At 73.0% G+C, this 57,671-nt stretch carries 49 protein-coding genes (2 of these 49 cut by a window edge); 24 read left to right on the top strand and 25 right to left on the bottom strand.

Annotated elements, in window-relative coordinates:
- The 9 genes from BLW76_RS20640 to BLW76_RS20680 all read left to right on the top strand — a co-directional run.
- Positions 1–1,120: the 3' portion of an NAD(P)/FAD-dependent oxidoreductase gene (locus BLW76_RS20640; RefSeq protein WP_091309848.1), read on the top strand. The gene continues 158 nt to the left of window position 1, outside the view; only the last 1,120 of its 1,278 coding nucleotides appear in the window; its start codon lies off the left edge, out of view; its stop codon occupies positions 1,118–1,120.
- Positions 1,117–2,595, top strand: a complete 1,479-nt coding sequence (locus BLW76_RS20645; protein ID WP_091309850.1) for an aldehyde dehydrogenase family protein — start codon at positions 1,117–1,119, stop codon at positions 2,593–2,595. Before BLW76_RS20640 ends, BLW76_RS20645 begins: the two co-directional genes overlap by 4 nt.
- Positions 2,596–2,643: 48 nt before the next feature.
- On the top strand, positions 2,644–3,576 hold the full coding sequence (locus BLW76_RS20650) for an ABC transporter substrate-binding protein (protein ID WP_167384666.1): 933 nt from the start codon (positions 2,644–2,646) through the stop codon (positions 3,574–3,576).
- An 8-nt stretch (positions 3,577–3,584) separates the two neighbouring features.
- The gene (locus BLW76_RS20655; RefSeq protein ID WP_091309853.1) at positions 3,585–4,436 is read left to right on the top strand and encodes an amino acid ABC transporter permease; all 852 of its coding nucleotides are present in this window, start codon (positions 3,585–3,587) and stop codon (positions 4,434–4,436) included.
- Positions 4,433–5,200 (top strand): amino acid ABC transporter ATP-binding protein, encoded by a 768-nt coding sequence (locus BLW76_RS20660; RefSeq protein ID WP_091309855.1) that lies wholly within the window; start codon positions 4,433–4,435, stop codon positions 5,198–5,200. Before BLW76_RS20655 ends, BLW76_RS20660 begins: the two co-directional genes overlap by 4 nt.
- Positions 5,200–6,330, top strand: a complete 1,131-nt coding sequence (solA, locus tag BLW76_RS20665; protein ID WP_091309857.1) for an N-methyl-L-tryptophan oxidase — start codon at positions 5,200–5,202, stop codon at positions 6,328–6,330. Before BLW76_RS20660 ends, solA begins: the two co-directional genes overlap by 1 nt.
- 99 nt (positions 6,331–6,429) lie before the next feature.
- A complete protein-coding gene (locus BLW76_RS20670) occupies positions 6,430–7,914 on the top strand; it encodes an ABC transporter substrate-binding protein (protein ID WP_091309859.1) in 1,485 nt (494 codons plus the stop codon).
- A gap of 20 nt (positions 7,915–7,934) precedes the next feature.
- Positions 7,935–9,701, top strand: coding sequence for an ABC transporter permease subunit (locus tag BLW76_RS20675; RefSeq protein ID WP_091309862.1), 1,767 nt, complete (start codon positions 7,935–7,937; stop codon positions 9,699–9,701).
- A 150-nt stretch (positions 9,702–9,851) separates the two neighbouring features.
- Positions 9,852–11,312 (top strand): RICIN domain-containing protein, encoded by a 1,461-nt coding sequence (locus BLW76_RS20680; protein ID WP_091309864.1) that lies wholly within the window; start codon positions 9,852–9,854, stop codon positions 11,310–11,312.
- Between the two features lie 10 nt (positions 11,313–11,322).
- Here BLW76_RS20680 and BLW76_RS20685 read toward each other — a convergent pair whose 3' ends face one another.
- Positions 11,323–12,480, bottom strand: a complete 1,158-nt coding sequence (locus BLW76_RS20685; protein WP_091309866.1) for a mandelate racemase/muconate lactonizing enzyme family protein — start codon at positions 12,478–12,480, stop codon at positions 11,323–11,325.
- A 72-nt stretch (positions 12,481–12,552) separates the two neighbouring features.
- On the opposite strand from BLW76_RS20685, the gene BLW76_RS20690 reads away from it, so the two are divergent.
- From BLW76_RS20690 to BLW76_RS20700, 4 genes are all read left to right on the top strand, one after another.
- Positions 12,553–13,302: a FadR/GntR family transcriptional regulator gene (locus BLW76_RS20690; protein ID WP_244170242.1), complete on the top strand. Its 750-nt coding sequence runs from the start codon at positions 12,553–12,555 to the stop codon at positions 13,300–13,302.
- Positions 13,303–13,371: 69 nt separating this feature from the next.
- A complete protein-coding gene (locus tag BLW76_RS50460; protein WP_279627691.1) occupies positions 13,372–13,497 on the top strand; it encodes a hypothetical protein in 126 nt (41 codons plus the stop codon).
- A gap of 95 nt (positions 13,498–13,592) precedes the next feature.
- A complete protein-coding gene (locus tag BLW76_RS20695) occupies positions 13,593–15,017 on the top strand; it encodes an ABC transporter substrate-binding protein (protein WP_091309871.1) in 1,425 nt (474 codons plus the stop codon).
- The gene (locus BLW76_RS20700) at positions 15,014–17,020 is read left to right on the top strand and encodes an ABC transporter permease (RefSeq protein WP_091309874.1); all 2,007 of its coding nucleotides are present in this window, start codon (positions 15,014–15,016) and stop codon (positions 17,018–17,020) included. The genes BLW76_RS20695 and BLW76_RS20700 overlap by 4 nt, the downstream gene beginning before the upstream one ends.
- Here the strand turns inward: BLW76_RS20700 and BLW76_RS20705 are convergent, their stop codons facing one another.
- The 5 genes from BLW76_RS20705 to BLW76_RS20725 form a co-directional block, all read right to left on the bottom strand.
- The gene (locus tag BLW76_RS20705; RefSeq protein ID WP_091309876.1) at positions 17,021–17,761 is read right to left on the bottom strand and encodes an RraA family protein; all 741 of its coding nucleotides are present in this window, start codon (positions 17,759–17,761) and stop codon (positions 17,021–17,023) included.
- 43 nt (positions 17,762–17,804) lie between these two features.
- The gene (locus tag BLW76_RS20710) at positions 17,805–19,544 is read right to left on the bottom strand and encodes an ABC transporter permease subunit (protein WP_091309878.1); all 1,740 of its coding nucleotides are present in this window, start codon (positions 19,542–19,544) and stop codon (positions 17,805–17,807) included.
- On the bottom strand, positions 19,541–21,046 hold the full coding sequence (locus BLW76_RS20715) for an ABC transporter substrate-binding protein (protein WP_208613342.1): 1,506 nt from the start codon (positions 21,044–21,046) through the stop codon (positions 19,541–19,543). Before BLW76_RS20715 ends, BLW76_RS20710 begins: the two co-directional genes overlap by 4 nt.
- 108 nt (positions 21,047–21,154) lie before the next feature.
- Positions 21,155–23,470 (bottom strand): beta-xylosidase/alpha-l-arabinosidase, encoded by a 2,316-nt coding sequence (locus BLW76_RS20720; protein ID WP_091309883.1) that lies wholly within the window; start codon positions 23,468–23,470, stop codon positions 21,155–21,157.
- Positions 23,467–24,510 (bottom strand): LacI family DNA-binding transcriptional regulator, encoded by a 1,044-nt coding sequence (locus BLW76_RS20725; RefSeq protein WP_091309885.1) that lies wholly within the window; start codon positions 24,508–24,510, stop codon positions 23,467–23,469. The genes BLW76_RS20720 and BLW76_RS20725 overlap by 4 nt, the downstream gene beginning before the upstream one ends.
- 146 nt (positions 24,511–24,656) lie before the next feature.
- Here BLW76_RS20725 and BLW76_RS20730 point away from each other — a divergent pair, with 146 nt between their 5' ends.
- From BLW76_RS20730 to BLW76_RS20740, 3 genes are read left to right on the top strand one after another with little or no spacing between them, the layout of a single operon-like run.
- A complete protein-coding gene (locus BLW76_RS20730; protein WP_091309888.1) occupies positions 24,657–25,946 on the top strand; it encodes an extracellular solute-binding protein in 1,290 nt (429 codons plus the stop codon).
- Positions 25,943–26,857, top strand: a complete 915-nt coding sequence (locus tag BLW76_RS20735; RefSeq protein WP_091309890.1) for a carbohydrate ABC transporter permease — start codon at positions 25,943–25,945, stop codon at positions 26,855–26,857. Before BLW76_RS20730 ends, BLW76_RS20735 begins: the two co-directional genes overlap by 4 nt.
- Positions 26,857–27,675: a carbohydrate ABC transporter permease gene (locus tag BLW76_RS20740; RefSeq protein ID WP_091309892.1), complete on the top strand. Its 819-nt coding sequence runs from the start codon at positions 26,857–26,859 to the stop codon at positions 27,673–27,675. The genes BLW76_RS20735 and BLW76_RS20740 overlap by 1 nt, the downstream gene beginning before the upstream one ends.
- On the opposite strand, the gene BLW76_RS20745 is transcribed toward BLW76_RS20740, so the two are convergent.
- The 6 genes from BLW76_RS20745 to BLW76_RS20770 form a co-directional block, all read right to left on the bottom strand.
- The gene (locus BLW76_RS20745; protein ID WP_091309894.1) at positions 27,653–29,116 is read right to left on the bottom strand and encodes a HAMP domain-containing sensor histidine kinase; all 1,464 of its coding nucleotides are present in this window, start codon (positions 29,114–29,116) and stop codon (positions 27,653–27,655) included. The genes BLW76_RS20740 and BLW76_RS20745 overlap by 23 nt on opposite strands.
- A complete protein-coding gene (locus tag BLW76_RS20750; protein ID WP_091309896.1) occupies positions 29,113–29,805 on the bottom strand; it encodes a response regulator transcription factor in 693 nt (230 codons plus the stop codon). Before BLW76_RS20750 ends, BLW76_RS20745 begins: the two co-directional genes overlap by 4 nt.
- Complete coding sequence (locus BLW76_RS20755; RefSeq protein WP_091309899.1) at positions 29,802–30,890, bottom strand: streptophobe family protein; 1,089 nt, start codon at positions 30,888–30,890, stop codon at positions 29,802–29,804. The genes BLW76_RS20750 and BLW76_RS20755 overlap by 4 nt, the downstream gene beginning before the upstream one ends.
- The gene (locus BLW76_RS20760; protein WP_091309900.1) at positions 30,890–31,654 is read right to left on the bottom strand and encodes an ABC transporter permease; all 765 of its coding nucleotides are present in this window, start codon (positions 31,652–31,654) and stop codon (positions 30,890–30,892) included. Before BLW76_RS20760 ends, BLW76_RS20755 begins: the two co-directional genes overlap by 1 nt.
- Positions 31,651–32,553: an ABC transporter ATP-binding protein gene (locus BLW76_RS20765; protein WP_091309903.1), complete on the bottom strand. Its 903-nt coding sequence runs from the start codon at positions 32,551–32,553 to the stop codon at positions 31,651–31,653. The genes BLW76_RS20760 and BLW76_RS20765 overlap by 4 nt, the downstream gene beginning before the upstream one ends.
- A gap of 96 nt (positions 32,554–32,649) precedes the next feature.
- Positions 32,650–33,531, bottom strand: a complete 882-nt coding sequence (locus BLW76_RS20770; protein ID WP_091319628.1) for a LysR family transcriptional regulator — start codon at positions 33,529–33,531, stop codon at positions 32,650–32,652.
- A gap of 121 nt (positions 33,532–33,652) precedes the next feature.
- Here BLW76_RS20770 and BLW76_RS20775 point away from each other — a divergent pair, with 121 nt between their 5' ends.
- Complete coding sequence (locus tag BLW76_RS20775) at positions 33,653–34,495, top strand: NAD-dependent epimerase/dehydratase family protein (protein WP_091309904.1); 843 nt, start codon at positions 33,653–33,655, stop codon at positions 34,493–34,495.
- A 115-nt stretch (positions 34,496–34,610) separates the two neighbouring features.
- Here BLW76_RS20775 and BLW76_RS20780 read toward each other — a convergent pair whose 3' ends face one another.
- Complete coding sequence (locus BLW76_RS20780; RefSeq protein WP_244170244.1) at positions 34,611–36,152, bottom strand: AMP-binding protein; 1,542 nt, start codon at positions 36,150–36,152, stop codon at positions 34,611–34,613.
- Positions 36,153–36,280: 128 nt separating this feature from the next.
- Between BLW76_RS20780 and BLW76_RS20785 the strand changes: the two genes are divergently transcribed.
- The 4 genes from BLW76_RS20785 to BLW76_RS20800 are packed head-to-tail and all read left to right on the top strand — an operon-like array spanning position 36,281 to position 39,282.
- Positions 36,281–37,063, top strand: coding sequence for a helix-turn-helix transcriptional regulator (locus tag BLW76_RS20785; RefSeq protein ID WP_208613343.1), 783 nt, complete (start codon positions 36,281–36,283; stop codon positions 37,061–37,063).
- A 30-nt stretch (positions 37,064–37,093) separates the two neighbouring features.
- A complete protein-coding gene (gene ispD, locus BLW76_RS20790) occupies positions 37,094–37,810 on the top strand; it encodes a 2-C-methyl-D-erythritol 4-phosphate cytidylyltransferase (protein ID WP_091309911.1) in 717 nt (238 codons plus the stop codon).
- Between the two features lie 55 nt (positions 37,811–37,865).
- On the top strand, positions 37,866–38,111 hold the full coding sequence (locus tag BLW76_RS20795) for a hypothetical protein (protein WP_091309913.1): 246 nt from the start codon (positions 37,866–37,868) through the stop codon (positions 38,109–38,111).
- A gap of 52 nt (positions 38,112–38,163) precedes the next feature.
- The gene (locus BLW76_RS20800; RefSeq protein WP_091309915.1) at positions 38,164–39,282 is read left to right on the top strand and encodes a hypothetical protein; all 1,119 of its coding nucleotides are present in this window, start codon (positions 38,164–38,166) and stop codon (positions 39,280–39,282) included.
- A 346-nt stretch (positions 39,283–39,628) separates the two neighbouring features.
- On the opposite strand, the gene BLW76_RS20805 is transcribed toward BLW76_RS20800, so the two are convergent.
- From BLW76_RS20805 to BLW76_RS20840, 8 genes are all read right to left on the bottom strand, one after another.
- Positions 39,629–42,208 (bottom strand): carbohydrate-binding protein, encoded by a 2,580-nt coding sequence (locus BLW76_RS20805; RefSeq protein ID WP_143060658.1) that lies wholly within the window; start codon positions 42,206–42,208, stop codon positions 39,629–39,631.
- A 28-nt stretch (positions 42,209–42,236) separates the two neighbouring features.
- Positions 42,237–43,073, bottom strand: coding sequence for a carbohydrate ABC transporter permease (locus tag BLW76_RS20810; RefSeq protein ID WP_091309919.1), 837 nt, complete (start codon positions 43,071–43,073; stop codon positions 42,237–42,239).
- A complete protein-coding gene (locus BLW76_RS20815) occupies positions 43,070–44,020 on the bottom strand; it encodes a carbohydrate ABC transporter permease (RefSeq protein WP_208613344.1) in 951 nt (316 codons plus the stop codon). Before BLW76_RS20815 ends, BLW76_RS20810 begins: the two co-directional genes overlap by 4 nt.
- Entirely contained in the window at positions 44,020–45,330 is a 1,311-nt protein-coding gene (locus BLW76_RS20820; protein WP_091309921.1) for an ABC transporter substrate-binding protein, read from the bottom strand. The genes BLW76_RS20815 and BLW76_RS20820 overlap by 1 nt, the downstream gene beginning before the upstream one ends.
- 28 nt (positions 45,331–45,358) lie before the next feature.
- Positions 45,359–47,467 carry a glycoside hydrolase family 36 protein gene (locus BLW76_RS20825; protein ID WP_208613345.1) on the bottom strand — a complete coding sequence of 703 codons (2,109 nt, stop codon included), beginning with the start codon at positions 47,465–47,467 and terminating at the stop codon, positions 45,359–45,361.
- Positions 47,468–47,609: 142 nt separating this feature from the next.
- On the bottom strand, positions 47,610–48,626 hold the full coding sequence (locus BLW76_RS20830; RefSeq protein ID WP_091309926.1) for a LacI family DNA-binding transcriptional regulator: 1,017 nt from the start codon (positions 48,624–48,626) through the stop codon (positions 47,610–47,612).
- 51 nt (positions 48,627–48,677) lie between these two features.
- Positions 48,678–49,316, bottom strand: a complete 639-nt coding sequence (locus BLW76_RS20835; protein ID WP_091309928.1) for a DJ-1/PfpI family protein — start codon at positions 49,314–49,316, stop codon at positions 48,678–48,680.
- 68 nt (positions 49,317–49,384) lie between these two features.
- Positions 49,385–50,293, bottom strand: coding sequence for a LysR family transcriptional regulator (locus BLW76_RS20840; protein ID WP_091309931.1), 909 nt, complete (start codon positions 50,291–50,293; stop codon positions 49,385–49,387).
- Positions 50,294–50,390: 97 nt separating this feature from the next.
- Between BLW76_RS20840 and BLW76_RS20845 the strand changes: the two genes are divergently transcribed.
- Complete coding sequence (locus BLW76_RS20845; protein ID WP_091319630.1) at positions 50,391–51,224, top strand: TIGR03620 family F420-dependent LLM class oxidoreductase; 834 nt, start codon at positions 50,391–50,393, stop codon at positions 51,222–51,224.
- A gap of 75 nt (positions 51,225–51,299) precedes the next feature.
- Here the strand turns inward: BLW76_RS20845 and BLW76_RS20850 are convergent, their stop codons facing one another.
- The 4 genes from BLW76_RS20850 to BLW76_RS20865 all read right to left on the bottom strand — a co-directional run bounded on the left by BLW76_RS20850 (position 51,300) and on the right by BLW76_RS20865 (position 56,291).
- Complete coding sequence (locus BLW76_RS20850; protein WP_341866494.1) at positions 51,300–53,384, bottom strand: iron ABC transporter permease; 2,085 nt, start codon at positions 53,382–53,384, stop codon at positions 51,300–51,302.
- A 2-nt stretch (positions 53,385–53,386) separates the two neighbouring features.
- On the bottom strand, positions 53,387–54,364 hold the full coding sequence (locus tag BLW76_RS20855) for an ABC transporter substrate-binding protein (protein ID WP_091309933.1): 978 nt from the start codon (positions 54,362–54,364) through the stop codon (positions 53,387–53,389).
- A gap of 20 nt (positions 54,365–54,384) precedes the next feature.
- Positions 54,385–55,218 carry an ABC transporter ATP-binding protein gene (locus BLW76_RS20860; protein ID WP_091309935.1) on the bottom strand — a complete coding sequence of 278 codons (834 nt, stop codon included), beginning with the start codon at positions 55,216–55,218 and terminating at the stop codon, positions 54,385–54,387.
- 113 nt (positions 55,219–55,331) lie between these two features.
- A complete protein-coding gene (locus BLW76_RS20865) occupies positions 55,332–56,291 on the bottom strand; it encodes an AraC-like ligand-binding domain-containing protein (protein ID WP_091309937.1) in 960 nt (319 codons plus the stop codon).
- 117 nt (positions 56,292–56,408) lie between these two features.
- Between BLW76_RS20865 and BLW76_RS20870 the strand changes: the two genes are divergently transcribed.
- Together BLW76_RS20870 and BLW76_RS20875 are read left to right on the top strand one after the other, a co-directional pair.
- Positions 56,409–57,278: a branched-chain amino acid ABC transporter permease gene (locus BLW76_RS20870; RefSeq protein WP_167384667.1), complete on the top strand. Its 870-nt coding sequence runs from the start codon at positions 56,409–56,411 to the stop codon at positions 57,276–57,278.
- Positions 57,245–57,671, top strand: partial view of an ABC transporter substrate-binding protein gene (locus BLW76_RS20875; protein ID WP_091309942.1) — the start only. It continues 767 nt past the right edge of the window; the window shows 427 of its 1,194 coding nt (coding positions 1–427); its start codon is at positions 57,245–57,247; its stop codon lies beyond the right edge, outside the window. Before BLW76_RS20870 ends, BLW76_RS20875 begins: the two co-directional genes overlap by 34 nt.

A 57,671-nucleotide genomic window follows, 5' to 3' on the forward strand; every position in this document is an offset into this window, starting at 1 on the left:
GCTCGAACAGCACACCATCGGCTGGGGAGCGTCGGGCCGCAACGGCGGCATGGCCACCACGGGTCTCGCGATCGGCTTCGGAACCGCCGTCAAACGCTACGGCGCCGACCGCGCGGTCGCGATGTTCCGGACCTACAACGACGCCATCGACAGCATCGAGAAGCTGGTCGCCGACCACGCGATCGACTGCGACTTCGCGCGCTCGGGCAAGCTGACCCTCGCCTACCGCCCGGCGCACTTCGACGCGATGGTCAAGACCCGGAAGGCCCTGAAGGACCTCGCCGGGCACGAGGTCATCACCGTCCCGAAGGCCGACCTCCACACCGAGCTCGGCTCCGACTTCTACCACGGCGCCACCGTCGACCCGCTCGCCGCGGGCCTGCACGTCGGCAAGTTCGTGCACGGCCTCGCGAAGACCGCCGACGCCCTCGGCGCGACGATCTGCGAGAACGCCGAAGTGACCACGCTGGACCGCCACCCCGGCGGTGGCCACGTCCTGCAGACCACCCGCGGCCGCGTGCACGCGGGGGAGGTGCTGATCGCCACCAGCGGCTACACCGGCAAGGTGACGCCGTGGCTGCGGCGGCGGCTGATCCCCGTCGGCAGCTTCATCATCGTCACCGAGCCCCTCGCCCAGGACGTCGTGGACCGGATCCTCCCGCACCGGCGGCAGGCCTCGGACAGCAAGAACCTCATCTACTACTTCCGGATCACCCCGGACAACCGGCTGCTCTTCGGCGGCCGCGCCCGGTTCGCGATGTCCAGCCCCGACTCCGACGTTCGCAGCGGGCAGATCCTCGTCAAGGCGATGACCGAGCTGTTCCCCTACCTCGCGGGCACCCGGATCGACTACACCTGGGGCGGGCTGGTCGACCTGTCGATGGACCAGCTCGTGCACGCGGGCGAGCGCGACGGCGTCCACTACTCCGTCGGCTACAGCGGGCACGGCGTGCAGATGGCCACCTACATGGGCCAGCGGATGGCCCGGTTCATCTCCGGCGACGCGCAGGCCAACATCTGGGGCGACGTCGGGTTCCCGCCGGTGCCGGGGCACTTCGGCCGCCCGTGGTTCCTGCCGCTGATCGGTGGCGGGGCGCGCGTGCTGGACGCGATCTCATGACCGCCACGGCTCCGGTGACGGCTGCGTTCGGCCTGCCCGGCGGCGCACTGGTCGCCGGCGAGTGGCAGACCGGCGGGCTCACGTTCGCGGTGTCCGACCCCCACGACGGCAGCCGCGCCGGGTGGGTCGCGCGCAACGACGCGGCCGACGTCGACGCGGCGGTCCGGGCGGCGGCCCGCGCGGTCACCGAGCCGTGGCCGCTGTGGCAGCGCCGCGAGGCCCTCGAGGAGGCCGCCCGGCTGGTGCGCGACGAGGCACCGTGGCTGGCCGGGATCATCAGCACCGAGGGCAGCAAGACGATCGTCGAGGCCGAGCGGGAAGTGCGCCGCTGCGTCGAGACCCTGCGCCTGTCCGCGGCGGCCGGCAGCGTCCTGCGCGGCGAGGTCCTCGAATTCGCCGACACCGAGCGGGGAGCGGACAAGCGCGGCTGGTTCGTCCGCGCGCCCCTCGGCGTCATCGCGGCGATCACCCCGTTCAACGACCCGCTCAACCTCGTCGCCCACAAGGCAGGCCCCGCGCTGATCGCGGGCAACGCCGTGGTGGTGAAGCCCGCGGATGCGACGCCGCATTCGGCACTGGCCCTGGCGGAAATCCTGCTGCGGGCCGGGGTCCCGGCCGCGCGGGTCGCCGTCGTGTGCGGGGACGCGGAAACCGGGAACGCGCTCGTCACCCACCCGGGGGTCGCGGCGATCTCGTTCACCGGCGGGCCGGCCACCGCCGCCCGGATCGCCGCCGCGGCCGGGCCTCGCAAGCTGCTGATGGAGCTCGGCGGCAACAACCCGGTGCTCGTGAGCGGCACCGCCGACCTCGACACGGCCGCCGGCGCGATCGTGGCGGGCGCGTTCGGGTGCGCGGGCCAGAACTGCCTGTCCGTCCAGCGCGTCTACGCCGACGCATCGATCCACGAAGGACTGCTGGCGCGAATCACGGCCGGCACCGGCGCGCTGAAGGTCGGCCCCAAGACCAACCGGGCGACCGACGTCGGGCCGATGATCAGCGAGGCGGAAGCCGCCCGTGTCGAAGCTTGGGTGGATGCGGCTTTGGCCGGTGGCGCGCGGGCGCATACCGGCGCCCGCCGCGAAGGCTCCTACTACCACCCGACCGTCCTCACCGACGTGCCGACGGGCGCCGACGTGCTGGTGCGCGAGGTGTTCGGCCCGGTCGTGACCGTCGTTCCGGTCGCCTCCGCCGAGGAGGCGATCGCGGCGGCAAACAGCGCCCAGGCGCTGCAAGCGGGGATCTTCACCGGAGTGCTCGACGAGGCACTGTCCACGGCGGACCGGCTGCACGCCGGCGCGGTGGTCGTCAACGGCACGAGTGACGTGCGGATCGATTCGATGCCGTTCGGGGGATTCAAGAGTTCGGGAATCGGGCGTGAAGGCGTCCGGTTCGCGGTGGAAGCGATGAGCGAGCCCAAGTGCACGATCATCGCCGGGGGACCACCGCCTCAGTCCACAGTGAATCGCACCCAGTAGACAACACCGGGCCGGGCATGTTTCGCTCGCTCGTCGAAGGAGAATCCCATGCGGGTCAAGACGGCTTTGAGCGCGGTGGTCCTCACCGCCGCTGTGACGATGACAGCGTGCACCACCGAGAGCCCGGCCCCGGCGACCGGGGGTGGCGGGGCCGCCCCCACCGAGCACACCGACGACATTTCGGTCGGCGTGCAGCCCGACCCGGCGGCGGTCGCCCTGCTGCCCGCCGCCGTGAAGGCCAAGGGCACCCTGGTCGCCGCGGAGGACCTGACCAGCCCGCCGACCACCTTCATGGCGTCGGACAACAAGACCCCGATCGGGTTCAACCCGGACATCGCCCGGCTGATCGCGGCCAAGCTCGGCCTGAAGCTGGAGATCAAGAACGTCAAGTTCGACGTCATCATCCCGGGCCTGCAGGGCAACCGCTACGACCTCACGGTGTCGACCATGGGGACCTCGGCCGAGCGGCTGAAGGTCCTCGACATGATCGACTACCTGACGAACGGCTCCACGGTCGCCACGGCACACGGCAACCCCAAGCACCTGAGCATGGACTCGCTGTGCGGTGCCACTCTCGGCGTGCAGTCCGGCACCACCCAGGAACTCAAGTGGCTGCCGAAGCTGAACCAGGAAAACTGCGTGAGCAAGGGGAAAGACCCGATCAAGGCCGTCGCGCTGCCGAGCGTCAGCGACGCGCTGACCCAGGTCGCCTCCCGGCGCATCGACGGCGTCTTCTACGACGCGACCTCGCTCAACTGGGCCAAGGCCAAGCAGCCGAACGCCTTCGACGTCCTGCAGCCGGTGCTGAACCCGTTGCCGGTGGCCATCGCCCTGAACCTCGACTCGCCGCTCACTCCCGCCGTGCAGGCCGCGCTGCAGTCGGTCATCGACAGCCCGAAGTACGCCGAAGCGTTGTCCCGCTGGGGCTTCGACGGCCTGGGCGTCAAGACGGCCGCCCGCTCCAAGCCGCAGCCGAAGTGAGGGAACCGGTGACCGCACCGCTGCCCGAGGAGAAGAAACGGATCAGGCCCCCGCGCACGCGGGACTACGCCGCCTGGGTGGTGGCGGTCGCGATCGTCGCCGGCCTGCTCTACGCGCTGGTCAGCAACGAGAACTTCCAGTGGGACGTGGTGCTGCGGTACTTCACCGCAGCCTCCATCCTCGACGGCATCGGCATCACCCTCATGCTGACCGCGGTGAGCATGGCGCTGGGCACGCTGCTCGGGCTCGTCCTCGCGGTCATGCGGATGTCTTCGCAGGCCCCGATCTCCGGGCTGGCGCGGCTGTACATCACGTTCTTCCGGGGCACCCCGGTCCTGGTCCAGCTGGTGTTCTGGTTCAACGTGGCCGCGCTGTACCCGAACCTGGCCATCGCCGGCCACCCCGTGGACATGAACGCGCTGATCACCCCGCTCACCGCGGCGATCGTCGGGCTGACGCTCAACCAGGCCGCCTACATGGCCGAGATCATCCGCGGCGGCTTCGCGGCGGTGCCCCGCGGCCAGTTCGAGGCGGCCGAATCCCTGGGCATGAGTGAGTTCACCAAGCTGCGGCGGGTGATCATCCCGCAGACCATGCCCGCGATCATCCCGGCGACCGGCAACCAGGTGATCGGGATGCTCAAGGAGACGTCGCTGGTCAGCGTGCTCGGCGTCGCCGACCTGCTGCAGAGCGCGCAGTCGATCTACGCGCGGACCTACGAGACCATCCCGCTGCTCATCGTGGCCAGCCTGTGGTACCTGATCATGACGCTCACGCTCAGCGTTCCCCAGTCGATGATCGAACGCCGGTTCTCGCGCTCCTCGCGGCCGGCGATCAAGGTGAAGGAGTCGCTGCTGTGAGCGCCGACGGCACGATCGTGGCACGCAAGCTGTGCAAGAGCTACGGGCAGCACCAGGTGCTGCGGGACATCGACCTGACCGTCGCGGCGGGGGAGATCTCCTGCATCATCGGCCCCAGCGGCTCGGGCAAGTCGACGCTGCTGCGCTGCATCAACGGCCTGGAGACGCTCGACCGGGGTGTCCTGCGGGTCAACGGCGAGGACTTCGGCTACGTCGAGCACGAAAACGCCTACCACGCGGTGACCCCGCAGCGGCTCGCCCGGCAGCGGTCCCGGATCGGCATGGTGTTCCAGCAGTTCAACCTGTTCCCGAACATGACCGCCGAAGCCAACGTGATGTCCGGGCCGGTGCTGGTGAAGAAGGTGGCCAAGAAGGCGGCCCGTGAGCAGGCCGCCGAACTGCTGGCGCGGGTCGGGCTCGCCGGCTGCGGGCACAAGTTCCCGGCCCAGCTCTCCGGCGGCCAGCAACAGCGGGTCGCCATCGCCCGCGCACTGGCCATGGAACCCGGCATCATGCTGTTCGACGAGCCGACGAGCGCGCTCGACCCCGAACGCGTCGGCGAGGTGCTGGCCGTCATGCGCGACCTCGCCGGCCTCGGGATGACGATGCTCGTCGTCACCCACGAGATGGGGTTCGCGCGCGAAGTGGCCAAGGACATCCTGTTCATGGACGAAGGCATCGCGGTCGAGCGCGGCGACGCCCGCGAGGTGCTCGCCAACCCCGCCGAGCGGCGCACGCGGGAATTCCTCGAAAGGGTGTTGTGATGGACGGCGAGCTGGCGGTCATCGGCCTGGGCAGCGTGGGCAGCATGGCCCTGTGGCGGGCGGCGCGGCGATCGCGCGACGTCGTCGGGTTCGAGGCCTGGACGCCGGGGCACACGCGCAGCGCGGTCGGCGGCGACACACGGCTGTTCCGGATGACGTACCGCCGCGGCCCCCGCTTCACCCCCCTGCTGGAGCGGGCGAACGTGCTGTGGCCCGAACTGGAAGCCGAGACGGGCCACGAGATCCTCACCCGCTGCGGCGGCCTGTTCATCGGGGCGCGCACCGGCGACTACCTGCCGGAGCTGATCGCGACCACGACGGCGAACGGCACGCCGTTCGAGTTCCTGGAGCACGCCGAGCTCGCCGACCGCTACCCGCAGCACGGTCTGCGGCCGGACGACTGCGCGGTGTTCGACCCCCGGGCCGGCTTCCTGCGCACCGACCGCGCGGTGCTCGCCGCCACCCAGGCCGCCCGCGACGCCGGCGCCGAGGTGCTGGAAGGCACGGCCATCGACGAGATCCGCGAGGAGCCGGACGCGGTCGTGCTGCGTTCCGGCTCGCGAACCTGGCGGTTCGGGCGCGCGATCGTCGCCGCCGGCGGCTGGTCGAAGCACCTGCTCCCGCCCCCGCTCGCGGCCGCCGTCCACCCGCGCCGGAACTACCTCACGTGGTTCGTCGCCCGGCGCCCGGAGGAGTTCGCCCCGGCGCGGTTCCCGATCTTCGGCCGCATCGAGAGCGACCGTTCCCTCTACGGCGCACCGAGCACGGACGGCGTGACGGTGAAGGCCACGCTCGACGGGCGGTCCCGGCCCGCCGAGCACGCCGACCGCGTCCAGCGGGAGCTGACTCCGGCGGAGATGGCCGAGACCTGCGAAACGGTCGCGGAGTTCCTGCCGGGCCTGGTGCCGAGCATCGTGCGCGCGGACGCGTTCCCGGACCTCTTCACGGAGGATCAGGCCCCGCTGCTGGGCACGTTTCCGGGGCGCCCGCGCACGGTCTTCGCCACGGGGTTTTCGGGGGTGGGCTTCAAGATGGCACCGGCGTCGGGCGAGGCGGCGGTCGCCCTGGCGTTCGGTGAGCCGGTGGCCGGGGTCGAGGATTTCCGCCCGGCCCGGTTCGCCGGCGTCTGACGACCCGGTCCGGTGTGCGCGAGATCTTCGGCACATTGAATGAAAACGGTTTTCAGGTAGCCTGCTCGCAGCAGACCTGCCGACGAAGAACCGAGGACCATGAAAACCTGCCGCCTGTTGGTTTCCTGCCTGCTCGCTTCGCTCCTCTCGGGCTGCTTCGCGTCCGCCGGTGGCGCCGGGGCGGCTCCGGACGACGGACGGTTGCGGGTCGCGCTGGCCTTCGCGCCGTCGCAGAACCTCTCCCCGTACGGGCAGGACGGCTACATCCTGTCCCGGCTGGGGGTCGCCGAAGGCCTGACCCGCCTGGCCGCCGACGGCACCGCCGCGCCCGCGCTCGCCGAGTCCTGGCGGGCCGACGACGCCGGCCGCGGGTGGGTGTTCACGGTGCGGGAGGCCCGGTTCCAGGACGGCAGCCCGGTCACCGCGGCCGCCGTCGTGGCCGCGCTGACCCGGGCCGCGCAGGCCAAGCCGGTGCCGACGGCGCTGGGCGGGGTGCAGCTGACCGCGGCGGCCGTGGACACCAGGCAGGTGCGCGTCACCACCGGCACCCCCGATCCCGTGCTGCCCCTGCGGTTGTCCAGCCCCGCACTCGCCGTCTTCTCCCCGAAGGCCTACGAACGGCCGGGTGCCGTCGACCTGGTGGGGACCGCGACCGGGCCGTTCGCCCTCACGGCGATCACCGGCACCACGGCGGCCACTTTGGACCGGTTCGACGGCTACTGGGGCGGCCGCGCCCGGGCGGCGGGCGTCGACGCGAAGTTCGTCACCGACGGCACCGCCCGCGCCAACGCGCTGCGCACCGGGCAGGCCGACATCGTCGACACCCTGCCGGTCGCCGGGCTCGCCTCGCTGGACGAGCGGCTGGTCCAGCTGAAGGCCACGCCGCGGAACACCGTGCTGTACCTGAACACCAGGTCCGGCGTCTTCGCCGACCCGGGCGCGCGGGCGGCCGCGCGGGAGGCGATCGACACCGCCGTCCTGGCGAAGAACGTGTACGAGGGCTACGCCGAACCCGGCCGCGGGATCTTCGGGCCCGCGCTGACCTGGGCCGCGGGCAAGCGGGTTCCGCCGGAGGGCCGGGCGAAGGCGATGCGCCCGGCCGCGGCCGCCGTCACGATCGCCACCCACGGCAGCCGGCCCGAGCTGCCCGAGGTCGCCCAGGTGCTGCAGCAGCAGCTCGAAAAGGCCGGCTTCACCGTGAAACTGACCGTCCTCGACCCCGCGCGGCTGGACAGCGACGCCCTCGCCGGGAAGTTCGACGCCGTCGTCAACTCCCGCAACGTGCTGCTCGAAACCGGGGACCCGGTCTCCGTCCTCGCGAGCGACTTCACCTGCGCCGGCGGCTACAACCTGGCCGGGATCTGCGACCGGCGGATCGACGACGCCGTCGCGGCCGCCCGGCCCGTCGCCGATCCCGGCCGGCGGCAGGACGCGGTGATGGCGGCCGAAGCCGCCGTGCTCGCCACGGACGCGGTGGTCCCGCTGGTGCACCTCAAGGTCGCGGCCGGGATCGGCCCGTCGGTGCAGGGCGCGGTGCCGGACCCGTACGAGCGGGCCATGGTCGGCCCGGGGACCCACCGCTGAGCACGAGGACGCCCGGCACCGTGCACCGCGCGCTCCGCCGGCCCGGCCCGCTCGACGTGCTGTGGCGGATCGGGCTCACCGCCCTGCTGGTGTGCGGGATCGGCCTGCTGCCGTGGCTGTCGCGGACCGACCCGGCGCTGACCGTGCTCAAGGCCCGCGCGGTGGACGGCGAGCCGACCCCGGAGGCCCTGCAAGCCGTCCGGGACGAACTCGGGCTCGGCGACGGCCCGCTGCCGCCGCTCGGCCGGTGGCTCGGCGGCCTGCTGCACGGCGACGCGGGCCGGTCGTGGGTGTCCGGGACCGAGGTGCTGCCGTCGGTGGTGGACGCGCTCGGCGTCTCGCTGCTGCTGATGGCCGCCGCGCTGGCGGTTGCCGTGGTCACGGCCGCCGGGGTGTGCGCCCGCACGCTGTGGCTCGGTCCGCGGCGGCGCCTCGACGGCCGCGGGGCCGGGGGCAGCGGGGCGGCCGTGCTGGCCGCGCTGCCCGAGTTCCTCGTCGCGGCCACGCTGGCCACCGTCGTCGGCGTCCGGCTGGGCTGGCTGCCGGCACTCGGCTGGTACGGTCCACAGTGGATGGTGCTGCCCGCGGTGGCGCTGGGGCTGCCGGCCGGCGCGGTGCTGGGCCGGCTGCTCGACGACCTGCTGCCCGGCGCGTTCGCCGAGCCGTGGACGCTGACCGCCACCGCCTACGGCGTGTCCCCGGGATCCATTGCCCGCCAGGCTTTGCGGCGGTGCGTGCCGGCGCTGGTGCCCAACCTCGGCCTGTTCGCGGTCGGGCTGACCGGCGGTGCGGTCGCCGTGGAGAAGCTGTTCGACATCCCCGGCCTCGGCCGGACCACGTTGGACGCCGCGCTCGCCCAGGACCTGCCCGTCCTGCAGGCGGGCACGCTCGTGCTGCTCGCGTTCGCGGCCGCGGCCGGGGTGCTCGCCCGGCTCGCGGCACGGTGCCTGATCGGGCCGGCGTTGCGGGACGGCGAGCTGCGGTCACTGAGCGGGTCCGGCAAGCCCCGGCCGCGTGCGCTGCCCCTGGTGTACGGAACGCTGCTGCTCGGCGTCATCGGCCTCGGCCTCCTGCGCGACCCCTACACGGTCGACCCCGCCGCCCGGCTGCAGCCGCCGTCCGCGGCCCTGCCGTTCGGGGCCGACGCGCTCGGCCGCGACGTCCTCGCCCGGGTCGGCCACGGCGCGCTCGGCACCCTTTCCTGGGCGGTCGCCATCAGTGCCGCCGCGCTCGCCGTGGGATTGGTGCTGGGCTTCCTGCCCCGGGTGGCCGGGCCGCTGGTCGAGCTGGCCAACGCGGTACCGCCGGTGGTGGCCGGGCTGCTGGTCACCGGCGTCGCGGGCCGTGGCCCGTTGACCCCCGCGCTGGCAGTGGCCGCCGTCGCCTGGGCCCCGCTGGCCACCCACACGGCGGCCTTGCTGCAGCAGGAACGCGCCACGACGCTGATGGCGGCGACGCGCGCACTGGGCGCGGGGGAGTGGTACCTGCTGCGCCGGCGGCTCCTCCCGGCGGTGCTGCGCCCGGTGACCCGCCACGCCATGCTGCGCCTCCCGGGGATCGCGCTGGCGTTGGCCGCACTGGGTTTCCTGGGGCTGGGCGCCCAGCCACCGTCGCCCGAGTGGGGCCTGCTCATCGCCGAGAACCACGCCTACGCGGAGCGCGCACCCTGGGGCGTGCTGGCGCCGGCGGCCGTACTGGCCCTGCTCGGGGCACTGGCCGTGACCGCGGCGGGCGGCGTCCGGTGGCCCGGTCGCCGCATGACTCGGCCGCAGGCGAAGGTGCGATGAGTGGACCGAACCGGTTCGACTGCAACTGCTCCACGCGAAACTTTCATGCCTGGTAACAGTTGTCCTTGACCGGTGCCCACATTCGTACCATGCTGGCGCACCGATCGCTCGAACCGGTTCGACGCCCGGCTGCGCCAGAGAGGACCCACGATGTCCAGGCCACCGCGACAGTCCACAATGGAACGGCCGCTCGCTCTGCTCGTCGTCCTGATCACGGTGCTGGCCGGCGTTCTCCTGCCCGCGCACCCAGCGCACGCGGCGGCGAGCACGTTCACCCTCGGCACCACGCGCACCGACACGGCAGGCCGCCCGCTGCAGCTGCACGGCATGGGCATCGTGCAGGTCGGTGCCACCTGGTACGGCTTCGGCGAGGACAAGACCGGCCAGACCACGGCGAACACCGCCTTCCAGGACATCCCCTGCTACACCTCGACCGACCTGGCGAACTGGACGCACCAGGGGATCGCGCTGGCGAAACAAACCAGCGGCGACCTCGGGCCGAACCGCATCGTCGAGCGGCCCAAGGTGATCTACAACGCCGGCACCCGCACGTACGTCATGTACCTGCACATCGACAACACGAGCTACTCCGACCAGCGGGTCGGCGTGGCGACCAGTCCCACGCCCTGCGGCCCGTACAGCTACCGGGGGAGCTTCCAGCCGCTGGGCAACCAGAGCCGGGACATCGGCCTGTTCCAGGACACCGACGGGTCCGCGTACCTGCTGAGCGAAAACGCCGGCCGCAGCCTCCGCATCTACCGGCTGTCCGCCGACTACACCTCGGTGGCGAGCGCGGTGGCGACCCTGCCGAACCACGAGTCCCCGGCCGTGATCAAGGTCGGCGGGACGTACTACCTGCTGGCCTCCCACCTCACCGGGTGGGCCACCAACGACAACGTGTACGCGACCGCGACGTCGCTCGCCGGTCCCTGGTCGCCGTTCCGCAACTTCGCGGCGCCGGGCACGAACACCTACAACAGCCAGACGGCGAACATCATCACGGTGCAGGGCAGTGCGGCGACCACCTACATCTACGCCGGCGACCGCTGGACGGGCAACGCCATGGGGAATTCGCCGCTGATCTGGCTCCCGCTCACGATCCGCGGCACGACGGTCAACCTGGGCCAGTACCCGAGCTGGACCCTCGACACCGACGCGGGCACGTGGTCGGCGAACTCGGGGCTGCCCACCGCCGGCACGCACGTGCTGAAGAACGCCGGCAGCTCGCTGGTCATGGACGCCTCCGGTGCCTCGACCGCGGCCGGCGGCAAGATCATCCAGTGGCCCGCGCACGGCGGCACCAACCAGCAGTGGCGGTTGACGCGGCTCGCCGACAACGTCTTCACGATGGTCAACGTCAACAGCGGGCTGTGTCTCGACGTCCCGGACGCGTCCACGGCGAACGGAGTCCAGCTGCAGCAGTGGACCTGCACCGGCGCGGCCGGCCAGCAGTGGACCGCGGACCTGGTGGGCAGCCTCACCGGCAGCCAGTACTTCCTGCAGAACGTCAACAGCGGCCTCGCGATCGGGGTGTCGTCCACCGCGAGCGGTGCGCAGGTCAGCCAGCTCGGCGGGACGGGGGCGGCGAGCCAGGTGTGGACGGTCTCCTGACCCGCCCGGCCTACTCGAACACCCCGTAGCCCGGGACGGCGTGCGCCCGGACGCCGTCCATGTCGAGCTCCACGCCGATGCCGGGCGCGTCGGGCAGCGTGATGTAGCCGTCCTTGACGATCGTCCCGCTGCCGTCGGGCGCGTGGACGTAGCTGTCCCACACCGCGCGTTCCTCGAGGGCGTGCCACTCCTGGACGAAGAAGTTGGGGATCGCCGCGCACTGGTGCGACGTGGCCATCGTGCCCAGCGGGGTCGACACCAGGTGCGGCGCGAACGGGATGTAGTGCAGCTCCGCGAGGTTGGCGATCTTCTTGGCCTCGGCGAGGCCGCCGCACTTGGGCACGTCCGGCTCGATGACGTCCACCGCGCCGCGTTCGAGCAGCTCGCGGAAACCCCAGCGCAGGTAGAGGTTTTCCCCGGCGCAGATCGGGGTGCGGGTCTGCGCGCGCACCCGCACCAGCGCGTCGACGTTCTCCGCCGGGATCGGCTCCTCCAGCCACATCAGGTCGAACGGCTCGAGCGCCCACGCGATCCGGCACGCGCTCGGCACGTCGTAGCGGGCGTGCAGGTCGATGGCCAGGTCGACGTCCGGGCCGATCGCCTCCCGGACGGCGGCCACGCGCTCGGTCATCGAGCGCAGCTCGGCCGCGTTGACCGTGTGGTTGAAGACGTCGAACTTGGCCGGGTGGTGGAGGTTGTCGATGTCGAACTTGAGGGCGGTGAAGCCTTCGGCGACCATCCGCTGGGCCCGGTCGACGCACCCGGCGACCGAGCCCGCCGGGTCGTCGCCGTCGCCGCAGTCGGCGTAGAGCCGGATCCGGTCGCGGAACTTGCCGCCGAGCAGCCGGTGGACCGGCTGGCCCGCGGCCTTGCCCGCGAGGTCCCACAGCGCGAGCTCGATCCCGGACAGGGCGATCACGAACACCCCGCCCTGCGGGCCCGCGAAAACCTTGCTGCGGCGCAGCTTTTCCCAGCACCGCTCGACGTTGCGCGGGTCCTCGCCGAGCAGCAGGGGTGTCAGGGCGCGGATCATGCCGACGACGGCACCCGCGCCGGCGTCGGGATTGGCCTCGCCGAACCCGCTGAGCCCCTCGTCGGTGTCGATCCGGACCAGGGTGGCCTCGCCGTGGTAGGCGACCACCGCCGTCGTGACGTTCACGATCCGCATTGCTCTCCTGCCGCCGGGTGGTGCCGATGAATGGAGTAACGCGCGGTCCAACTTGTCCGATAAGCTGATGACATGCAAAGGAGACAAGAGTCTCCGGACGCTGTCAAGGTCCGGACCCTCCCGGTGCAGGTGGCGGCCCACCTGACCCGGCGCATCGTCGCCGGGGAGGTCGAAGACGGCCGGGCCCCGTCGGAACTCGAGATCTCCCGGGAGTTCGGGGTGTCCCGCGTGGTCGCGCGGGAGACGCTCAAGATCCTTGCCTCACTGGACATCGTCGACGTCGCGCAGGGCCGCCGTGTCGTCGTGCGCCCCCGCGCGGAGTGGGACTACCTGAGCCCGCTGCTGATCGAGTGGCTGCCCACGGAGATCGTCGACGAGCTGCTGCAGGAACTGCACCAGCTGCGCGTGCTGCTCGAGCCCGAGCTGGCCGCGATGGCCGCCGCCAGCGTCACCGGCGAGACGCTGGCGCGGCTGCGGGACGAGATCGGCCGCATGGCGGAGCTCGAGGCCGATCCCGAGGCCTACCTCGAGGTCGACCAGGAGTTCCACATGGAGATCTGCCGGGCGGCCGACAACCGCATCCTCGACCGGATCATGTACTCCGCCCGCTGGCTCGGCACCGCCAGCCGCCGCCTCACCAACGAGGCGCCGGCCGGCAGCCTGCACCGCGCCACCGCCCAGCACACGGAGATCTACGAGGCGCTCGTGGCGCGCGACCCGGAGGCCGCCCGCTCGGCGATGCGCCGGCACCTGAGCAACAACTACACCACGCTCCTCGCGGAGAAGGAGCAGCGAAGCAAGCGGGCCGCCCGGCGGCGTTAGACGCACTGCACGACACAGCAGGACACTGCACGACCGAGTTCCGCCAACGTTGGCGAGGACGGACGAGGCATGGCAGCACCCGCGATCCTGCCGGCCACCGGGCCCGGGCCGCCCGGCGGCGACATCGCGCGGGTGCGCCCGCCCGCCCTCGCGCCCGGCTCACGCACCCGTGGTCCGGCATCACTCACCGCATGAACGACCCGCAGCGCGGCGCACGCCCCGCTGTCCCGCCGGTTGCACCGTCGCCCCGTCGGTCCGCGTCCGCCCGATCGGACGCGAAAGGAGTGGTCATGGCAGAGAAAACGGACTGGTCGAGACGCTCGTTCCTCGGCATGAGCGCGCTGGGTTTGCTCGGTCTCGCCGGGTGCAGCAGCAGCCCCGCACCCGCACCGAAGGTCGACGTCCAGGTGCCCCAACCCCTGCTCGACCAGGCAGCCTCGCTGCGCGGTGGCTCGGCGGGGATGCTGTCGCAGAAGCTGTATTCGGAGGCCGCCAACAAGGCGCTGGACAAGGCGCTGCAGGTGTTCGCCCAGGCCACCGGCACCACGATCCGCAACGACCTCGTCTCCGGCGACGCCGGGGACATGGTCGCGAAGATGGATGCCGAGGTGAAGGCGGGCACCAGCCGCGACCTGGCCTTCGTCAGCGATCGGCGGTTCGTCGGCCAGCTCCACAACCTCGGCGCCCTCACCGACGTCACCGACGTCGTCGAGGAAATGCGTGCGCTCTACGGGGATCCCGCGACCGAGGCGAACAACTACTGCGTCTTCGACGGGCGCTGGTTCGCGATCCCGTACCACTTCATCGCGACCGGGATGTACCTGCGCAAGGACTGGTACCAGGAGAAGGGGCTGCCGCTCAAGCCCTACTACACGTGGGAAGAACTGCGGGACAACGCGTTGGCGGTGTCCGACCCGGCGAAGCGGCGCTTCGGCTGGGGGCTCACGGTGAACCGCTCCGGCGACGCCAACGGGTTCATCGCGAACGTCATCAACACCTACGGCGGGGCGATCGCGGACAACACCGGAACGAAGGTGGTCTTCAACTCGCCGGAGACCGTCGAAGCGGTCTCGTTCATCGGCGACATCTACACGAACCCGAAGTACACGCCGATGCTGCCGCCGGGCATCGGCAGCTGGACCGACTCGAGCAACAACGAGAACTGGCTGGCGCAGATCCTCGGCCTCACGCTCAACCAGTTCAGCGTCTACGCCGACTCCAAGACCAAGAAGAACCCGGTCTACGCCAACACGCACGTGTTCAACGGCGCCACCGGACCGGCGATCGACCGGCCGCTCGCGTTCGGCGAGTCCAACTCGTTCGTCGTGTTCAAGGGCGCGAAGAACCCCGAGCTCGCCAAGCTGGTGGCGAAGTTCATGGTCGGCGGGAGCGCGCTGCTCGGCGTCGCGAAGGAAGCACCGTGCCTGGTCAACCCGTCGTGGAGCAAGGTGTGGGACTCCGACCCGTACTACACCGGCGGTGACCCGGCCTTCCCCGCGCTGCGGGAGCAGACCCGCGCGCCGCTCCCGGTGAAGACCCGCACGGGCTTCGCGTTCCCGCAGGCGCCGAGCCCCGGCGAGCAGGCCGCCACCGCCGCCTACGTGCTGACCGACATGATGCAGTCGGTCATCCAGGGCACCCGGCCCGCCGACGCCGTGGCCGCGACCCACGCGCGGATCGTCCAGGTCTTCGAGCAGCAGGGCTACCGGCAATGACGATCCTTCGTCCGCGCCCGGCGCCGGCCCGTCCGGCGCCGGGCGCGTCGTCCTCGCTCACCGCGTCGCAGCGGCTGCTCGGACGTGACTGGCGGCTCGCCGCGGTGTTCGTCGGGCCGACGCTGCTGCTGGTCGCCGGCCTGATCCTGGTCCCGATCTTCAGCTCGATCGTCACCAGCACCACCGAGCGCCACGGCGCGGAGACGGTCTTCGTCGGGCTGGACAACTACACCGCCCTCGTCGACGACGCCCTGTTCCACCGGGGCGTGCTCAACTCGTTCGTCTTCACCGCGTACGCCGAGATCTTCAAGGTGGCCTTCGGTCTCATCGGGGCGATGCTGCTGCACCACCTGCGCCGCGGCCGCGCGATCGTGGCCGGGGTGATCCTGCTGCCGTGGGTGATCCCGACGGTCGTCACGGCCTTCACCTGGCGGTCGCTGCTCGACCCGATCTTCGGCAGCGTCAACGTCCAGCTGACCGACTCGGGGATCGGTCCTTTCCTCGCCGCGATCGGGCTCGTCGACTCCTGGCCCGCGGAGTGGCTGTCCGATCCCGCGCTCGCGATGCCGTCGGTGATCCTGGTCAACGTCTGGAAGGGCATCCCGTTCTTCACGGTGACGTTCCTGGCCGGGCTCAAGGCCATCGACGGCAACCTCCACGAAGCCGCGATGGTCGACGGCGCCTCGCCGTGGCAGCGCTTCCTGCACATCACGCTGCCGGGGCTGCGCAACGTCATGATCGTGACGGTGCTGCTGTCGTCGATCTGGACGTTCAACAACTTCGACCTGATCTGGCTGATGACCCAGGGCGGTCCGGGGGACGCGACCGCCCCGTACGTGATGGTGGCCTACTCGAAGGCCATCCAGCAGCTGCAGCTGGGTGCGGGCGCCGCGGTCACGCTGGTGATGCTGCCGGTCATCGCGATCCTCGTGGTGCTCCTCGTGCGGGTGATGCGGCGCAGCGACTCACCGGGCACGGGCGATCCGGGCCGGCGGCGGCTGACGCCCGCTCAGCGCCGGGCGCTGCCCTGGGTGATCGTCGCGGGTGCGGCGCTCGTGCTGGCCTGGGCGTCACCGCAGATCGCCTGGAAGGCCGCGCTCGTGCTGGGGGTGTTCGTGGTGCTCGCGGCCGCCGTCGGCCGGGTCGTCTCCGCGCTCGCCATCCGGGGCAGCCGGCCGGCCGCCCGGCTGGTCGGCGGGACCGGCAGCGGCATCGCACTCGTGGGGCTGCTGGGTTTCGTGCTCGCCCCGCTCTACTGGATGACGGTCACGGCCTTCAAGTCCGACGACCAGATCGTCGCGCGCACCGACGACCTCTGGCCGACGCCGTGGACCACCGAGCAGTTCACCAACCTGTTCACCGGCGCGTTCGGCACCTGGTACGTCAACACGATCCTGGTGTCGGTGGCGTCGACCGTGATCGCGCTGGTCTGCGCGGCGCTGGCCGGCTATGCGTTGGCACGCTTGAAGTTCCGAGGTTCGGAGAGCTTCACGGTGACGATCCTGCTCACCTACGTGATGCCGGGCGCGCTGCTGTTCATCCCGCTGTACCGGATGATGAGCGGGATCGGGCTCAACGACTCGCTGTGGTCGCTGGTGCTCGCCTACCCGACGTTCACCCTGCCGTTCGCGACCTGGCTGCTGGTCGGCTACTTCAAGTCGATCCCGGCGGAGCTGGAGGAGGCCGCGCTGGTCGACGGCTGCACGCGGTTCGGGGCGTTCCGCCGGATCGTGCTGCCGCTGGCCAAGCCGGGCCTGCTCGCGGTCGCGCTGTTCACGCTCACCAACGCGTGGAACGAGTTCCTCTTCGCGTTCGTGTTCATCACCAAGGACGAGAACAAGACACTGCCGGTCGGCATGCAGTCGATGATCTTCGGCGACGTCGTCCCGCAGGGCCAGCTGGCGGCGGCGTCGCTGCTGATCAGCATCCCGGTCGTGCTCATGTACGGCTTCGGGCAGCGGTTCCTGACCGAAGGGCTCACCGCGGGGGCGGTGAAGGGATGATCACTCCTTGCCCTGTGCGGCGCGCCACCGTTCGTACTCGGGCCGGGCCTCGTCCGACAGCGGGTAGTACCGGCGCAGATCGCCGCCCTCGGCCAGCCGGATGCGGGAGAACTCCTCCCATTCCGCATGTTCCTGCGCGGCGGCCAGCAGCGCGGGCGCGAGCTTCACCGGCACCACGACCGCACCGTCGTCGTCGGCGACGATGATGTCGCCCGGCTCGACGAGCGTGCCACCGCACGCCACCGGGACGTTGACGGCGGCCGGGACGATGTCGGTCTGCGCGTGGAAGTTCGGCGTGGCGCCCCGGATCCACAGCCCCAAGCCGAGCTTCTTGGCTTCGCCGATGTCGCGCAGGCAGCCGTCGACCACGACACCGACGCCACCGCGGCCCTTGAAGTAGGTCAGCATCATCTCCCCGAACACCCCGCTGCCCATGTCGCCGCGCGCGTCGACGACGATGAGGTCGCCGGCCTGCGCGTGGTACATGACATGCCGGTGCAGCTGCTTCTCCGGCTCGGCGTATTCGTCGACGGGGTAAAGGTCTTCCCGCTTCGGCAGGAACTGCAGCGTCAGCGCGGGACCGGCCACGCGCACACCGGGCGTCACGGAGACGGGGCCACGGAGGAAGGCACTGCGAATCCCCATGCGGCTGAGTTCCGCACTGGCTGTCGCGCTGCCGACGGCGGCGAGGGCGGCGCTGAGTTCGGCGGGTGGGCGAACGATGCCGGGTGTCTCGACCACGTCGGGGGCTCCCTGGGTTCGCGCGGAGAGTTCGAAGTCGAGCTTAGTGCGAGCGAACCCGCTTCCGCGACGTCGTAAGGCCCGGAACGGCTGCGGCGAGCACCGACAACAACACGAGGGCACCGGCCGGGGCGAGGGTGGTCCACGGCGCCAGTTCCAGATACGGCTGGTTCTCCGCCAGCAGCCGGCCCCAGTCCGGGGTGGGCGGTTGCTCGCCCAGGCCGAGGAAGCCGAGGGAAGCCAGGACCAGGATCGTCGTCGGCAGGCGGAGGGCGGCGTTGCGGACGACGGCCGGCAGCACCGCGGGCAGCAGGTGGTGACGCACCAGGTGGAGCGGGCCCGCGCCGAACGAAATCGATGCCTGCACGTAGTTCGTGGCCCGTTCCCGTTCGAGCAGGGCCGCGGTCTGGGCGGCGTAGGGCGTCCAGCCGACCAGGCACACCGCGCACGCCGCGCCCCACACCGACGGGCCCGTGACCGCGGTCGTCAGCAGGCCGGCCAGTACCGCGGGCAGCGTCGACAGCACTTCGGTCAGGCCGGCGCCGGCCGGGCCCGCCATGCCCAGCAGCACCCCGATGACGACCGCGGCCGCCGTCACCGCGAGTGCCACCGCGGTCGTGCGAAGTGCGCCGTGGCCCAGGCGGGCCAGCATGTCCCGGCCGAGGGCGTCCGTGCCCAGGGGGTGGGCGGCCGAGGGCGGGAGCAGGCGGGCCGCGGTGTCCACTGAGGACGGATCGCGGAGCAGGCCGGCGATGCCGACGGCGAGCAGGACGAGCGCGCAGCCGCCGGCCACCCGGCCGGGGGAGCGGCGGCGAACCGGTGGTGGCGCCGCGGCCAGGCCGCCGTCGCGGAGGGCGGGCCCGGCCAGCCGGCGGCACGCGGCTCTGACCAGCAGGCCGGCCCCGATGCCGAGCAGGGCCAGGAGCAGGGTGGCGGTCTGCAGCGGCGGGAGGTCCTGGGCCAGCGCGGCGTCCAGGGCGAGCCGGCCGAGGCCCGGGATGTTGAAGACCTTCTCCACCGCGACCGCGCCGCCGACCAGGCCGACCACGCTGGGCACCAGCTGCGGGACCACGCCGGCCAGCGCGCCGCGCAGGATCGGCCGGACCAGCCGCCCCGGCCGGAAGCCGGCGGCGTGCCAGGTCCGGACCCACGGCTCGCCGAAGGTGGCGGGCAGGGCGTGGGCGAGCAGGCCGCCGATCACCGCCCCGGACGGGACGCCGAGGGCGAGCGCGGGCAACACCATGGCCGCCGGGCCCGTCCAGCCACCGGGCGGGAACCAGCCCAGCCACACGCCGAAGACGGTGGCGAGCAGCGAGGCGAGCAGGAACTTGGGCAGCGCGGCGAGCGAGGCGGCCACCGTCCCGCCGCCGTCGTGCGGCAGCCGCCGGGACCCGCGGTACAGCGTGCGGGTGCTGACCAGCGCGGCCACCGCGATCGTCACCACGAGGGTGGCGAGCATCAGCGTGAGCGAGACGCCCAGTGCGGTCACGACCGGGGGCAGCACCGGGGCGCCCGACACCCAGGACGTGCCCGCGTCCCCGCGCGGCAGCCCGCCGAGCCAGTGCCCGAGGTGCGTCAGCGGGCCCTGGTCCAGGTCCAGTTCCGCCCGCACCGCGGCCAGCTGCTCAGGGGTGGGCGCCTGGTCGGCGGACCGGGCCGCCAGCACCGTCCGCGCGGGGTCGGTGCCGGACAGCCACGGCAGGAACGCGACCGCCGCCAGCAGGGCGCCGCCGGCGGCGAGCCGGCCCGCGCCCGCGTGCCACCGAGGGGCGGCCGCGATCACTTCAGGCGCGTGTCGAGGGTGATCAGCGAGCGCTCGCGCGGATCGAGGACCACTCCGTCGACGTTGGTGCCGATGCCCTGCACGACCTTCTCGTGGACCAGCGGGACCACCGCGTCCGTGCGCAGGATCTCCGCCTCCGCCCGCATGATCTTCTGCCGCCGGAGCGCGGGGTCGGCTTCCGCGGCGGCCGCCGTGACGGCCTGGTCGACGCCGGCGTCCTTCAGCCCGGCGATGTTGTAGACACCGGTGCTCAGGTAGTCGCTCGCGAGGTAGGCCACCGCGTCCCCGGTGTCGAGGAGCGTCACCCGCGACAGGATGAGCGCGTCGTACTTGCCGGCGAGGAGGTCGGCCTCCATCTGCGTGTACTCGCGCACGTCCTGCTGCACGGCGAACCCGGCCCGCTCCAGCTGCTGCTGCAGCACCGTCGCGGCTTCGGGCAGTTCGGCGCGGTTGGTGTAGGTGGCCAGGCGCAGCGTCCGGCCCTGGGTCTTCGCCCGGGTTTCGGCGGCGGTCGCGGCCGTCGCCCGGCCGGTCACCGCGACGCGCTGCCCGGCGGCCCAGGGGATGGCGGGCCCGAACAGGCCCGGCGCCGGGTCGGCGTAGCCGCCGAAGACCGAGCCGACGAGGGCGGAGCCGTCCACCGCGCCGCGGGCGGCGGCCCGCAGGCCCGGGTCGGTGAAGATCCCGCCGGCGGTGTTGAGGATCAGGCTGTCGGCCCGGACGGAGGCCACCTCGTGCCGGGTGTCCGCGGCCAGCAGGGGCGCCTGGGCGGTCGGGATCCACTCGGCGATGTCGACCTCGTGCGCGCGCAGGGCGTTGGCGCGGGCGGTCCCGTCGGCGATCCAGGTGACGTCGATGCCGGCGGCCTTCGCCGTGCCGCCCCAGTAGCCGTCGAAGCGGTCGAGGGTCGCCTGGGTCTTCCCCGTGAGCTTGGTGAGCCGGTAGGCACCGGTGCCGGTGCCCACCGGGCTGACCGTGCCGTCCGCGGCGTACGCCTTCGCCGAGAAGATGCCCAGCGCGGGGCTGGCCAGCCGGAGCGGGAGGACCGGGTCCGCGGTCTTCGTCCGGATCGTGACGGTGCCGTCGGCGCCGGCCTGCGTGCTCAGCGTGACGTCGCTGAGCACGCGTGGCCGGGTTTTGGCCGCCCCGGCGTGGTCGAGGGCGTTCACCACGGACGCGGCCGTGACGTCGGTGCCGTCCTGGAACTTCGCCGGGCGCAGCCGGAAGACCCACGTCGTGGCGTCCTGGCGGGTCCAGGAGGTCGCCAGCGCGGGGACGGCGGCCCCGTCCCGGTCCAGCGCCGTGAGTCCCTCGGCCACGGACAGCTTGCCCAGCGCGGTGGCGTCGTTGCTGTACGGCGAGAGCGCCTGGGCCGGCGGCACCGCCAGCGCGACCCGCAGCCGGGCGGCCGCCGGGTTCGCGGCGGGGGTGCTGCCGGCGGCGAAACAGCCGCCCAGCAACGGGACGAGAGCCAGCACGGCCCAGAGCCGGGGTGAACGCACGATCAGTCCTGTCCTGCGGGAGAGCGGTCGCCCGGGCGGCGACCGCGGGCAGGGCCGGGTCAGCATATGAGGTTAGGCTTACCATGCTCACCCAAGGTGATTGAGGTCTCAAGGACTTGGTGTCGCGCCCGGCAGCGGGTCGACCCGCGCGGGCGTGTGCAGGACGCGGTCGTGGCCGGCTTCCCGGACCGGGCCGGTGAGGGCGAAGGAGCCCCGGCAGGGCAGGTCGGCGGCCGAGCGCCCGACGAAGACGTCGATGGTGCCGGGTTCGACGATGCGGCGCAGGTCCGGCCCGGTGAACGCGGTGCGGTCGGCGTGCAGGGTGAACGTGACCCGCGCGGCCTGGCCGGGTTCGAGCGGGACCCGGGTGAAGCCGGCCAGCTCCAGGACGGGCCGGGTGACCGCGGCTTGGACGTCGTGCAGGTAGAGCTGCACCGTTTCGTCGCCGGCCCGGTCGCCGGTGTTGCGCACGGTGACCGAAAGGGACAGCTGCCCGTCCGTGGGCACTTCGGCCGCGGAGAGGGCGAGGTCGGTGTAGGCGAACGTCGTGTAGGAAACGCCGTGGCCGAACGGGAACAACGGGGTCGGGTCGAGGTTGCTGATGCCTTCGCTGTTGCGGCCCAGCGGCGGGTTGAGATAGGTGCCCGGCGCGCCGCCGGGGTGGCGGGGGAGCTGCACCGGGAGGCGGCCGGACGGCGTGACCCGGCCGGTGAGGATCCCGGCGAGGGCGCTGCCGCCCTCCTCGCCGGGCATGAACGCCTGGACGAGCGCCGCGGCGCGGCCGGCGTGGCGGCCGAGCGCGTAGGGACGGCCGGAAACGACCACGACGACGACGGGCGTGCCGGTGGCCAGCAGCGCGTCGAGGAGTTCGTCCTGGACGCCGGGGAGGCTCAGATCGGGGGCGTCGCAGCCTTCGCCCGAGGTGCCCCGGCCGAAGAGCCCCGCGCGGTCGCCGACGACGGCGAGGCACACGTCGGCGGCGGCCGCCGCGGCCACGGCGCCGGTGATCCCGGAGCGGTCCTCCTCGCGCACGGGACAGCCTTCGTGCACCGAAAGCACGACGTCCGGCAGCTCCTGCCGCAGACTGTCCACAAGAGACGGAGCCGCCACGCCGATGCCGAGGTCGGGGTACCGCGGCAGGACGTGGTTGGGGTAGGAGTAGCAGCCCATGAAGGCCAGCGGATCGTCGGCGCACGGGCCGACGACGGCGATCCTGCCCGCCGACAGCGGAAGCACGCCGTCGTTGGCGAGCAGGACCACCGACTTCTCGGCGATTTCCCGGGCAAGGGCGCGGTTGCGCGGCGAGTCGAGGTCGATCGGTGCGGCGCGCGGGGTCCAGTCCGGGTCGAGCAGGCCGAGTTCGGCCTTCTGCCGCAGCAGCCGGCGGGCGGCCCGGTCGACCAGCGCCTCGGCGACGTCGCCGCCGCGGACGAGTTCGGCGAGTTCCTTGCCGTAGCAAAGGCTGTCGGGCAGTTCGACGTCGATCCCGGCGGCGAGGGCCGCGGCGCCGGCCGTGCCGACGCCGTCGGCGACGCGGTGCATGCTCTTGAGGAACGCGATCGCCCAGTAGTCGGAGACGACGACGCCGTCGAAGCCCCATTCGTCGCGGAGGATGCCGGTCAGCAGGGCCGCGTTGGCGGCGGCGGGGACGCCGTCGAGGTCGACGTAGGCGTTCATCACCGAGCGCGCCCCGCCGTCCCGGATCGCCCGCTCGAACGGCGGCAGGATGACGTCGCGCAGCTCGCGCGGCCCGATCGACACCGGCGCGTGGTTGCGTGCGCCGCGGGACGCCGAGTAGCCGGCGAAGTGCTTGAGCGTCGCGATGACGCCGGTCTTCTCCAGGCCGCGGACGTAGGCGGTGCCGAGCGTGCCGACGAGGTAGGGGTCTTCGCCGAGCGTCTCCTCGACACGGCCCCAGCGGTAGTCGCGCACGACGTCGAGGACCGGCGAAAGTCCCTGGTGGACGCCGACCGCGCGCATGTCCTCGGCGATGGCCGTGGCCATCCGCTCGACGAGCGCCGCGTCGAAGGTCGCGGCCCAGGCCAGCGCGGTGGGGTAGACGGTGGCGCCGAGCGTGGTGAACCCGGTCAGGCATTCCTCGTGCACGATCGCCGGGACGCCGAGCCGGGTTTCGCTGACGATCTCCCGCTGCAGGGCCACGAGCCGGTCGACGCCGGCTTCGGCACTGACCGGGGCGGTGCCGAAGACGCGGGTGAGGTGCCCGATGCCGTCCGCGCGAACCTGGTCGAACGGGACCCCACCGCGGGCGAAGACGTCCTGCATCGGGGCGACGTTCCCGCTGACCTCGGTGTTGCCGGGCCACGCGCTGCCCAGCTGGGCGATCTTCTCGTCGAGGGTCATCGCCGCGAGCAGCGCGTCCGCGCGTTCGCCGGGGGACAGGGCCGGGTCGAGCCAGCGGGTCATCGTGCTCCTCCGTCGGGTGCGGGGCCGGTCGACTCGCGCACGACGAGCTGCGTGGCGAGCTCGACGTGGTGGGAGTCGAGGGCGTCCCCGGTGATCAGCTTGTCCAGGGTGCGGACCGCGACCCGGCCCATGTCGTGCAGGGGCTGGCGGATCACGGTGAGCGGGGGAGTGCCGAGGCGGGCGAGCATGGTGTCGTCGAACCCGACGACGCTCAGGTCCTGCGGCACGCGCAGCCCGCGGCGCCGCGCGGCCTCCAGGACGCCGAGCGCGGTGGCGTCGTTCGCCGCGAACACCGCGGTCGGCGGCTCGGGCAGGGTCAGCAGGTGGTCACCCATCGCCAGGCCGTCCGGGTGGTCGAACTCGCCGTGCCGCACCAGGTCCGGGTCGAACGGGACGCCGGCGTTCTCCAGGGCCGCCCGGTAGCCGTGCAGCCGGGCCTGGCTGCACGAGGCTTCGAGCGGGCCGCCGGCGAAGGCGATGCGCCGGTGGCCCAGGCTCAGCAGGTGCTCGGTGGCGGTGATGCCGCCGGACCAGTTCGTCGCGCCGACGCTGGTCACCTCGGCCCGGGGCAGGTTCAGCGGGTCGATGACGACCAGCGGCAGGCCGGCGTTCTCGAAGCTCTCGACCTGCGCGAGCGACAGCTCCGAGGTGACGACGATCAGCCCGGACCGGTCGTTGCTCTTCAGCCGCTGCGCCCACTGGTCCTCCGGGTTCAGCGGGCCGCCGGGCTCGGCCGCCGGCACCCGGCCCACGACCACGTCGATGCCGAGCTCGGCGCCGGCGTCCGTCACGCCGCGCAGCACTTCGAGCGTGTACGGGCTGACCAGGTCGTCGAAGACGGCGTCGACCACGCGGGACGGCGCCACCGTCCGGCGGCCGTTCTGCGGCACGTACCCCAGCTCGCGCAGGGCCGACTCCACCCGGGTCCGCGTCTCCGCGGCGACGTCGGCCCGTCCGTTGAGGACCTTAGACACGGTCGGCAGGGAGACTCCGGCCGTCTCGGCGACGGTGGCGAGCGTGGCCCGCTTTCTGCCCGGCATCGTTCTCCTATCGAAAACTTTCGAGTCGATCTATCGGCTCTGACGAGCAATTTAGCACTTGACGCTCGCATATCTCTAGCTTAGATTTTCGGCCACCCCAGAAAGTTTTCGAAACTTTTCGGAACCTTCGATGAGGAAGGTGCACCATGAAACCGGGCACATGCCGGACGGCGCTGATCGCCGGGCTGGCGGCACTCCTGACCCTCACCACGGCCTGCGGCACCAGCGGCCCCTCCGGCGCGGGCGGCGGCAAGCCCACCGCCTGGGCGCTGACCGGCGGCGACGAGCAGGTCTTCCGGACCTCGTTCGCCGCGGACGGGATCGACGGGCAGTTCTTCGGCAACGACGCCTACAAGCAGAAGATCCGCTCCGCGGTCGGCGCGGACCAGGCCCCGACGCTGGTCTACAGCTGGGGCAACGGCGGCATGCTCCGGTCGTGGGTCGCCGCGGGCAAGATCCTCGACCTGACCCCGGACGTGCAGCAGGACCCGGCGCTGACCGGCCGCTTCCTGCCTTCGGTCGCGAAGACCGGCGTGGTCGACGGCAAGACCTACGCCGTGCCGAACAACAGCATGCAGCCGGTGTTCCTGTTCTACAACAAGGACCTCTTCGCGCAGGTCGGTGCGCAGCCGCCGAAGACGTGGGACGACCTGATGGCCCTGGTCCCGAAGTTCACCGCTGCCGGGATCGCCCCGTTCTCCCTCGGCGGGCAGAGCAAGTGGCCGCAGCTGATGTGGGAGGAGTACCTGGTCGACCGCATCGGCGGCCCCGGGGTGTTCGACGCGATCGCCGCGAACAAGCCCGGCGCGTGGTCCGACCCGGCCGTGCTCGAAGCCAACCGCAGGATCCAGCAGCTGGTCGACGCCGGCGGGTTCGTCAAGGGCTTCAACTCCATCAGCACCGACAGCAACGCCGACCTCGCCCTGCTCTACACCGGCAAGGCGGCGATGTACCTGATGGGCTCCTGGGCCTTCCCGACCATCAAGGAGGCCGACCCGGAGTTCGCCGCGAGCAAGCTCGGCTACACCGCCTTTCCGGCCGTGCCCGGCGGCAAGGGCGACCCGGCGAACATCGCCGGCAACCCGGCGAACTTCTGGTCGATCTCGGCGCGCGCGACCGACGCGCAGAAGCAGGCCGCGCTCAAGTACCTGCGCGAGGGCGTCATGAACGACACCTACGTCGACACCCTGCTCGCCGGCGGCTCGGTGCCCCCGGTCAGCGGGATCGAGGCCAAGCTGGCCAAGACGCCGGACCCCCAGTACCTGTCCTATGTGTACGGTCTGGCGCGCACCGCGCCGAACTTCCAGCTGTCCTGGGACCAGGCCGTTTCGCCGGGCCAGGCCGACGCGCTGCTGAACAACCTCGACCAGCTGTTCCTCAAGCAGATCACGCCCGAGCAGTTCTCGGCGAACATGAACGCGACGATCGGGAAATGACCGCCACCCTCGAGCGGCCGCGGGTGCAGTCCGGCGCGGCGAGCCACCGCGCCGGACCCCACCCGCTGATGGCCGCACCCGCACTGGCGTTCTTCGCGATCTTCGCGCTGCTCCCGCTCGGGGGCGTGGTCGTGCTCAGCCTGATGCAGTGGGACGGCATCGCCGACCCCGCGTGGACCGGCTTCGGCAACTGGGCCGCCGCACTGGGTGATCCGGCGACCTACCACGCGCTCTGGCTCAGCGTGCAGGTCATGGTGTTCAGCTGGCTCTTCCAGACGCCGGTTTCGCTGCTGCTCGGGGTGCTCACCGCCGGCCGCAGCCGCTACCGCGCGGTACTGGGCGTGCTGTACTCCCTGCCGCTGCTGCTGTCCTCAGCGGCGATCGCCATCGCGTTCAAGGCCCTGCTCGACCCGAACTTCGGGATGAGCCGCGCCTTCGGCATCGACGCGCTGGCCCAGGACTGGCTCGGCGACCCGACGCTGGCCCTGTACGTGGTGATCTTCGTGATCGGCTGGCAGTTCATGCCGTTCCACACGCTGCTCTACCAGGCCGGCGTCCGGCAGATCCCGGCCCAGCTCTACGAAGCCGCGCAGATCGACGGCGCCGGACCGGTGCGGCAGTTCTTCCACATCACGCTGCCGCAGCTGCGCTACACGATCCTGACGTCGTCGACGCTCATGCTGGTCGGCTCCCTGACCTACTTCGACCTCGTCTTCGTCCTCACCGGCGGCGGCCCGGGCGACGCGACCCGGTTCCTGCCCCTGGACATGTACCTCAACGGGTTCTCCAACAACGACATGGGCCGCGCGAGCACCCTGGCCGTGCTGCTGGTCGTCGCCGGCCTGGCGCTGTCGCTCGGCCTGGCCCGGCTCGCCCGCTTCTCCCGCGGCAGCCAGCTGGAAGGTGTGTGATGCGCGCTCGCCCCAACATCGCCGGTGGCCTCGGCGGCCTCGCCTGGCTGCTCGTCGTGCTCGTGCCGGTGTACTACATCGTCGTGACGAGCCTGCGCCGCCAGCGCGGCTTCTTCGACGCCAACCCGCTGTCGGTGCCCACCGACCCGACGTTCGGCAACTACGAGCTGGTGCTGGAGAACGACTTCCTGCGTTACCTGCTCAACAGCGCGGTCGTCACCGCCGGGACGGTGGTCGTCACCGTGGCCGTGTCCTTGATGGCGGCCTATTACGTCGTGCGCGGCCGGACGCGGTTCGCCGGGCTGACCTACAGCACGTTCCTGCTGGGCCTGGCGATCCCGTTGCAGGCCACGATCATCCCGATCTACTACCTGATCACCCGCGCCCGCCTCTACGACACGCTGCTGGCGATCATCCTGCCTTCGGTGGCCTTCGCGATCCCGCTGTCGGTGGTGATCCTGGCGAACTTCCTCCGCGACGTGCCCAACGAGCTGTTCGAGTCGATGCGCGTCGACGGCGCCGGGCACTGGCGGATGCTCGGCAGCCTGGTGCTGCCGATGGTCAAGCCGGCGGTGGTGACGGTGGCCGTGTACGACGGCCTGAACGTGTGGAACGGCTTCCTGTTCCCGCTGATCCTGACCCAGAGCGCCGACCAGCGCGTGCTGCCGATGGCGTTGTGGGCGTTCCAGGGCCAGTTTCGGGTCAACATCCCGGCCGTGCTGGCCGCGGTGATCCTTTCGACGCTGCCGGTGCTCGCGCTGTACGTCCTGGGCCGCCGCTACCTGGTCTCCGGCCTCACCGCCGGGTTCGGGAAGTGACGGGGTCGCTCGGTGGCTGCGGGATCGGCAGCACCAGCCGGAAGCACGCACCGGCGCCGGCCGCCGTCTCCAGTTCGACGTCGCCGCCGTGGGCGCGGGCCAGTGACCGGGCGATGGCCAGGCCCAAGCCCGCGTCGGCGCCCGGCCTGCGCGTGCGTGACCGGTCCGCCCGGTAGAAGCGCTGGAACGCGCGGCTCGCCTGCTCGGCCGTCAGCCCCGGGCCCTCGTCGGCCACCTCGAGCACCGCGCGGCCGGCCACCGTGCCGACCCCGATGCGCACGCGCGTGCCCGGCGGCGTGTGGGCGGCCGCGTTGCCCACCAGGTTGGTGACGACCTGGCGCAGCCGGGCCTCGTCGGCGTCGACCGGCGCTGCGCCGGGCGGGCCGGTGCCGCCCGGGCCGGTCAGGGCGACCGGGCGGGTCGGGTCGAGGGCCCGCAGGTCGTGCCGGGCGTCGCCGGCCAGGGTGCGCAGGTCCATCGGGGCCCGGTCGAGCTGCTCTTCCGGGGCCTCGTCGAGCTGGGCGAGCAGCAGCAGGTCCTCGGTCAGCGCGGTGAGCCGGGTGGCCTCGCCGTCGATGCGGCGGATCGTTTCGTCCACATCGGACGCTCCCATCCGGTAGAGCTCGGTGGACCCCTTGATGCCGAACAGCGGGGTGCGCAGCTCGTGGCTGACGTCCGAGACGAACGCGCGCATCCGCGCCGCCGCCGCGGCCCGGTCGGCGAAGGCGCGTTCGAGCTGGCCGAGCATGGTGTTGAGCGACGTCGCCAGGTGCCCGATCTCCGTGCCGGGCGGCGCGAGGTCCGGCACGCGCCGGGTGAGGTCGCCGCCGGCGATCGCCGCGGCGGTGTGCTCGATCCGGCGCAGCGGCCGCAGCCCGCGGCCGAGCGCGAACCAGCCGGCCGCGGTCAGCACGACGAGCAGCGCGGCGCCGGTGACCAGGCTGCTCGTCCGCAGCTGGGCGATCGTGGCGTCGGCTTCGGCGAGCGGGGCGGCCGAAACGACCGTCCCGCCCCAGCGGGCCGCCGGCCGCGCGACGGCCCGCCAGCGCTGCGAGCCGTCGGCGGCGGCCAGGTCGACGGCCGTCCCGTCGGCCGGCACCGTGCGCAGCGCCTCGACCGGGGGCAGGCTCGTGCCGGCCAGCCGGGACGAGTGCAGGCCGCCCGCCACCGCACCGCCGGCGTCGAGGTAGACGACGTACGGGGTGCCGAACAGCTCCAGCGCGGGGTCGACGAGGTCGGGCCGCACGGCGGGGTTCGCGGCCGGCGGCGGCCCGGCCGCCAGCGAGATGAGCTCGGTCAGCGAGCGCAGCTGGCCGTCGAGCCGGTCGAGCTGGAACCGTTGCAGCTGCCCGGAAACCAGCGTGCCGATGAGCGTCAGGCCGGCGAGCAGCAGGCCCGCGGTGAGCAGCAGGAGCCGGGCCCGCAGGGAAAGCCGCGTCACCGCCGGGGCTCCCGCAGCACGTAGCCGACGCCGTGCACGGTGTGGATCAGCTTCGGTTCGCCGGTGTCGACCTTGCGGCGCAGGTAGGAGATGTAGGTGTCGACGATGCCGGCGTCGCCGCCGAAGTCCTCCCGCCACACCCGGTCCAGGATCTGCGCCTTCGACACCACGCGCCCGGCGTTCTCCATCAGGTAGCGCAGCAGCCGGAACTCCGTGCCGGACAAGCGGATCGCCTGTCCCGCGCGCGACACCTGGTGGCCCTCGGCGTCCAGCGCGAGCGGGCCCACTTCGAGCACGGCCACCGGGTGGCCCGCGGTCCGGCGGAGGATCGCGCGGATCCGCGCGATCAGCTCCGCCAGGTCGAAGGGCTTGGTCACGTAGTCGTCGGCGCCGAGGGAGAGCCCGGTGACCTTGTCGGACTGGCGGTCCCGCGCGGTGAGGAACAGCACGGGCACCGGCGCACCGGGACCGGCGTGCCGCTCGCGCAGCCGCCGGACCACCTCGAAGCCGTCCAGGTCGGGCAGCATGACGTCGAGCAGCACGAGGTCGGGCGGCTCCACGACGGCCGCGGCGACGGCTTCCCGCGCGGTCGCCGCCGACGTCACCCGGAAGCCGGCGAACCGCAGCGCGGCGGAGAGCAGCTCGCGGACGGTGGCCTCGTCGTCGACCACCAGCAGCCGGGACGTCATCGCTTCCATGCCCGCGAGGATACGGAGATCGCGTCGGCGAGCAGCGAGCCCGCGAAGCCCGCCACCGCGCCGCCCGCGAGCCCGGCGGCCAGCGCGAGCAGCGGGTTCGCCGTCAGCCGCGCGGCGAAGACGGGCAGCGACAGACCGAACGCGCCGACGGTGACGTCGGCGGAAGCCTGTGACAGCAGTGTCCCGACGGCGAGCACGGCACCGGTCGCCGTCCCGAACCGCACGGCGAGCCCCACGGCCCGGCGCAGCGGCGGGCCGGCCCGGCGGCTCCGGACCGCGACGCATGCGCCCAGCAGTACCAAGGCCGACAGCCCGAGCAGCGGGCCGCCCGGAAAGCCGGGCAGCGCGGACGCGGGGGTGACCGTCCAGGGCACGCCGAGCCCCAGCACGACGGCCCCGCACACGAGCTGGGGCAGCGCGAGCAGGACACCCCCGGCCGCCACGGCCCCACCGAAGACGAAGGCGGCGGCCAGGCACAGCCCGGCAACCCCGGCGGCCGGCCACCGCACGGCGCGCAAACCCGTTGCCACGGAAGGGAAGCGGCACGCGCCGACGACCGCGAGCGTGCCGACGGCCGCGCCCGCGACGGTCGGCCCCACGGCAACGGAGAAGCCGGCGTCGAGCCCGCCGGAGAGGGCACCGCGCGTGGTGACACGCTCCGGCAGCGACAGCGTCCCCCGTGCCGCCAAGGCGATCACGGCGAGCCCGGCGGGCAGGGCCACGGCTGCCACGGCACCGCGGACGAGCCACCCGTCTTCGCGGCGCCGCAGCAGCAGGGCACCGAGAACCACCGCGCCCGCAAGCGAAACCCCCAGCGGCACCGCATCGAGGCTGCCCCGCACGACGACCGGCAGCCCACCGGCCGGAACGGCGCCGGCCTCGACCGAGCCACCCACGGCCAGCGCGACGGCCGCCGCGGTCAGTGAGCCGAGGTCGCCGAAGCGGCCCGCCCCCAGGAGGGCAAGCCCGACGGCGGCGACTGCCGCCATGGCGAGCACCGCGGCGGTTGCTGCGATCAGGCCCCGGAACGCCTCGGCGGCAATGCCGGCTGGCCCGGCGCGGCCGACTCCCTGCATCAGACGTCCCGCCGCCGGAACACCACGAACGCCACGGCCAGCACCGCGGCGATCCCGGCGCACATCCCGGCCAGGTTGACCCACGGGTGCGGGAAATCCGGATCCGGCACCGTCTTGAGGACCGCGGACCCGCCGAGCGTCGGCCAGTAGAAGAAGAGCCGGTGCAGCCACGCCGGGAAGAGCCCCGCGAGGGCGGGGACCAGGAAGATGATGCCGACCAGGGTGGCGAGCGCGCCCGCGGTGGCGCGCATGATCGTGCCGAGCCCGGCGGCCAGCACCGCGATCGCCGCGAGGTAGAGGCCGCCGCCCGTCACGGCGGAGAGCACTCCCGGGTCGTCGAGTGCCGCGTGGGGTACGGCGTGGCCGGCGAGCAGGGCCTGGCCGAGGAAGAACGCCGCGAACATCAGGGCCTGGCCCGCCACCGCGGCCACCGCCACCGCCACGACCACCTTGGCCGCCAGGAGCCGGTGGCGGCGGGGGGTGGCGAGCAGCGAAGTCTGCACCTGGCCGGTCGCGTGCTCGGCGGTGACGACCAGGATGCCGAGCACGCCGATGACCAGCTGCGCGACGATGTACGAACTCAGGCTGCGGTTGGCCGGGTCCCACGGGCCGTCGCCGGGGTAGTCCTTCGCCGCGGCGTTCATCGCGAGAGCCGTGATGCCGAGCCCGGCCGTGAACAGGCACGCGAGGGTGTACCAGGTGGAGCGCAGGCTGCGCAGCTTGATCCACTCCGCGCGGACGGAGTGCGTGAACGACACGCTCATGCCACCGCCCCCTGGTAGTCGAGGCTGTCCTCGGTCAGCGCCATGAAGGCGTCCTCCAGCGAGACGCGCTGCGGGGTGAGCTCGGCGAGCGCGACACCGTGGTGGGCCGCGAGTTGCCCGATCTCGGTGCTGGTCATGCCGGAGACGACCAGCGACGCCTCGACGCCTTCGCGCACGGCGGCCCCGGCGGTGACCAGCAGCCGCGCGAACCCCGGCTCGGGCGTGCGGACGAGCACGCTGCCTTCGCCGCGGACGAGCTCGCTCACGGCGGTGTCGGCGACGAGCCTGCCGCGGCCGATGACGACCAGGTGGTCGGCGGTCTGCGCCATCTCGCTCATCAGGTGGCTGGACACCAGCACCGCCCGGCCCTCGCCGGCCAGGGTGCGCAGGAGGCCCCGGATCCAGCGGATCCCCTCCGGATCGAGCCCGTTCACCGGCTCGTCGAAGAGCAGCACGCCCGGGTCGCCGAGCAACGCCGCCGCGATGCCGAGCCGCTGCCGCATGCCGAGCGAGAACCCGCCGGCGCGCTTGCCTGCCACGCTCTCCAGCCCGGTCCGGGCGAGCACCTCGCCGACCCGGCGCCGGGGGAGCCCGTTGGCGACCGCGAGCGCCAGCAGGTGGTCGTAGGCCTTCCGGCCGCCGTGCACGGCACCGGCGTCGAGCAACGCGCCCACTTCGGTGAGCGGCACGGGGAGGTCCCGGTAGCGGCGCCCGCCGACGGTGACCGAGCCCCGGGTCGGCGCGGCCAGGCCCACGATCAGCTTCATGGTCGTGGACTTCCCGGCGCCGTTGGGGCCGAGGAACCCGGTCACCTGCCCGGGTTCGACGGTGAAGGACAGGTCGTCCACCACGGTGTCGGGCCCGTACCGCTTGGTGAGGCCCCGGATTTCGATCGTCATGCGGCGAGCGTGGCCCGCCCGCCTGGCCGGTTCCTGGGAGATCGTGGGAGAACCCGGAGAATCCGGCGCGCCGGCGGACGTCCCGGCCCGTGGTTCTCAGGAAGTCGTGATGCTGCCGGGCACGAGGCTCGCCGCCGCGTCGAGGAAGGCGTCGACCAGGGGTGATCGGCGTGCGGTGAGCCAGGCCAGGGCGACGTGGTTCGGGGCGATGTCCGGCACCGGGATGCCGATGACGTCCGGGCGGGTGTAGAACATCGCCGTCGACCGGGGGATGACGCTGATCCCGGCGCCGGCGGCGACCAGCTCCAGTTTCTCTTCCACGCTGTGGATCCGCGGCACTTCGGGGCGGCCGGGGGCGCGCAGTTCGACGGCGATGTCCCGCCATTCCGGGACGGCGTCGGGGTCCTGCAGCAGGTGCTCGCCGGCGAGTTCGGTGATCGACACGGACTCCTCGCCGGCCAGCCGGTGCGTGGCCGGCACCATGACGACGCGGGGTTCGGTGAACAGCGGCCGCACGGTCAGCCCGCGCCGCTCGACCGGCAGCCGGACGATGCCGACGTCGACGCGGCCGTCGTGCAGGACCGCGACCTGGTCGTGCCAGCTGGTGCGCAGCAGCCGGACGCCGACGTCCGGCCGGTGCCGGGCCAGCTCCCGCACCGCCGGGGTGACCACGATGCCCGGCATGAAACCGACCGTGAGCACCGGCTTCGCGCCGGCGGCCGCGGTGACTCGCCGGTGCACGGCTTCGGCCGCCGCCAGCAGGTCACGGGCGTCGGCCAGGAGCTGTTCGCCGGCCGCGGTGAGGACGGTGGTGCGGCGGTCGCGGACGAACAGGGGCGTCTTGAGCTCGTCCTCCAGGGCGCGGATCCGGCGCGACAGCGCGGGCTGGGCGATGTGCAGCCGCGCGGCGGCCCGCCCGAAGTGCAGCTCTTCGGCCACGGCGACGAAGTACCGCAGTTGCCGCAGGTCGAAGTCCACGCCGAGCATCGTAGGCCGGTGATGCCGAAGCGGCATCACAGCGCGCGGAACGGGTCTTGGACGCCCGGCGGGTGCCCGGGCCACCGTGGAGGAGGAACGAAACACGAGTCAAGGGACAGCGATGAAAATCTTCCTCACGGGCGGTTCGGGCTACATCGGCCGCGCGACGATCGGCGAGCTGGTGCGGCTCGGGCACACCGTCGAGGCGCTCGCGCGCAGCGAACGGGCGGAAACGGCCGTGGTCGCCGCCGGGGCGGGTGCGGTCCGCGGTGGCCTGGCCGACCTGGCCGTGCTCAACCAGGCGGCGGCGCGGGCGGAAGCCGTGATCCACCTCGCCCAGGCGGCCACTGGAGAGGAGGACTTGGCGGCCGCCACCGCGATGCAGGACGGCGTCGGCGGCGGCACCTACGTCCACACCGGCGGCAGCTGGGTCTACGGCGACACCGGTGGCGTGCGGGACGAGACCGCGCCGTGGCACCCACCGGCCGTCGTGGCGTGGCGCAAAGCCGTCGAGGACGCGGTGCTGGCCCGGGCGGCCGACGGCGGCCGGCCGGTCGTCGTCCAGCCCGGGCTGCTCTACGGCGGCGACAACCGCCTGATCGACGCGTTCTTCGTCCGGCCGGGCCGGGAAACCGGCGAGGTCCCGTACATCGGCGACGGCGGCAACCACTGGGCCCTGATCCACCTCGACGACCTGGCCCGCCTCTACGCGGCCGCGCTGTCGGCGCCGCCGGGCTCGGTGTACCTCGGGGTGGGCGGGAACGGCCCGACGGCCAAGGAGGTCGCCGAAGCCTGCGCCGCGACGCTCGGCGGGAAGGCCGTCTCCCTCACCCTCGAGCAGGCCCGCGAGCGGATGGGCCCGATCGCCGACGCGTTCGCCCTCGACCAGCAGCTCACCTCCGCCAAGGCGCAACGCGAGCTGGGCTGGACGCCCCGGCACACCGATCCGCTGAGCGAGTTCTGACGCACCCCGTGCCCACCCCCGGCCAGCTCGTCCACCCGGGACCGAGGCAGCTTGAGCACGAGCTGCCCGCGGACGAACATCGCGAAGATCCGGCCGTGCGCGCGCGGCTGGAACCTCACCGCTGCCGCAGCAGGTAGCGCTGGACCTTCCCGCTCGGCGTCTTCGGCAGCGCGTCGACGAAGTGCACGGTGCGCGGGTAGGCGTGCTTGGAGTACTCCTCGCGCACGAGCCGCTGGAGATCCGCGGCGAGGCCGTCGTTCGGCTCGGCCTCGCCGGTGAGGACGACGAAGGCTTCGACCACCTCGCCGCGGACGCCTTCGGGGTCGGGACGGCCGACGACGGCGACGTCCGCGACCGCGGGGTGGGTGATCAGCACGCTTTCCACGTCGAACGGCCCGATCCGGTAGCCGGCGGCCAGGATGACGTCGTCGTTGCGGGCGGTGAAGAAGTAGTACCCCTCGTCGTCGACGCGGCCGGTGTCGGCGGTGAGGTACCAGCGCCCGTCGGCGGTGAACCGCTCCGCCGTCTTCCCGGGCTCTTCGTGGTAGCCGGTGAACCACAACAGGGGGCTGTGCTCGACGTCGACGGCGAGCTGGCCGTCGACGGTGCCGGCGGCGTAGCCGGGCATCGGCTGCCCCATCGAGCCGGGCCGGACCGGCCGGGCCACGTCCGGGTGCCAGTGGTTGTTGACGACCATGCCGAGTTCGGTCTGGCCGTAGTGGTCGCGGACCTCGACGCCGAGCGCGTCGCGGGCCCAGCCGGCGATCTCCGGCGTCAGCGGTTCGCCTGCCGACGAGGCCCGCCGCAGCCGCAGGTCGCGGACCAGGCCGCTCTTGCCGAGCGCCCGGTAGACGGTGGGGGCGGCGGCGAAGTTGGTGACGCCGAACTTCCCGACGACGGCGACCGTGGCCTCGGGCGTGAACCCCGCGTCGAGGAGGAGGTTCCGGCGGCCGGCGGCCAGCGGGGCCAGGATGCCGTAGTAGAGGCCGTACGCCCAGCCGGGGTCGGCGGCGTTCCAGAAGACGTCGTCCGCGGTGACGTCGAGGCCGTAGTGCAGGTAGCAGTGGAAGGACGCCAGCGCGCGGACCGGCACCGGGACCCCCTTGGGCTTGCCGGTGGTGCCGCTGGTGAACAGCTGCAGCATCGTCCCGGCGCCGCCGACCGCGATCGAAGTCGCGAGGGGTTCGGCTTCGTCGATGAGCCGGTCGAACGCTTCCCCGGTCTCGAGGACGTCGATGCCCTGGATCGGGTCGAGTTTCGCGCGCTGGGCCGGCTCGGTGACGACCAGCTTCGCGCGGGAGGCTTCGACGCGCATCCGGATGGCGCCGGTGGCGAACGCCGTGAACAGCGGCACGTGCACCGCGCCGATCCGCCAGATCGCCAGGAGCGTCGTCACCAGTTCGGGGCGCTTGCCCATGAGGACCGGGACCCGGTCGCCGCGCCGGACGCCGCGCGCGGCGAGGACGGTGGCGAGCCGCCGGGAGCGGCAGGCCAGCTCCCCGTAGGTCAGGTCGCGGGCGGCGAGATCCGGGCCGACGAAGGTGAACGCGACGGCGTCGGCGTCGTGGCGGTCGCACAGCAGGTGGGCCACGTCCGCCTCCGCCGCGCCGTAGGCGGCCAGCCAGGCTTCGACCGCGTCGGAAGGGGAAAGCGGCACGACGACCTCCGGGTTCGTTCGGTCCATTCGGGACGGCCGGGCGATTGTCACCGCGGCACCGCCCGGGTCACACTGTGGCGGTGAGCGCGGAGACGAGCCACCCTCCGACGAGGGGGGTGGAGCCGGCGGTGACGGCCGCACTGGCCAGGCTGCGGGCCGGCACCGGGGCGAGCCTGGCGTTCGCCGGGCGGGTCACCGGGTCGGGCGTGCTGCTCGACGCGTTCGACGGCCCGGTGGTCGGTCCCCTCCGCGGCGTGCTGCTCGGCGCCGGGCACGGGGTCGGCGGCCGGGTGGTCGCCCGGCAGCGCGCGCTGTCCCTGCCGGACTACGTCGGCTCGCCGGCGATCACCCACCGCTACGACCAGGTCATCCGGGCCGAGTCGTTGCGCGCGATGGCGGCGGCCCCGGTCATCGTGGCGCGGCGGTGCGTCGCGGTGCTCTACGTCGCCCTGCGCACCAGCCAGCGGGAGATGGGCCGCCTGCTCGACGCGGTTTCCCACGAGGCCCGCGGCCTCGAACAGGATCTTGCGGTCACCGACGTGCTCCGCCGGCTGCGCGACCGGCACACGGCCGAGGACAGCGTCCGGCGGTCCCGGGTGGCCGAGGCGTACGCGGACCTGCGGGCGCTCGCCGGCGAGGTCGGTGACCCCCGGCTGCGCGCGCGGCTGCTGGAGACGGCCGGGTTGCTGGCGCACCCGGCGCCGGGTGCGGCGGCACCGCACCTGACGGGCCGGGAAGCGGACGTGCTGGCGCTGCTGTCGACCGGCCTGTCGAACCAGGGGATCGCCGAGCGGCTGGGCATCGGCCTGTACACGGTCAAGGACCACGTCAAGAACATCCTGGCGAAGCTCGGCGCCGAAGGCAGGCTGGACGCGGTGGCCCGGGCCCGGCGCCTCGGCCTCACGCCGTAGTCGGTCCGGCCGCGGCCCTATGATGCGGCCATGGTGAGGCAGGCGGCGGCGGTGGTGTTGGCCAGTGGCGCGGGTACCCGCGTCGGGGCCGGGGTCAACAAGGTCTACCTCCCGCTCGCCGGGCGCCGGGTCGTTGCGTGGTCCCTGGCCGCGTTCGCCGGGGTGCCCGGGGTCGGGCCGCTGGTGCTGGTCGTCCGGCCCCAGGACGACGACCTCGTCCGGGAGGTGCTCGAGCGCGAAGTCGACGGCGCCGCGGTCGAGGTCGTCCACGGCGGCCGGACCCGGCAGGAGTCCGAGCTGCAGGCCCTGCGGCACCTCGCCGGCCGCATCGGCCGCGGCACCGTGGACACCGTGCTGCTCCACGACGGCGCGCGTCCGCTGGTCAGCCCGGCGTTGATCGCCGCCGTGCTGCACGAGGCCCGCGAACACGGCGGGGCGATCCCGGCGCTGCCGGCCGACCACATCGCCGCGGTCGCCGGCGACGGCGAGACGCTGGTGGCGCTCCCGCCGGCGTCGATGGTCCTCGCCCAGACGCCGCAGGCGTTCCGGGCCGCGCCGCTGCTGGCGGCCTACGAGCAGGCCGCCGGCGAGCAGTTCGAGGGCACCGACACCTCGTCGGTGATGGAACGGTTCTCCTCGGTCCCGGTGCGGTGGGTCCGGGGGGAGCAGGAGAACCTCAAGGTGACCTACCCGCGCGACCTCGTGTTCGCCGAGCACGTCCTGACCGCGGCGGGCCACGGCGGCTGACGGGCGGCCGCGGTGGCCCGGCCGCTCAGCGGCCGGGGGTGCAGGCCGGGGCTCGGTGCGCACGGACCAGCCGCTGTTCCCGGCCATCCGCACGGCGGCACTGGGCGGCCTGGCCCCGGACGCGGCCGCGCACGTGATCGACCGGCTGGCCGGCCAAGGAGCCGGTGCTCACCGGCCGCGAGGTGGCGGCGGTCCGGCTCGTCGCCAGGGGCAGCGCCTGCAACTGGCGGTCCGCGGCTACGACAGGTCGCCGGCCGCCGGCACCGTCCCCGCTGCGGCGCGGTCGGCCGTTTGCCGGTGATCGAGCCGGGAACCCGAAGTGCTGGTCTCGCCGATCGAGGAAAGGTTCGAGGATGGCTGCCCAGCGTGCGCCGGAGGCCCTCGTGGTGGGGCTGTTGACCGATGACGGGTTGCCCGGGCAGCTCGGCGGGAAAATCGCGGACGGCCTGCCCGACCGTCTGGCTCGTGACCTCGGTGCGGAAACGTCCTGGCGCGTCGAGCAGGAAACGCAGGCGCTTCCGCTGGACGAGGACGGTGACATCCCGATGCTGGCCTTGGCGGAGGAGCGCCGGAAGAAGCACGGCTGGGACCTGCTGGTGCTGATCACGGATCTCCCGCGGCGGGCGGGGACGGTCCCGATCGTGTCGGACTACAACACCGACCACGGTGTGGCGATGGTGTCGTTGCCCGCGCTCGGTGCGGTGCGCCTGCGGCACCGGGCGCGCCGGCTGGTCGTTCACCTGGTCCGGCACCTGGTGGTGCAGCGCTCGGCGGAGGCGGTCGATCCGCCGCGGGGGATCCTCGACCGCCTGCGTGAGCTGGTGGCGCCGACGCGGCACATCGAGGGCCGTGGCGCCGCGGACGAGCACCTGGCCCTGGCGGGTGTGCGCGGGCGGGTGCGGCTGCTGGCGGGGATGATCCGCGACAACCGGCCGTGGCGGCTGGTGCCCAACCTCGCCGGGGCCACCGCGGCCGCGGCGGGGACCGCGGCGTACGGCATCATCACCACCTCGTTCTGGAAGCTGGCCGAGGCGTTGCCCGCGCTCCGGCTGGCCGGGATCACGGTGTTGGCGATCGTGGTCATGGCGGGCTGGCTGATGGTGCACAACCACCTCTGGGATTCGCCGTCCGGGCACCTGGACCGGCGGAAAGCGCTGTTGTACAACGCGTCGACGGCGCTGACGTTGTCGATCGGCGTCGCGTGCATGTACGTGATCCTGTTCGGGCTGGCGCTGGTGGCGTCGATCGTGCTGATCGAGGGCACCTACTTCGGGCAGACCCTCGGTCATCCGGCCGGGCCGGCGTCGTACCTGAAGCTGGTGTGGCTGGCCACCTCGGTGGGCATCGTCGCCGGGGCGCTGGGCTCCAGCGTCGAAGACGAGGAACGCGTCCGCCGGGCCGCCTACAGCCGGCGCGAGCGGGAGCGGCAGCAACGCAACCGCGAACGCGCCGAAGAAGCCGGAAACGGCTGAGCAGGTGCCGGTCGGATCTCACCGCCGAGCTGGAGGACCATCGCGCACTGTCCCTGACCCTCGGCCACTCCGCCGGCCCGGGCCCGGCATCGAAGACCGCGCCCGCCGTCGCAGAACTGCCGATCGCCGATTGCGCGTCCGAGCACCGGCCCGAACGGGAATTTCACCGAGCTCTTCCGACTCGCCGGTCCACAGGTCGAGCGGGACGCACGCCCACACCGGCGGGTGGCTGTCGCCGACGAAACGCGAGCTCGGCCCACCGGCCGGCGGCTCGGCTCACGCCACCGAGGGAACGGCTGAACGGCGCCCGGCGGCTCGGGACCGAACCGGCCGGGCACCGCGACACTCAGCGCCAGGGCGTCACCTTGTTCGCCACGACGAGCGGGGCGAGCTGGACCCAGTCGACGTTCGGCGCCCACGCGGCCGGGTTGCCGAACGTGAGTGCGCCGCCCTTCGTCGTCAGGTCGATCGGTGACGTCTCCGCCCAGAAGCCGTCCCAGGTGTAGTTGTGGCGGTATGGCGCCGGTGTCACCGTGCCGCCCGCTTCCGACGCGATCATCGTGCGGGTGATCGTGTCCGTGTTGTACGGGTGCCCGGTGTTTTTCTCCGCCTGCGCGTAGGCGACCGTGAGGGCGTACTGACCCGGACCGCCGGTGCGCGGGATCGTCAGCGTGCCGCCGTTGCCCACGTACCCGACGTAGGCACCGCCGGAGGCCCAGGGGCCCGTCGCCGTCGCCGCGGCGCCCGCGAGCTGCCCGGATTCGGCCTCGACGCGGACCGCGCGGCTGTCGGCCGCGGTGTCGCGCACCTGTGTCAGCGTGCCCGCCACCAGCGGTGTGCGGCCCTCGTTGGACAGCACCACCTCGGTGACGCCCGCCTTGAGGAACACCGTCGAGCTGCCCGACCAGACGCCGGCGCCGGTCGCGGTCAGGTCGCCGCCCGCCACGCGGCGGCCGGACAGCGTCAGCCCCAGCGTGCTGCGGCCGGCGCCCGCCCACGACGTCGACAGGCGGTAGTAGCCGTCCTCGGCGGCCGACACGAACGTGGTGACCCGCTGCCCCGGCGCCAGGGCAACCGCGCCCGGCGCGAGCACCTGCAGCGCGCCCGTCCCGTGGTCGACCGAACCGCCGGACCGGCGGCCGTCGGCGAGCGGGTACTCCGCCCGCTCCGGGCCGGTGACCTCGGTGAGGTCGAAGCGGTCCAGCGTGACGTCGGACGAGCCGCCGAGGAACCCGCTCGGATCGGTGGTGCGCACGGAAACGCGGTGCTTGCCCGCGGTCAGCGTGAGCGGCGTGTCCAGCCGGCCGCGGTAGGTCCAGTTCAGCGTGGCCGGCAAGGTCAACGTCCGGACGAACGCGTCGTCGACGTACAACGCCAGCCTGCCGACGAAGGCGTTGGTGCCGTAGAAGACACCCAGCCGGTACGAGCCGGCCCGCGGGACGTCGACGTCCACGGTGTCGCGGGAAGCCGGGGTGTTCATGGACCCGACGTCCTTGCGGCCCGACGTCATGTACCGCATGGCCATGTCCCACGAACCGGATCCGTCGTCCTGGACGTAGACCTGGGCGCTCTCCACGGTGCCCGACTCGGCCTCGTAGCTCGCCTGCCACGGCGCGGTCGCCACCGGCGGCGCGCCGAGCCCGGCCGGGGTGACGAGCACCTGGTACGCGGCCAGCGGGTCGCCACCCGGCACCGAGACCGTCGCCTTGCCGTCCTGCACGCGCAGGCGCGCGGCCGCCACGACCGGCGGCTGCTGGGCGTCGCCCTCGTACCCCGACCAGCTCGTCTTCGCGACCCGTACGTCCACCCGGTCGCCGAAGACCTTGCGGTCCAGGCCGGTCAGCGCGACGTTCACCGCGTCCGCCGTGCCGCCGAGCAGCACGGTCGCCTTGGCGTCCGTCCGGTCGACGGTGGCCAGGCCCTGCAGCGAGTCGCGGGTGTCCGGCCGCGGCGGTGTCACGCGCACGGTGTCACCCGCGAGGTCGGCGTACCACTTGGCCAGCCACCAGCCGCCGTTGGCGCGGCCGGTGCGCACGGCGTTGTCGCTGAGGTTGCCCGCCAGCGACCAGTACGCCAGCTGACCGTCCACTTTGGTGTCTTCGAGCATGGTGATCCACTGGATCATCTGGCCGGGCACCGAGGTGTCACGCCGGTTCGAGTACTCGTTGATGGTGATCGGCCGCGGCGAAATCCCCAGCGAGCGCTCGATGGCCCGGTAGTCCGCGTAGTGGCCGCGGTAGGAGGCCAGCGAGTCCGGGCCGAGCTCGTGCCACGTCGTGATGTCGGGCAGCACGTCGTTGGCCTTGGCGTAGGTGAGGAACTCGCGCAGGTGGTCGGCCCGGTACTGGGTCTCGCCGATCCCGGTGATCCGGGCGTGCGGCAGGACCGACTTCACCGTGCGGTAGACCTTCGTCCAGTCGGCGAAGAACTTCTCCTTCTTGGTGGCCCAGTCGGAGTACCAGATCCCGTCCGGCTCGTTGAAGATCGTCCACACGAACCGGTCGCGGTCGGGCCGCTGCGCCACCTTGTCCAGCTGGGGCTTCAGGCGCGCAATGTAGTCGTCGATGCCGAGGTCCTGGTACGGCCAGCGGCTGTAGGTGTCCTGGGCGTAGATGTGCACGTCGGTGCCGCCGGCGGCGAAGAAGCCGTCGGCGACCTTCAGCGCGTCGCCGTTGGGGTGCTGCTCGCCGTCGGGCGCCTTCTGGGAGATGGTGCGCGGGCGCATCCCGGCGATCAGGTCCTGCGACGGCATCCCGGGGTCGCCGAGGCCGTAGAGGATGCCGGTCGCGCCGCCGTGGAACGCACCCGTCGGCGAGCCGAGGTCGACGCGCAGCGTCTGGACGGCCGCGGCCTGGGAAGCCGCGGGGGACAGCGTGGTGAAGGCGAGCACGGCGACGGCCGCACCCACCAGGAATCGTTGTCGCATCAGCACTCCGCTTCGCTGGGGAGGGGTTTCACTTGACGGCGCCGCTGGTGATGCCCGCGATGATCTTGCGCTGGGCCACGGCGAGGACGACGACCAGCGGCAGGCTCATCAGCACCACGTAGGCGAAGATGAGGTGCCAGTTGTTGAGGTAGAGCCCCGCGCTGGCGACGCGGAACAGGTTGAGCGGCAGGGTGTCCAGCCGCCCGCCGACGACGAAGAACGCGTAGAAGACGTCGTTCCACACGTAGAGGCAGATGAGGATGGTGGCGGTGGCCAGCGCCGGCCGCAGCAGCGGCAGCACGATCCGCCGGAACACGGTGAGCGGACCGGCCCCGTCGATCTGGGCGGCCTCTTCCAGCGACGCCGGGATGGTGCGGACGAAGCCGGTCACGAAGAAGATGACCGTGGACAGGTAGATGCCCATGTACACGCCGATCATGCCGACGGCGCTGCCCGCGAGGCCGAGCTGGCGGAGCAGCAGCACCACGGTGACGACCGCCGGCGGCAGCACGATGCCGCTGATGCCCAGCGCGTACAGGGCCGCGTTGAGCCGGGTCGTCCGGCGGGCCAGCACCCAGGCGGCCATGGACCCGAAGACGAGGACGCCGGCGACGGTGGGCACGACGATCAGCAGGCTGCCGAAGAACGCCGCCGGCACCTCGCCCTGGACCCAGACCTCCCGCAGGTTCGCGAACAGCTGCCAGTGGCCCGGCAGCGAGAGGTCGGGATCGAGCGCTTCGCCCTGGGACTTCCCGGCGGTCACCACGACGAGCCAGAGCGGGATCCCGATGAGCCCGAGCACGAGCGCGGTGGTGACCACCGGCTGCAGCCTGCTCCAGATCCGCGAGTCGCTGACGGTCTTCACAGGATCTCCTCCCGCTTGCGCAGGGCGCGGATGACCGGGAAGGCCAGGAACGCGACGAGCAGGAACAGCACCAGGCTCATCGCGGTGGCCTGGGCGAACAGGCCCTGCCCGAAGGTGCGGTAGATGAAGATGTTGAGGATCTCCGTGGTCCGGGCCGGACCACCGCCGGTGGTGGCCTGGACGACGTCGAAGCCGTTCATCGACCCGAGCAGCGCGGTGGCGACGTTGAACGTCACCGCCGGCGCCAGCAGCGGCGACTTGACGACCCAGAACGTGCGCCAGCGCGAGGCGCCGTCGATCCGGGCGGCTTCGAGGATGTCCTCCGGGACGGTCTTGAGCCCGGCCAGGTAGATGAGCATCGACAGGCCCATCCACTTCCACGCGTGGATCAGCGCGACCACGACGATCGACCAGGTCGTGTCGCCGAGCCAGGCGTAGTCGAACGTCCGCCCGAGCACCGCGCCGATCAGCTCGTTGACGCTGCCGTGCGGTTTCAGCAGGGCCTGGAAGATGTAGCCGACGGCGAGCGCCGACATCAGCACCGGCACGAGGAAGCAGATGCGCGCGATGCGGTTGAGCCGGTTGTCGCGTTCGAGTAGGACGGCCAGGGCGAACCCGAAGAGGTTCTGGAAGATCGCGACCAGCACCGCGTAGACGAGCGTGATCCGCACCGCCCGCAGCAGCGTGCCGTCCGAGGCCAGCTCGGTGAAGTTGTCGAGACCGACCGGCTTGATCGAGCTCTTGAACCCGGACCAGTCGGTGAACGCGTAGACGAAGTTGAACAGCGTGGGCAGGAAGAAGAAGACGAGCAGGATGGCGAACGCGGGCGCCAGGAACCACATCGGGTGCGTCTTCTTGCCGTGGCTGCTCGTGGGGCGGCCGCCCGGCCGGGGAGCGGGCCGGGTGACCGGCCGCTCCACGGTGAGCGTGCGTGCTGCCGTGGTCATCAGAAGCCCGGGGCGCCGGCCGCCTTGGCCAGCTGGGCGAACTGATCCTGGGTGGCCTTGGCCACCTGGTCCGGTGTCATCGTGCCGGCGATCATGTCCGCGAGGTTGATGTAGAGGTCCGGGTTGGCGACGGCCAGCGCCTGCATGGAACCGACCGCGGTGGGCAGGGACTTGTGCACGTCGAGCAGGGCCTGCGGCACGCCCGGCGGGTTGGCGACCGACGGCTCGAGCGAGATGGTCTTGCGGTCGGCGACGAACCCGGCGTAGCCCGGGCCCATCCAGTAGGCCAGCAGCTGCCGGGCCGCGGCCTCGCGCTTGGCGTCACCGGTGCGGAAGGCGACCAGGGCGTTCGTCTGGTCCGGGATGAAGGTGCCGACCTGACCCGACGGCGCGATCGGGAAGAAGCCGATCTTCTTGTCCAGCGTCTCGGTGTCGGCCTTGGCCTGCAGCTGGCTGAAGAACGAGTTGACCTGCACGGCCATCGCGGCCTTGCCGTCGAGCAGCGCGGCGCCCTGGTCCTCCAGCTTGGCCGTCTTGATGTCGGCGTTGAACAGGCCTTCGTTGATCAGCGCCTGGTACTTCTTGATCGTGTCGAGCACGACCGGGCTGCTGAAGGTCTCCTGCTTGCTGTTGATCTTGTCCCAGAGGCCGTTCTTCGCGGCGTCGGCGAGCTGGACCTGCACCCACCACTGGGTGGCCCACCGGTCGCCGCCCATCTCGAAGAACGGCGTCACGCCCTTGGCCTTGAGCGCGCGGGCCGCGGTGACCATGGCGTCGAAGGTCTTCGGCGTTTCGGTGATGCCGTTGGCCGCGAAGACTTCCTTGTTGTAGTAGACGCCTTCGACGGCGGGGCTGGTGATCAGCGCGGCGTAGCGCCTGCCGTCGAGCAAGCCGGTGATGTCCTTCAGCTCGGGCGCCAGCTGGGGCAGCCACGGCGCGTCGTCCAGCGGCTGGAGGTTGGTCTTCGCGTTGATGGCGGTCAGCATCGACGAGGTGGGCTGCCAGAAGGCGAGGTCCGGCTTGTCGCCGGTGGCCACCTTGGTCTGGATGCTCTGCTCGTACGGGTCGGGGATCGTCACGACCTCGACGGACGCGCCGGTCGCCTGCTCGAAGGACGCGATCACCTGCTTGGGCACGGTGTTGCTGTTCTGCGCCGCCCACAGGGTCAGCTTGACGCCGTCGAGCTTCGCGGCCGGGTCGGCCCAGGTGGCGGGCGCGGCGTCGGCGGGGCCGTTCGCGGCCGGGTCGCTGCAGGCGGCGAGGCCGAGGGTGAGCGCAGCGGCGGCGACGACGCTGATCCAGTTCTTCATCGGGGGATTCCTTCGTGGGAGGGGTGGTCTAGCCGGCGACGATGCGGAAGAGCCGCGCGGACGCGGTCGGGTGCGGGGTGGGGGTCAGGGTCAGGGAGCCGGTTTCGGTGTCCCAGCGGACGGTCCAGGCGGGCAGGTCACGCGGGTAGCGCGCTTCGATGTGGACGTTCTGGTCGCGCAGGTGCGGCAGGGACAACGTCACCGGCCCGGCGTCGGCCCCGCGCCGCCACACGGCGAGGTGGGTGACGTCGCCGGCGCGCAGGGCCAGGCTGAGCCAGGGATCGCGCCAGCCGGGCAGGCCCAGCGGCCACAGGGGAACCGAGGTCGTCAGCCCCCGGCGGATTTCGCGGAACACCTCCACCGCCTCGCGGACGGAGGCCCGCTGCTCCGCGGACATGAGGTCGAGCCGGCCGGACAGGTACAGCCGGCCGAGCAGCCCGGTGCACACGGTGTAGGCGAAGTCCTCGGCCGGCATGTCCGGCTGCGGGTAGGCCCAGCTGGCCGACTGCTCGGGCAGGACCGAAAGCGGGGCGGACACGGCGATCGGCGGGTAGCGCAGGTAGTCCTGCTGGTCGCTGGTGGACTGCAGCTGCAGCCGCGACAGCATCGCGTAGTCCATCCGCATGGCGCCCGACGCGCAGTTCTCCAGGATCAGCTCGGGGTGCCGGTCCAGGACGCCGTCCAGCCAGGCCAGGTGCGCCCGGTTGTGGCCGAGCAGCCCGGCACCGACGCTGTCGGCGGCCAGGTCGGTGCCCGCGCCGGGGTCGACGTTGTAGTCGAGCTTGAAGTAGCCGACCCCGAGGTCTTCGACCAGCCGGTCGACCACGCCGTCGAGGTGCGCGACGGCGGCCGGGTGGCGCAGGTCCAGCACGTACCGGTCGTGCTCGACCAGCCGGACGCCGCCGCGTTGCAGGAAGGCCGCGTCCGGGAGCTTCCCGGCCATCGGGCTGCGCACGCCGATCACTTCCGGCTCCAGCCACAGGCCGGGCACCATGCCACGACGGCGGATCCGGGTGAGGACTTCCTCGATCCCTTGCGGGAAGCGGGTTTCCGACGGCTGCCACTCGCCGACGCTGTCCCACCAGCTCGTGCCGTTGTCGTACCAGCCGGCGTCGATGCAGAACACCTCCGCGCCGGCCGCCGCGGCGGCGTCGACCAGCGGCAGCAGCTTCGCCGTGGTGGGGTCGCCCATCAGCGTGTTCATGTAGTCGTTGAAGACGACCGGCAGGGCGAACCGGTCCGGGTGCGGGCGGACGAGGGCCCGCCGGTGTGCGGTGAGGGCGGCGACCGCACCGTCGAAGTCGTCCCCGGACACGGCCACGGACACCGGAACGGTGGTGAAGGACTCGCCGGGCCGCAGGTTCCGGTGCCACTGGTGGTCGATGTCGGTGGGCCCGAGCAGGGCGAGGTACGCGCCGTCGCGGCGTTCGCCCACTTCCCAGCGCCAGGCGCCGTTGTGCTCGACCTGCCACAGCCAGGCCTGCCCGGTCCGGCGGTCGACGAGGCCACCGGTCGGCAGGTGCGTGCCGGTCGACCAGGTGCCGGTGCTGACGGCGGCGAACCGGCCGCGGCCGTCCTGGCCGTGCAGCGCGAGGTCGAGGTCGGGCAGGACGTCGTCCCGCAGCGGGTGGCGGGTCCACCGGCCCTCGCCGAGCCACTCGCTGTCGGCCCGGAGCAGGTCGGCGTCTTCGATGCGCGAGCCGGCGAAGGCGGCGGCGAAGGACGTGACGCCCTGGAGCAGGACGGGTGCCGGGCCGTGGTTGGTGACGGTGGTCGTGACCTGGCAGGCGGCGACGCCGTCGGCCGACCGGAACGACGTCCGCGCGGCCAGCCCGGTCCGGTCGTCGCGCTGATCGACGTGCAGCTCGTGCCAGGTCCCGTCCCGGCCGCGGGTGGAGCCGGTGTAGACCAGCCGCCGTCCGACGGCGGTCTCGGAGAACCGGTGCGAAGCCCGCGCCCGCCCTTCGCCGGCGATCAGCAGTTCCACCAGCGGCTGGCCGGCCCGGGGCCGGTCGTGGGCCGCGCGGCCGTCGGTGAGGCTGCGGACCGCGACCGGGCCGCCGGGGGACACGTCCACGACGAGCTCCAGCGCCGGGTGGCCCCAGACCACGGTCGTGGCGGACTCGGTCGAGATCACCGTTGCTCCCTCTCGTGCGATGGACATTTCTGCTGCTCACGGCTTATGTGACCGGTCACAATCGCAGGCCAGCAGTGTGACTGGTCGGCGGGGTGGCTGAAAAGCCCGCGTTACCTTGTTGTTACGAACACTCCGGGGGTGGTCAGCGCGGGGCCGCGGTCGATTCGCGGATCACCAGTGACGGCGCGGCGAGCTCGACCGCCGGCTGCGCGACCCCGGTGAGCTCCGCCGCCAGTGCGGCCAGGCACGCGTGCCCGAGCGCCACGAAGTCCATCCGGACGGTCGTCAGCGCCGGTGTCCAGTACGCCGCGCCCGGCACGTCGTCGAACCCGACGATGCTCACGTCGCCGGGCACGTCCCGGCCGGCTTCGTGCAGGGCCCGGCGGACGGCCATCGCGGTGTCGTCGTTGCCGCAGAGGATCGCCGTCACGGCCGGATCGACCGCGAGGACCTGGCCGGCCAGGTAGGCCGACCGCACGTCCCACCCCGCGGACAGGACCTCCGGGACCGGCACGCGCGCCGCTTCGAGCGCGCCGCGCCAGCCCGTCTGGCGGGCGCTCGTGCCGGTCTCCGACGGGATGGCCACGTGGTGCACCGTGCGGTGTCCGAGGTCCAGCAGGTGCTTCGTCGCGTCGGCGGCGGCCTGCCGCTCGTCGAGGAAGATCATCGGCCGGGTGACGTCGCCGAGGCCGCCCGCCTCCGTCGCGGCTACCACCGGGACGTCCGGGGGCAGGGCCCGCAGCACTCCGGCGCCGGCCGCGTCGAAGGCGACCACCACGATGCCGCCCGCGTTCGGGTCGGTCACGTACTCGACGGCGTGCCGCACGTCGTCGGGCCGGTCGGACTCGACCACCCGGACCCCGACCGCGATGCCCCGCGGGCGCGCGGCTTCCTCGATCCCGCGCAGGGTGGAGGCATAGCCGTACAGGGTCGTGTCGGCGATCACGACGGTCACCGCGTTCGCCCGCCCCGAGCCGAGCGCCCTGGCCGCCCGGTTGGGCCGGTAGCCGAGCCGGTCGATGACGTCGAGGACGTGCTGCCGGGTGCCGGCGTTGACGTTGGGCGACTCGTTCAGCACCCGTGACACGGTCTGGTAGGAGACCCCCGCGGCGGCCGCGACGTCACGGATGCTGAGCGAGGCGGAGGAACGTCGGGTCACGGTGCCATCGTTGTCGGTGCGGAACCCGGCGTCAAAGCGCCCGGCTCCGCCTCAGGCGGCCGGGACGCGGCCGCGGCCGGTCCAGGTCGTGCCGCGGCGCTCGTACTCGAACAGTTCCTCGACGGCGTGCGCGATCCGCGGCCCGAAGTCGCGTTCGAGCAGGTACAGGCCGAGGTCGAGGCCGGAGGTGACGCCGCCGGCCGTGACGAGGTCGCCGTCGTCGACGACGCGGGCGCGCACCGCCGTGACGCCGGTGGCTGCGAGCGCGCCGATCCCGAGGACGTGCGTGGTGGCCGTGCGGCCCGCCAGCAGCCCGGCCATGGCCAGTGCCAGCGAGCCGCCGCACACCGCCGCGACCGTGACGGCGGGTTCGGCCAGGCACCGGCGCAGCAGCGGCACCGCGGCGCTCGCGGCGAACCGGCCGAGCAGCACCGGGACGGCGTCGGCCGGGCCGGACGCGCCGGGCACCACGACGTACCCGGGTGCCCCGGGATCCCAGGCGGCCGTGGCCGGGAGGGTGATGCCGGGCGTGCCGGAGACGACGTCCCGGGCGCCCTCGGCGGAGACGAACACGAGGTCGAGTTCGCCGCCGAGGAACTCGCGTCCGGCGGACAGGACCTCGTACGGCGCGACGACGTCGAGCGGGTCGAAGCCGTCGAAGAGCACGAACTGGGCCAGCGGGTGGGACATCGGGGTTCCTTTCGCCTGCGGTGATCCCGTCCATGCTGGGCACCGGCCGGCGCGGGAACCAGCGGCGATCACGCCACAGGGCGCCTGGATCCCGCCACGCCCTCCACTGTGGACGGTGCGTCCCGGAACGCCGAAACCACGCACTCGGCCGCGTTGTCCGCGTGCCCCGCGGCGACGACGACACTCCCGTCGATCGTGATCGCCGGGTCGAGCGGGACCGCCCGGACCCGGGTCGAGCGGATTTCGGCGACCTGGTCGGCGGGCAGCACCGTCCAGCTCCGCGGGTCCGAGCCGACCTCGACGATCGTGTCCTGCAGGGTGCCCGCCGGCCGGCCCGCCGCCGGGCACGACGCGCTTTCTCGCAGGGCCAGTACCACCGCGTCGTGCAGCCGGGGGTCGTGCTCGCGGGCGGGGACGCGCAGCGTGTCGCCGGCCAGCTCGGCCAGGCCGACGGCCGGGCGGTCCGCGGCCGGGTGCCGGCGGGACACCACCGCGAACAGGCGCTCGGTCCAGGCCGGCCGCACGGTGAGGCCGGGCGCGGACCGCACGCCACGGGCGAGTGCGACGTCGAGCTCGCCCTGCCGGAGCGCGTTGAGCCGGGCCTCGACCGGCAGGTCGACCAGCACCACGGCGAAGTCCGGGGCCCGCTCGCGGAGGGCGTCGATCCCGCGTTCCAGGCGGGCGGTCAGGCCGGCGGCGGTGCCGAGCCGCACGGTCGTCATGACCTGCTTCGCCGCGAGCTGCACCTGGTCGGCCGCGGCGAGCGTGGCGCGGGCGGCGTCGAGCACCCGCTCCCCGGCCGCGGTGAGCCGGACCCGCCGGGGCGACCGGTCGAACAGCCGGACCCCGAGTTCCCGTTCGAGCCGGGCGATCTGCTGGCTGACGGCGGGCTGGGCGATGTGCAGCCGCTCGGCGGCCCGGCCGAAGTGCAGCTCGTCGGCGACGGCGACGAAGTACCGCAGTGCCCTCAACTCCATGCCCTCAACTCCATGGCCCCGATGATAAGGCGGGCTTATCGCAGCACGTGGCGGCTGCGTCTGGTTCGCGACGCGGTCCGGTGCTGAAGTCGTGATCATGACCATCGAACTGGGACTGCTCGGCGCCTACCTGCCCGCGGCCGAGGCGACGGCGGCGGACGCCGTCGCGCTGGAGGAGGCCGGGTACGGCGCGGTCTGGCTGGCCGCGTCGCCGTCGGCCGACCTCCGCACGGCCGAGCGGCTGCTCGACGCCACCGGCCGGATCGTCGTCGGCACCAGCGTGCTCAACGTGTGGCAGGCGGACGCGCAGACCGCGGCGGCGTCCTACCACCGGATCACGGCGAACCACCCCGACCGGCTCTTCCTCGGCATCGGCGCCGGGCACCGCGAAACCGACGCCGGCTACGCGTCCCCGGTGGCGAAGGTCGCGAGCTACCTCGACACGCTGGCGGCGGCCGGCGTCCCCGCCGACCGCGTGCTGCTGGCCGCACTCGGGCCCCGGATGCTCCGCCTGGCGGCCGACCGCGCCGCGGGCACGCTGACGCTCCAAGTGACACCGGAGCACACACGACGCGCCCGGGCGGCCCTCGGCCCGGGCAAGCTGGTGCTACCCGGCCACGGCGTGCTGCTGGACACCGACGCCGACCGGGCCCGCGAGACCGGACGGGCCGCGGTGCGTCCGATGCTGGGGATCGCGAACTACGCGGCCAACCTCCGCCGCATCGGCTATACCGACGAGGACCTCACGGACCCGATCAGCAACCGGCTGATCGACGCACTGGTGCTGCACGGCACGGCGACGGCGGTGGCTGAGGGGATTCGCGCGGAGCTGGCGGCCGGGGCGGATCACGTCGGGGTGCACGCCGTCGGCGAGGACCCGATCGGTGTGCTGCGTGCGGTCGGCTCGGCTGTGCGGGGGTTGCCGGGGTAACCGGGTCAGCGTTCCCGGCCGGGCGCGATCGGCGTGCCGCGCACCCCGCCCCGGCCGGGCCGGCGTGGGCCGCCGTCAGCGGCCCCGGCCGGTCGCGCGGTGCCGGTACAGCAGCCACACGAAGTACGGCGCTCCGATGACCGCCGTCATCAGGCCGGCCGGGAGCTGGGCGGGGGCGATGAGCGTGCGGCCCGCGGTGTCGGCCGCCCCGACCAGGATCGCGCCCAGCAGGGCGGCCGCCGGGAGGAGGCGGGCGTGGCGGCTGCCCACGATCGCGCGGGCCGCGTGCGGGGCGACCAGGCCGACGAACGTCAGCACGCCGATGCCCGCGACCGCCGCGCCGGTCAGCAGGACCGCGCACGAGAGCAGCAGCAACCGCGAGCGGGCGACGGGCACGCCCAGCACGCGCGGTGTCTCGTCGTCCAGGGCCAGCAGGTCGAGCTCGCGGCGCATGCGGACCAGCACCGGCACCACCAGCAGCAGGGCCAGCGCCATCGGCACGAGGTGGGTGAACGTCCGGCCGTAGGTCGAGCCGCCCAGCCAGGTCAGCGCCTTGGTCTCGTTCCACGGGTCGGACAGCGTGATCAGCAGCGTCACCAGCGCCTGCGCCGCCGCGTGCACGCCGAAGCCGATCAGCACCAGGCGTTCGCTGGTGAAGCCGCCCCGGGCCGCCACCGTGAAGACCAGCGCCATCGCCAGGGCCGCGCCCAGGCCCGCGGAGCCGGTCAGGGTCCAGAACCCGACCCCGGACACCAGCGTGATCACGGTGACCGCGCCGAGGCCCGCCCCGCCGACCACGCCGATCATCCCCGGCTCGGCCAGCGGGTTGCGGGCGACCGCCTGGGTGAGCGCGCCGCCCAGCGCGAGTGCCGCCCCCGCCAGCAGCGCGGCCACCACGCGGGGCACGCGGGTGTCCAGCACGCCGGTGACGATCGGGCCCGCCTGCCCGGTGACCCAGTTGACGACGTCGCCCAGCAGCAGTTTCGCGTCGCCGAGCAGGACCGCGCCCACGGCGACGGCGACCACCGCGAGCGCCAGCACGCCCAGCACCACGCGGTACCGCAGCGCGCTCACCCCGCTGCGCGCGCCGGCGGCGGGAGGTTCCGCGGTCGCCGAGGTGATCCGGGCGGTGCGCGCCAGCACCACGAGGAAGAGCGCGCCGAGGATCGTCGTGACGACGCCGGTCGGCACCTCCAGGGCGCGCTGCGGGCTGATGATCGTGCGGAGCAGCACGTCGGCACCCAGCAGCAGCGCCGCGCCCAGCGCCGCGGAGAACGGGATCAGCGCGGTGTGCCGGTGCAGGCCAGGGACGACGGCGGCGAGCAGCCGCGCCAGTGCCGGCGCGGCGAGGCCGACGAACCCGATCGGGCCGGCCAGTGTCACCGCCGCCGCGGCCAGCAGCACGGCCAGCGCGATCGCGGCGAAGCGGACCCGGCCGACGTGGACACCCAGCGTCCGGGCGTGGTCCTCGCCGACGTGGATCAGGTCGAGCCGCCGGGCCATGCCGAGCAGCGCGGCCAGCGCCAGGCCGACGAGGGGACCGAGCGTGCGGACGCCGCCGAGCCCGTTCTGCTCCAGCGAGCCCTCGCCCCAGGCGAACAGGCCGCGGGTCTCCTGGGCGTACAGCAGCAGGAGCACCTGGGTCACCGAGACCAGGGCCAGGGCGATCGCCGTGCCCGCCAGCACCAGCCGCACGATCCCGGTGCCGCCGGTGCCGGCCAGCGCGAGCACGAACACGGCCGCGGCCAGCCCGCCCGCGAACGCGACCCCGGTGGCGCCGAGCAGGGGCAGCGAGACGCCGAACGCCGCGACGGCGACGACCGCCAGGTGCGCACCGGCGTTGACGGCCAGGGTGTCCGGCGACGCGAGGATGTTGCGGGACACCGACTGCAGCACGGCGCCGGCCACGCCGAGCGCGGCCCCGACGACCAGGGCGGCGAGCAGGCGCGGCAGCCGCGACTCGACGACGATCGCGGTGGTGTCCCCGGTCCCGCCGCCGAACACCAGCCGGAGCACGTCGAGCGCGTCCAGGTTCGCCGTGCCCTGCGTCAGGTGCACGGCCGAACCCAGCAGGAGCAGGGCGGCGAGCCCGGTGCCCAGGAGCGCGAGCCGCCCGGGTCGCCGGACGGCGGCCACGGGCGGCTCGGTCAGGGTGACCACGGCTATTTCTTGAGCGCGGCGACGGCCGCGTCGACGAACTGCGCCATGGACGTCGGCCCGCCGAACATCCACAGGGAGTCCGGGAAGCGGTGCACCTTGCCGCTCTTGACGAACGGGAGGTTCTGCCAGATCGCGTTGCCCGCCAGCTGCTGCTGGTACGGGTCGCCGTCGGCGGCGTTGGCGATGTACCAGAACCGCACGTCGGGCAGCTTGGTCAGGCCCTCGACGTCGGCCTGCGCGAGGCCGTAGACCGCGTCGCCGTCCATCGGCCAGGCGGTCTCCAGGCCGAGCTTGGCGAACACCGCGGAGACCAGCGCGCCCTTGGTGTACGGCCGGATGCTGACCGCGCCGGAGGTGACGTAGGCGTCCGAGAACGCCACCTTCTGCCCCAGGGCGCCCAGCTTCTCGACCTCGGCCTTGCCCGCGGTGAGCTTCTGCTCGAACTCCGCCTTCAGCTGGGTGGCCTTGGCCTCGGTGCCGGTGGCCTTCGCGATCGTGTCCAGGTTGGCGTACATCCCGGCGATCGGGTCCTTGGCGTTGCCGCCGTTGATGACGATCACCGGGACCTTCGCCTCGATCTGCTCCAGCGCGCCTTCGGTCACGCTGTCGGTGACGACGACGAGGTCCAGCCCCAGCGAGCCCAGCGTGTCGAGGCTCGGCTCCCCGCGGGTGCCGATGTCCTTGGGGGTGCCGTCCAGCTTTTCGGCGCTGACCCACTGGCCGTAGCCCTTGATGTCGGACACGCCGACCGGCATGACCCCCAGCGAAACCAGGTGCTCCACGGCGTTCCACTCGGTCGCCGCGACGCGCTTGGCCGGGCCGGGCAGCTTGACCTCTTTGCCGCGCGAGTCGACGACCGTGACCGGGCCGGTGCCGGCGGTGGCGGCGGCGTTGGGCGTGGGCTCCTCGGTGGTGCCGCAGGCGGCCACGAAGAACGTGGCGGCCGCGGTCAGGCCGAGAAGCGTTCGGGTGATGCGCATGGTTCTCCTGTTTCGATGGGTCAGGCCGAGGTGGCGCGGGCGTCGTTGAAGCGGCCGACCGCGCGGGTGTGGATCCGCCCGTCGGCGGGATCGCGCACGACGTCGACGCGGATGCCGTAGGCCCGGGTGAGGTTGTCGGCCGTCAGCACGTCGGCGGGCTCGCCTTCGGCGGTGACGCGGCCGCCCTCGAGCAGCACCACCCGGTCGGCGACCGCCGCGGCCTGGTCGAGGTCGTGCAGGACCACGCCGACCCCGACGCCGTGGGAGTCGGCGAGGTCGCGGACGACGTCGAGGATCTCCACCTGGTAGCGCAGGTCGAGGAAGGTCGTGGGTTCGTCGAGCAGCAGCAGCGCGGTGTCCTGGGCCAGGCAGGCGGCGAGCCACACGCGCTGCGCCTGCCCGCCGGAGAGGGCCTGCACCGGCCGGTCGGCGAGGCCGGCCAGGCCGGTCAGCGCCAGCGCCCGTTCGACGGCGGCGGGCCCGCCGGGATCGCGGCCGCCCCAGCGGGACCGGTGCGGGTGCCTGCCGAACTCGACGAGCTCCCGCACGCACACACCACCCGGCGCGGTTCGCTGCTGCGACAGCAGGGTGATCCGCTTGGCGATGTCCTTTCCGGACAGTGCACGCAGGTCGGCGCCGTCGGCGAAGGCCACCGAGCCGGCGGCGGGCGGGTGCAGCCGCGCGAGCGCCCGCAGCAGCGTCGACTTCCCGCTGCCGTTCGGGCCGATCAACGCGGTGACGGTGCCGGCATGCAGCGACAGCGACGCGGCACGCACCACGACGTCGCTGCCGTAGGCGACATCGATCTCGTGCGCGTGGACACCGGCGCCGTCGGGGCGGGGGACAAGGGACACGGGAGGACAATAAGGGCAGGCTTGCCTAAGTCATCCGGTTTGTGGCGACCGGCACACCGGCTCAGCCGTCATGAAAGAGTCGTTCATGACGCCGGACGTCATGAACGACTCTTTCATGACATCCGGTCGGCCACCCGCGACGGCGAACTGCCCCCGAGGGCGGCTTCGCGGTACTCCCGGGGCGAGACGCCGAACTCGGCGCGGAACAGCTTGCTGAAGTGGCTCGCCTCGGCGATGCCCCACTCGGCGGCGAGGCTGGCCACCGAACGCCGGGCCTGGCCGGGGTCGGCCAGCTGGCCGCGGATGCGGTCGAGGCGCCGGCGCCGGATGTAGCCGCCCACCGTGTCTCCCGCGTCGTGGAACAGCTTGTGCAGGTAGCGCACCGAAATGTGGTGGGCCGCGGCGATCGCGCCGGGGCCGAGGTCGTCGCCGAGGTGGGCCTCGACGTAGTCCAGGACCCGGGCGAACAGGCCGTCGGAGTTCGCCTCCGCGCGCGGTGCGCTCCGGAGCACCGTGCGCAGGAGACAGACGACGTGCTCGCCCAGCTCCCGGCCGGTCGCCGGGTCGAGGTGGGCCGCCTGGTCGGCGAACTCGGCGAGGGTGGCGGCGAAGATCCGGGCCGCCGGGGCCTGGGCGACCTGCCCGTTGGCGATGACCTGGCGGACGACCGCCTGGGCCAGCGACAGCGGCGACCCTTCGAAGTCGACCACGAAGTAGCGGTACGGCCCGCGGATGCCGAGCCGGAACGGCCGGTCGCCGGTGTAGAGCAGGAACCCGCCGGGGCCGGCGCTCGTTTCGCGGCCATTCTGCTCCAGCCGCGCGTCGCCGTCGAGGAGGACGCCCGCCACCAGCCTGTTCTCGCCGCCCGGGCGCCACGGGCGCACCAGGACGTCCTGGTCGCCGGTGATCTCGCAGGCGCTGAGCGGGCCGAAGCGGTACGGCCGAAGTTCCGCTTCGTAAGCCGTACCCGGTGAATTGACCACCACGGCGTCGCCCGCGCGGCCGCGCCGCGGTGCCGCGGTGTTCAGGTAGCCGTAGACGAGCGACCCGTCGTCCGTGGGTTCCGTCGGCACGGCGCCTCCTTCGGCCGCGGTGAGAGTGCACTCGCTGACCAATGCTGTGCGCGCACGCACCACTTCCAGCACCGCGATCCGCGGATGCTACCCCGAACCGAGTCGAGGAGGTGGCGCGTGGACGTGCTCCTGGCGATCCTGAGCCAGTTCGGGCTCTACGGCCTGCTCACCCTGGGGATCGCGATCGTCTTCGCCGCCATGCGGGTGGTGAACCTGGCGCACTGCGACTTCGCCATGATCGGCGCCTACGCGGCGGCCACCCTGACCGGGTTCGCCTTCTCCTGGCGGGTGGTGCTCGTCCTCGCCGCGACCGTCCCGCTGCTCGTGCTGGTCGAACGCGCGCTGCTGCGGCGCTCGCTCGCCGACGGCCTCGGCGCGATGCTCGTGACCTGGGGCGTGGGCATGGCATTGCGCCAGCTCGCGGAGGTGGCGTTCGGGGCCACGCCCCGCTCGGTCGCCGCGCCGGTGACCGGCTCGGTGGCCGTGCTCGGCACGCAGGGTCCGGCCTACCGGCTGGTCTGCGCGCTCGTCGCCGTCGTGGTCGTCGGCCTGGTGCTGCTCGCCGCGTACCGGACGCGCTGGGGCCTGACGCTGCGCGCGGTCGCGGACAACCCGGCGATGGCCGGGCTGCTCGGCACCGACCCGCATCGGCTGCGCACCACGGCGTTCGTCGCGGGCGGGCTGCTGGCCGTGCTCGCCGGGGCGCTCTACAGCCCGACACTCGCGGTGAGCCCGTCGATGGGGTTCGGCCTGCTCGTGCCGACCTTCTTCGCGCTGCTGTTCAGCCGGCCCGGTTCGCTCGCCACCGCGGCGCTGGCCGCGCTCGGGGTGTCCGCGCTGGCCGTGCTGCTGCGCACCTGGCTGTCCGACGTCGTCGCGGACGCCCTCTTCTACGTCGTCGTCATCGGTATCGCCGCGCTGCGCTCGCGGCCCGCTCTCCGGAGGTTCGTTTCATGGTCCCGCCGTTTCGTCGTCCGGTCTGCGTGATCGCCGCGCTGACCCTGTTCTCCGTCACCGGCTGTGCCGGCGCGGCGATCTCCGCCTCCGAAGGCGGTGCCGCGGGCGGGCCGCTGAAGATCGGCGTCATCGTGCCGCTCACCGGCCCGATCGCCCAGTCCGGTGCCGCGCTGCGGCAGGGGTTCGAGCTGGGGGTCGCGAAGGTCAACGCCGCCGGCGGGGTCGGTGGGAAGAACGTCGAGTTCGTCGTCGTCGACGACGCCGGCGATCCGGCCAACTCGACGCAGCTCGCCCGCCGGCTCATCCAGCAGGACAAGGTGACGGCGCTGTTCGGCACCATCACCGGCGACACGGCCGAGGCCGTCGCCAAGGTGTCCGACGACAGCAGGATCCCGTTCTTCACCGCGATCCTCGGCGACCCCG

Source organism: Amycolatopsis tolypomycina (assembly GCF_900105945.1).
In the GTDB taxonomy this organism is placed as follows: Bacteria; Actinomycetota; Actinomycetes; order Mycobacteriales; family Pseudonocardiaceae; genus Amycolatopsis; species Amycolatopsis tolypomycina.

Excerpts from the sequence above, each read along its gene's own strand:
- BLW76_RS20725 (WP_091309885.1), bottom strand. The coding sequence starts at position 24,510 with ATGCCGGGCAGAAAGCGGGCCACGCTCGCCACCGTCGCCGAGACGGCC.
- BLW76_RS20815 (WP_208613344.1), bottom strand. The coding sequence starts at position 44,020 with ATGACCACGGCAGCACGCACGCTCACCGTGGAGCGGCCGGTCACCCGG.
- BLW76_RS20650 (WP_167384666.1), top strand. The coding sequence starts at position 2,644 with ATGCGGGTCAAGACGGCTTTGAGCGCGGTGGTCCTCACCGCCGCTGTG.
- BLW76_RS20740 (WP_091309892.1), top strand. The coding sequence starts at position 26,857 with ATGCGCGCTCGCCCCAACATCGCCGGTGGCCTCGGCGGCCTCGCCTGG.
- BLW76_RS20730 (WP_091309888.1), top strand. The coding sequence starts at position 24,657 with ATGAAACCGGGCACATGCCGGACGGCGCTGATCGCCGGGCTGGCGGCA.
- BLW76_RS20840 (WP_091309931.1), bottom strand. The coding sequence starts at position 50,293 with ATGGAGTTGAGGGCACTGCGGTACTTCGTCGCCGTCGCCGACGAGCTG.
- BLW76_RS20765 (WP_091309903.1), bottom strand. The coding sequence starts at position 32,553 with ATGACGATCGAAATCCGGGGCCTCACCAAGCGGTACGGGCCCGACACC.
- BLW76_RS20685 (WP_091309866.1), bottom strand. The coding sequence starts at position 12,480 with ATGCGGATCGTGAACGTCACGACGGCGGTGGTCGCCTACCACGGCGAG.
- BLW76_RS20735 (WP_091309890.1), top strand. The coding sequence starts at position 25,943 with ATGACCGCCACCCTCGAGCGGCCGCGGGTGCAGTCCGGCGCGGCGAGC.
- BLW76_RS20690 (WP_244170242.1), top strand. The coding sequence starts at position 12,553 with ATGCAAAGGAGACAAGAGTCTCCGGACGCTGTCAAGGTCCGGACCCTC.
- BLW76_RS20805 (WP_143060658.1), bottom strand. The coding sequence starts at position 42,208 with ATGCGACAACGATTCCTGGTGGGTGCGGCCGTCGCCGTGCTCGCCTTC.
- solA (WP_091309857.1), top strand. The coding sequence starts at position 5,200 with ATGGACGGCGAGCTGGCGGTCATCGGCCTGGGCAGCGTGGGCAGCATG.
- BLW76_RS20800 (WP_091309915.1), top strand. The coding sequence starts at position 38,164 with ATGGCTGCCCAGCGTGCGCCGGAGGCCCTCGTGGTGGGGCTGTTGACC.
- BLW76_RS20760 (WP_091309900.1), bottom strand. The coding sequence starts at position 31,654 with ATGAGCGTGTCGTTCACGCACTCCGTCCGCGCGGAGTGGATCAAGCTG.
- BLW76_RS20700 (WP_091309874.1), top strand. The coding sequence starts at position 15,014 with ATGACGATCCTTCGTCCGCGCCCGGCGCCGGCCCGTCCGGCGCCGGGC.
- BLW76_RS20695 (WP_091309871.1), top strand. The coding sequence starts at position 13,593 with ATGGCAGAGAAAACGGACTGGTCGAGACGCTCGTTCCTCGGCATGAGC.
- BLW76_RS20775 (WP_091309904.1), top strand. The coding sequence starts at position 33,653 with ATGAAAATCTTCCTCACGGGCGGTTCGGGCTACATCGGCCGCGCGACG.
- BLW76_RS20855 (WP_091309933.1), bottom strand. The coding sequence starts at position 54,364 with ATGCGCATCACCCGAACGCTTCTCGGCCTGACCGCGGCCGCCACGTTC.
- BLW76_RS20720 (WP_091309883.1), bottom strand. The coding sequence starts at position 23,470 with ATGACCCGCTGGCTCGACCCGGCCCTGTCCCCCGGCGAACGCGCGGAC.
- BLW76_RS20680 (WP_091309864.1), top strand. The coding sequence starts at position 9,852 with ATGTCCAGGCCACCGCGACAGTCCACAATGGAACGGCCGCTCGCTCTG.
- BLW76_RS20820 (WP_091309921.1), bottom strand. The coding sequence starts at position 45,330 with ATGAAGAACTGGATCAGCGTCGTCGCCGCCGCTGCGCTCACCCTCGGC.
- BLW76_RS20845 (WP_091319630.1), top strand. The coding sequence starts at position 50,391 with ATGACCATCGAACTGGGACTGCTCGGCGCCTACCTGCCCGCGGCCGAG.
- BLW76_RS20755 (WP_091309899.1), bottom strand. The coding sequence starts at position 30,890 with ATGCAGGGAGTCGGCCGCGCCGGGCCAGCCGGCATTGCCGCCGAGGCG.
- BLW76_RS20645 (WP_091309850.1), top strand. The coding sequence starts at position 1,117 with ATGACCGCCACGGCTCCGGTGACGGCTGCGTTCGGCCTGCCCGGCGGC.
- BLW76_RS50460 (WP_279627691.1), top strand. The coding sequence starts at position 13,372 with ATGGCAGCACCCGCGATCCTGCCGGCCACCGGGCCCGGGCCGCCCGGC.
- BLW76_RS20750 (WP_091309896.1), bottom strand. The coding sequence starts at position 29,805 with ATGACGTCCCGGCTGCTGGTGGTCGACGACGAGGCCACCGTCCGCGAG.
- BLW76_RS20670 (WP_091309859.1), top strand. The coding sequence starts at position 6,430 with ATGAAAACCTGCCGCCTGTTGGTTTCCTGCCTGCTCGCTTCGCTCCTC.
- BLW76_RS20835 (WP_091309928.1), bottom strand. The coding sequence starts at position 49,316 with ATGTCCCACCCGCTGGCCCAGTTCGTGCTCTTCGACGGCTTCGACCCG.
- ispD (WP_091309911.1), top strand. The coding sequence starts at position 37,094 with ATGGTGAGGCAGGCGGCGGCGGTGGTGTTGGCCAGTGGCGCGGGTACC.